Below are 55739 nucleotides of genomic sequence, written 5' to 3' on the forward strand. Positions count from 1 at the left end.
TTTTTCGAGCTCTATGCGCAGCACACCGACAAGATGCTCGATGATGCCCGGTTACTGGCGGTGTCGACGGGCGCGGAGGACAAGAAGACCCGCAGCGCCCGTTGGCATGCCTTCCTGGATTGGGGCGTCAACCTGCTGTTTTTCGTGCCGGGCCTGGGCGAGGCGATGCTGGCGGTGGCTGCGGCCCAGATGCTGGTCCAGGTCTACGAAGGCATCGAGGCGTGGGACCACGACGACAAAAAGCAGGCCGTACTGGCCTTTCTCGGTGTGGTGCTGAACTTGGAACTCGGCGCCTTTATACAGGCCTTGGCCCGCAATACCGAGGCGACGGCTTTTATCGACAGCCTCAAGCAGGTCAGGCTGGCGGACGGTGACACCCGCTTATGGAAAGCCGACCTTGCCCCCTATCGACAGGCTCCGGCCCTGCCCGAAGGCCTCAGGCCCGACGCGTCGGGCCTGCACACGCGCAATGCCAGTACTTATCTATCGCTGGACGGGGACTACTACCGGCTCAGTCCCACTCGTGTCAGCCATGAGTATCGCGCCGAGCATCCCACCCGCACGACCTATTCGCCGCTGTTCAGTCACAACGGCTCGGGCGCCTGGACCCATGAGCTGGAGGAACCGTTGCAGTGGGATGCGTTCAAGCTGTTTGCGCGCCTGGGGCCCGAAGTGGCGGATTTTTCCCCGGAACAGGCGACCCGGATCATGACCATCAGCGGCGTGGAGGCCGATCAGTTGCGGCCGGTGTACCTGGATCAGATGAGCTGCCCGGCGCTGCTCAACGACACGGTGCAGCGCTTCCGGATCGATGCGGATATCCAGCGGTTTATCGACACCGGTACGACCAATGGTGGCGTGGTCGATTGGCATATCCAGGAACAGTTGCTGGAAGCCTTGTGGCCGCCGACCCGGGTGTTGCGGTTCGTCAATGGCGAAGGGCGGGTGCTGAAGGAATACGGTCCGCCGGACAAGGCGCGGTTGCCGGTGGTGACCGTGACCGAAGCCCAGATCCATGACGCCGAACTGCTCCAGGTGGTGTTGCAGGGGCTTGACCGGGAAGAGGTCGATATATTGCTCGGGCGCCAGCCGGGCCATGCGCGATTGACCGATGCCGAACAGCTGACGGCGCTGAACCGACGGCTTGCCGACGAGGCCCGCAACCAGCGCAGCGCGCTGTTCGAGGCCTATTACCAATTTCGCAGCCGGTCGCGCAATGCCTTTGCCGCCTTGTTCAAGCGTGATTTCCCCAACCTGCCGACGATGATTGCCGATGAGTTGACCGGTGCGGCCAACAGCTATGAGATGGCGTCGCTGGAGGCGGGCAGGGTGCCGCTGCGGCTGGCGGAAGAAAGCCGCCGGTATGCGCAGCAGGTACGTATCGCCCGGGCTTATGAAGGTCTTTTCATCGAGTCTTCGGTCAGCCTGGATGCCGACCGGTTGTTCCTGCATTCACTGGAGAACCTGCCGGGCTGGTCGGAAAACCTGCGCGTCGAGCTGTATGAGCCCGCCGAGCTGGCACCGGGCGGGCGACGCCTGCTCGACAGCCTGGGACCGACCTCCGACACGCCGCTGGCGTTGCTGCGCACGTCGGGGGGCTATGTGATCGAAGGGCAGCCCCTGCCTGGCGATCTCCAGATGGCGCTGTTGCAGGCGCTGCCGGATAACCGGCTCCAGGCACTGGGCTTTTCGCGCACCACCGCGCCGGAGTTGTTCAGGCAGGCGGTGGCACGTCGCCTGGAGTTGTCGCGCCCACGTGTTCGCTCGTTGCTGGGCATGCAGGCGATCAAGCCCGGATTCAGGTCGCCCATGCGTTTGAGCGATGGCCGGATCGGTTATCCGCTCGGCGGTCGGCAGGGTGTGCATAGGGTGTCGTCGAGTCATTTGCAACTGCTGGTGGACAAGCTCTATCCCGGTCAGGACGTGGAGGTGGTCCGCCGGTTCCTGACGGTTGAAGGGGCGGATGACGGGGTTTTCCTGAGGGCCCTCAAGAAACAGCAGGAAGAGTACCAACGACTGAAACTGATGCTGGAATACTGGCGGCTCGACGGTGAGTACGAGCGTGGCAGCAGCGGCGGCTGGCTGGTCAACAAGGCAGCCAAGTCACGGGTGGTGGAGCGGATCCGCAGGTGCTGGCGCCGGGAGTCGCCGCCGCTGCTCGATGCCGGCGGCCAGCCGTTGGGGCATGAACTGGACCTGTCGGGCGAGCGCCTGCTGAAGTTGCCGGAACTCGAAGAGGGCAGTTTCGATCATGTGGTCTCGTTGAAGCTGACCCTGGTCGGGCAGCGCGATCGCCGCGACCTCGATACCTTTCTCAAGTGTTTCACCCAGTTGCGCGAGTTGCAGATCTCCGGGGGCAGGCTCACGCGGCTGCCGGTCGGCATTGGCGAGATGAGTGAGTTGCGCAGGCTGCAACTCAACGGCAACCGGATCGTCTGGACCGTGACGCTGGGGCAGCAACTGCGCAGTCTGAAACGCCTGAGGCGACTGAACCTGGACGGCAACCCCCTGGGGATGTTCAGCGCCAGCGGGATGCCCAGGCTGCAAGGGCTCCAGTTGCAGCGTACGGGGTTGTCCATCTGGCCCCTCGGAGCCCTGGACCTGCTCGATCTGGCCGTGCTGGACCTGCAGGGAAACCGCCTGACCTCGATCCCCTGGAGCTTCTACAGCCTGAGCAGTCGCAGGATGAGAACGGTATTGCTGTATGGCAATCCCTTCGATGCGCCGACACGCTATGCGATCGCCCAGTTCATTGACCGCCCTTCGATACGCTTCACCCTGCCGGAGGACACGGGCGTCCTGGAGCAGGGGGTGCCGAAGCTGATGCCGGTCGTGGAAAACTGGCTGAACAGCAGTATCCCGGTTGCCGAACAGGAACGGTTAAGGAACTTGTGGAGCCTGATGGTCGATGAGCCGGGCAGCCAGACGTTCCTCGAGTCGATTGCCGCGCTGCGTTACTCGGCGGACTATCGCGTCGAATACCGGGATCAGTTGATCCGGCGGGTCTGGCGGATGATCGAGGCGGCGGTGGCCGACACCCGCTTGCGTCAGCTCCTGTTCGACTGGACGAGCGATCTGGAAACCTGTGCCGATGGCTTTACCGAGGTGTTCAGCCGCCTGGGGGGCGAGGTCCTGCTCTACGAGGCGCAGCAACTGGCGGATGATGCCAGGGAAATGGCATACACGCGGCTGGCCCTGGGACGCTCGCGCCTGGCCCGACTGAACGATATCGCCAAGGTCGAAACCGCCAGCCAGGAGATCACCCGGGCCGGCCATATCGAGGACGCCAGGACGCAGGCCGTCGCGACGGCCAGCGGGCTGGGCCTGAGCGAGGCCGAAATCGAGGCGGCGGGGCAGGTGGCGGCCGCGGCCGCTGACGAGCGCTGGCCCCATGTCGATGAGGTCGAGATCTACCTGGCCTACCGTGTCGATCTCGCCAAGCGCCTGGCGCTGCCCTGGCAGCCCCTGACCATGCTGTATCGCGGCGCCAGCAATGTGACCCGGGACATGACCCGGGAAGCGGGCGATCGCATCCTGGCTGCCGAGAACGTACCCGGCAGGCAGGTCGAATTGCTGCTTGAACAACCGCTCTGGAGGGATTACCTGGAGACCCTGCCCGAGACGCAACGGTATGCGGTCGTCGCGCAGGAACAGTTGCAGACCCTGGAAGAACTGCGCGAGGCGCTGGAAGGCCTGGCGCGGCAGCCGCAGGCCTCGGCCGGGGAAATCGCCGGCTGGACCGCGACGGTGAAGCAGGGAGCGAGTGTCCTGGGGATCGCCGAGGCGGATATTCCCGTTGGCCGGGAAATGGACGATAGCGTCTATGAGCAGGCGCTGGAAGCGATCGATCGCGAACGAAAAGCCGGGGAAGTGCGGATCACCCAGCAGGCACTGGACCGTGCCCAGGCGCCCGAAAGCCCGAATCCGTGAAGCCCGCCCCTTGAACGCAGCCGGCGCTGTGCCGGATCGGGACGGGCCGCCAAGGGGCCTGGCTCAGCTATCGGTGGGTCAGATCCCCATATTGCCGAGGGCCTGGACGATATTGCGCAAGGTGCCGGCGATGGCCGGGTGTTCGAGTTCGAAGCGCTCGACCGCCAGGTTGACGCCGTCGGCCACACTGCTGTCCTGGGTCGCGGTTTCCAGTTTCAATTGCAGTTCGATCTGGCGCATCAGCTCCTGCAGGTTTTCACGTTCGGCTTCGGACAGCGGTGGATTCTGCTCAAGTTGCTCGCGCAGGGTATCGAGTTGTTCTTGCAGTTCGCGGGCAGGCATGGTGGTTTCCTTCTATGGATAGTCTCTGGCATAGACCTTCGTACGGCGATAAAGGTCTGTGCCTGCCTTTCAGAGTAATCCACGACGGCGATCCGTGCCTGATCCTGATCAAGACCCGTGCTCAGGGTTTCTCGCCCTTGAGCCGGCGCAGGGCGATGTCGTCCAGGCAGGTCGCCAGCTCACCGAGGTGATCGATCACCGAGTGCACGCCGAGGCTGAACAGCTCCACGGTGGCCTTGCCGCGCTTGCGTTCCCGTTCCTTCTGCGGCAGTGCCTGCCATTCCATGGGGGACAGGCCGCACAGGGGCCCGCAGGAGGCCAGGCCGATGGTCCACAGCCCGGCGTTCAGGCCCGATTGCAGCAGGCGCGGTTCGCCGCTGACCAGCACGCAGCCTTCCAGTTGCTCCACGCCGAGCGCCATCAGCGCATGCCAACAGGCATTGGGCGCCGGCCACTGCACGCAGTTGGCGGGAGTCAGGGAAGGTTTGATCCAGTCGGGCAGGGTCGCGGCGAGCGGTTGGCTGACGGCGTGGGGCAATTCATCCAGCCAGGCGCAGGGCACGCCGCGTTGTTGCAGGCCCTGGAGAATCTCCAGTGCGCCCGGCGTGGCGTGGTTGTGTTCGTCCGGATCCAGGTGCGGGCGGGCGCGGGCGCCGAAATCCACCAAGCAACCGGTCAGGCCGAAAAGCAGGGCGGTGGGCGCGGGCAAAGGTGCGACGGCGGGTAGTGGCATGGCAGCGTCCCTGATGATGACTGCGCAGAATAAGGCGCCGCCATGACAATTGGATGACTGCACATCCTTGGCCTAACCTGTAATTCTTTGTAGGACTTGTCCGAGTCATACTGCCTAAACCCGGGCATCCGCTTTATACTGCGCCTCATCAATCAGGGCATGGCGCCCCGCATCCCGTCTCATCCAAGGAGTTTCTCTCTATGCGCTGGATCGATCGTCTAGCTCAGTTGTCGTTGTGTGCCAGCGTTGCGCTGGTGCCATTTGCCGCACAGGCGGCGGACGAAGATCCGTGGGAAAGCGTCAACCGTCCTATCTTCAAGTTCAACGATGCACTGGACACCTACGCCCTGAAACCCCTGGCCCAAGGCTATCAGGCGGTCACGCCGCAATTCCTGGAAGACGGTATCCACAACATCTTTCGTAACTTCGGCGATGTCGGCAACCTGGTCAACGACGTGCTCCAGCTCAAGCCACAGGCGGCCGGCGTCGACACCGCGCGCCTGCTGCTGAACACCACCCTCGGCGTGGCGGGCTTCTTCGACGTCGGCACCAAGATGGGGCTGCAACGCAACGACGAAGACTTCGGCCAGACCCTCGGTCACTGGGGCGTCGGCAGCGGTCCGTACGTGGTCATCCCGTTCCTCGGCCCAAGCACCCTGCGCGATGCGCCGTCCAAGTACGTGGACAGCTACACCGAACCGTACCGCTACATCAACGACGTGCCGGCGCGCAACATCACCTTCGGCCTGGATATCATCGACACCCGGGCCAGCCTGCTGTCGAGCGAGAAGCTGATCAGCGGCGACAAGTACATCTTCATCCGCAACGCCTACCTGCAGAACCGCGAGTTCAAGGTCAAGGACGGCAAGGTCGTCGACGACTTCTAGTCCCCGGCCCCCCGGCTTTGCGCCGCGCAAACGAAAAAAGGCGACTCGGTGAGTCGCCTTTTTCATGGGGGTAATTGCGCTCAGCGCATTTTCAGGATGCGCAGGCCCAGTTTCTGATCGTTGGCCCACACCACCTCGGTTTCCGCCTCCAGGCCCTTGAGCGCCGGGTGATCGGAGTCGATGCGCACCGAAATCCGGTCGCCGGCGTTGAACTGCCGGGGCGCCTCGACCTGCATGCCGGTGCTGGACAAGTCCAGGCACACCGCTGAAATCTCCAGGCCGGCGTGGATCAGCGTCACGTCGGCATCGACGCGCATCCGGATGTAATCACGCTTTTCACTGTAGTCACGATCAGTTTGGCTCATGGACTCTGTCCTTCGATTCCGTTGTGGTTTTCACACTTCTTATAACTCCCGGTGATTTGAGGTGTAAAGACCTCAAGCGACCATCGGCATGAGCTTGAAACGCCCGGCGGATGGGAGTACCGTCTGCGCCTTAGAAGGGCACCTCTGATACCGATGCACCGGACGTGATCGTCCGACCGATCGAGACAGAGAGGCTGAGGCCTGTACGAGAATTCGCCGAGCGGCGATCAGGCAAGGCAAAAACAGGAGAGGACGTGGAGTTGGCTGCTGTCAATGAGCATTCCGGGCCTGTTTTTGACGCAGCATGATCGTCGTGCAGGCAGCTCTCGAGTGAATCCAGTAGTACGAGCCGGGCATAAAGCCTTGCCGTCTACGCCAACCTAATTCTGGCGCCGTTTGCCCACATGCAAAAAACCAGTGCCACGCTGCTGATAATTGATGACGACGAAGTAGTGCGCGCAAGCCTTGCGGCCTATTTGGAAGACAGCGGATTCAGCGTCCTGCAAGCCAGCAACGGCCTGCAGGGACTTCAGGTATTCGAGCAAGCACAGCCCGACTTGGTGATCTGCGACCTGCGCATGCCCCAGATGGGTGGCCTCGAGCTCATTCGCCAGGTGACCGACCTCGCGCCGCAAACGCCGGTGATCGTGGTTTCGGGCGCGGGCGTCATGAACGATGCCGTCGAAGCGTTGCGCCTGGGTGCGGCGGACTACCTGATCAAGCCCCTCGAAGACCTCGCCGTCCTGGAGCACTCCGTGCGCCGGGCCCTGGACCGTGCGCGCCTGCTGCTGGAAAACCAGCGTTACCGGGAAAAGCTCGAGACCGCCAACCGCGAGCTCGAAGCCAGCCTCCATCTGTTGCAGGAAGACCAGAACGCCGGTCGCCAGGTCCAGATGAACATGCTGCCGGTCAGTCCCTGGAGCATCGACGACTTCAACTTCGCCCACCAGATCATTCCGTCCCTGTACCTGTCCGGCGATTTCGTCGACTACTTCCGGGTCGATGAGCGGCGTGTGGCGTTCTACCTGGCGGATGTCTCCGGCCATGGTGCGTCGTCGGCCTTTGTTACCGTGCTGTTGAAATTCATGACCACGCGGTTGCTGTTCGAGTCCAAGCGCAACGGCACCTTGCCGGAGTTCACCCCCTCGCAGGTGCTGGGCCATATCAACCGTGGCCTGATCAACTGCAAGCTGGGCAAGCACGTGACCATGGTGGGTGGCGTGATCGATGAAGAAACCGGGCTGTTGACCTACAGCATCGGTGGTCATCTGCCGTTGCCGGTGTTGTACACCCCGGACAGCGTGCGTTACCTGGAAGGCCGTGGCCTGCCGGTGGGCCTGTTCAACGAGGCCACCTATGAAGACCACATTCTGGAACTGCCGCCGACATTTAGTCTTACACTGATGTCTGATGGCATTCTGGATCTTTTGCAGCAAGATACACTCAAAGAGAAAGAGGCTGCCTTGCCAGAATTGGTGAGAACAGCCGGCGGCAGCCTGGATGGCTTGCGCCAGGTTTTTGGATTGGCCACGCTAGGGGAGATGCCGGATGATATCGCCTTGTTAGTGTTGAGCAGGAATCTTTGATGAGTACCGGTAGAATCCAGTTCGCCGAACAGGATGGCACCTTCGTTCTGAAGTTCGTTGGTGAAGTTCGCCTGACCCTGTGTTCAGCGTTGGATGCCACGATCGAGAAGATCTTCACGGCGCTGAATTTCACGGCGATCGTGATCGACCTGACCGAAACCCGCAGCATCGACAGTACCACCCTGGGCTTGCTGGCCAAGCTCTCGATCCTGTCGCGGCAGAAAGTGGGCCTGTTGCCGACCGTGGTGACCGTCCACGACGACATCACCCGGCTGTTGCAGTCCATGGGTTTCGACCAGGTGTTCAACATCGTCAACCGCCCGATCCCGTGCCCGGAATGCCTGACCGACCTGCCTTCGCAGGACCAGTCGGAAGAAGTGGTGCGGGTCAAGGTGCTGGAAGCGCACAAGATCCTCATGGGCTTGAACGACTCCAACCGCGAAGCGTTTCACGACCTGGTGAACGCGCTGGAGCGCAGTTGAGCGACTGACGCCACGAGCGTACAAAAAAGGGCGACATCCACCTGGATGTCGCCCTTTTTGCGCTGCTCCCAAAACACCGCCGGCCCCTGTGGGAGCCGGGCTTGCCCGCGAACAACAACAACGCAGTCCCTGTAGGAGCTGGCTTGCCAGCGAAGAACGATAACACGGTCCCTGTAGGAGCTGGCTTGCCAGCGAAGAACGATAACGCGGTCCCTGTGGGAGCTGGGCTTACCAGCGATAAACGATAACGCGGTCCTTGTGGGAGCTGGCTTGCCAGCGAAGAACGATAATGCGGTCTCTAGCCGACCGCATTACCGCCCCTCCAGCAACTCCCCAGCCTGATCCAGCAGAGCCAGCGGATCCTTGGTCTTGTGAATATCCACCGACAGCAACTGCCGGAACCGCCGCGCCCCCGGAAACCCCGTGCCCAGCCCCAGCACATGGCGGGTGATATGGTGCATCGCCCCACCATCGGCGATATGCGCCGCCACATAGGGTCGCAACTGCGCCAGCGCCTCGGCCCGGGAAAGCACCGGCGCCTCACTGCCAAACAACTGCTGATCCACTTCCGCCAGCAGATACGGGTTGTGATAAGCCTCACGGCCCAGCATCACCCCGTCAAACGTCTGCAGATGCTCGTGACACTGCTCCAGCGTCTTGATCCCGCCGTTGAGAACAATCTCCAGCTCCGGGAAATCCGCCTTCAACCGCGCGGCCACGTCATAGCGCAGCGGCGGAATATCCCGGTTCTCCTTGGGCGACAGGCCTTCGAGAATCGCAATTCGCGCATGCACGGTAAAACTGCGGCAACCGGCATCGCGCACCTTGCCGACGAAGTCGCAGAGCTCTGCATAACTGTCCCGGCCATTGATGCCGATGCGGTGCTTGACCGTCACCGGAATCGACACCGCATCGCGCATCGCCTTCACACAATCGGCCACCAACTCCGGATGCCCCATCAGACAGGCGCCGATCATATTGTTCTGCACCCGGTCGCTTGGGCAGCCCACATTGAGGTTCACCTCGTCATAACCGGCGTCCTCGGCCATGCGGGCACAAGCGGCCAGATCGGCCGGCACACTGCCGCCCAACTGCAACGCCAGAGGGTGCTCGGAAGCGTTGTAGCGCAGGAAACGCTCGTGATCACCGTGCAGAATGGCGCCCGTGGTGACCATCTCGGTGTAGAGCAGGGTGTGCTTGGAAAGCAGGCGCAGGAAGAACCGGCAATGGCGGTCCGTCCAGTCCATCATCGGCGCAACGCTGAAGCGTCGAGAGGGCTCGGAGCGGCAAGGGGTAACGTCGTTCAAAGGCATGAAAGGTCTGTCGCTGTGGGCGCAGCCGGCGCGGGGCGCTGGGCGCGGGCTTGAGTGGCGTGAGGCTGAATGCGGTGGAGTTTATCAGAATATGGGGTGGTTCAGATGATGACGGCTGCGTCGGATAACTACGAGGCCAGGCTCTCAGGACTGCTTAAATCCGTTCACGCCGTTGAGAGCCAGGATCAAATCCTGCTCACTCATTGGCGGGCTGTAAGAAGCCACTGATCAGGGTGATGGAAGATGTGCCCCCTGGCTTAGGCCGAAGGGGCGGGAAAGATCACACCAACTGAAACCGCTGACCTACACCTGAGCCATACCCCCATCCACGCAAAGATCGATACCCGCAACAAAACTGCTTTCATCGGACGCAAGGAACAACGCCGCCGAGGCAATTTCATCCGGGCGGCCCAGGCGGCCCAATGGCACCGCTTGGGCGAAGGAGGCCTTCACTTGATCGATTTCCTCTTTCGTCGTCGCCTGGCTGTCCATGATCGGGGTATCGACCGGGCCGGGGCTGAGGGTGTTGACGCGGATACCGCGATCCTTGAGTTCGAGGGTCCAGGTCCGGGAGAACGAGCGGATGGCCGCCTTCGTCGCGCTGTAGGTGCTGTAGCCGGGAATGCCTTTGGTCGACGCGATAGAGGCGGTCAGGATGATCGAGCCGCCGTTGCGCATCAGCGGCAGGGCTTTCTGCACGCTGAACAACAGGCCCTTGACGTTGATGTCGAAGGTCTTGTCATAGTGCTCGGCGCTGATCTCGTCGATGGACTTGTTGTCGACGATGCCCGAGTTGGCGAAGAGCACGTCGATGCTGCCTTTCTCGCGCTGTACGACTGCGTAAAGCCGGTCCAGGTCTTGCTGGTTGGAGACGTCACCCTGAACGGCGGTGACATTCCGGCCGATAAGCGCGACTGCCTTGTCCAACTCTGCCTGGCGTCGGCCAGTGATGAACACGTAAGCACCTTCGCTCACGAATCGCTGCGCGGTGGCCAGGCCAATGCCGCTGCTGCCGCCGGTGATGACTGCGATCTTGCCTTGTAATCTGCTCATGTCTATTACTCTCGGGAGGATGCGAACACGACTGGCACTGCGTTGAGTCGCCAGCCTCGTGGTGGGCATCAGTTTCTCCTTCGAGGTAAATACCGAGAACGCCGGTTGTGTGAATAACACCTATGCCTGAGTTGAATGAGGTGACAGGGTACTTTTTGTGAGTAGCGACACCGGATTGATCGCAGGATTGAAGCACCCGCACCAGTTCAATCCGTTCGCCCGTATCCAGCCCCAGGAAGGCTCGTACCTGGGCAGCAATAGTGACTTGTCCTTTGAAACCTAACCCTGCGACCTCAACCCTTTCACCAGCCACGCCCCAACCAGCAGAACCAGCGCATTGATCGCAAAGGCAATCCTCACCGACAGCGCCCAGTCGCCGATTGCGTGCAGCACAATCCCCATCACCGCTACGCCTGCGAGTGCACCGATCTGGCGGTTGGCATTGAGCGAGGCGGCCGCGACGTTGGAGTAGGTGGCGCCGGCCACATGCATGACGCTGCTGATGGCCGCGGGCAGCGCCAGTCCCATGCCGGCATTGCACAAGGCAATGGCCGGCACGATCCAGAGGTAAGCCACGCCGCCGCCCACGCAGGCGGTGACAAGGCTGCCAAGTACGGCAATGCTCAGCCCGGTGAGCATCACCCGGCGTTCGCCGAAGCGCTGGTCGAAGCGGCCGGACGCATAGTTGCTGATCGGCACCGTGGCCATGACCGGCAGCATCCAGGCGCCGGTCTGCAGCGCCGTGGTGTGGTGAAACTGCTGGAGCAGCAGGGCGACCAGGAAGATCTCGCCAAACAGGGCGAAGTTGATCAGAAAGCCCAGGCCGTTGAGGGCCCAGAAATTGGCGTTGTGGCGCAGCGGCGCGGGGATCACTGGCGAGGACGAGCGCTTTTCCCGCAGGATCACTGCGAGCGCACCGAAGGCGGCCACGGTCATCGCGATCCGGTTGGCCGGGGCTGTCCAGCCCAGCGACGGCCCTTCGATCAGGACGAAGCTGAGTCCGGCCAGGGTCAGCATGATCAGCAGGTGCGTGGGAAGGTTGAAGACGATGGGCCTGCGCGGGGAAGGATGTATCGTCCACAGCGTCAGCAGGATACCCAGCAGGCCGATCGGCAGGTTGAGGTAGAAGATGCTTCTCCAGCCCAGGTCATTGACCAGCAATCCGCCGATAAAGGGGCCGGAGCCGGCGGCGGCCCCGACGATGGCGCCCCAGATGCCGACCATCCGTATGCGCGTGCTGCGGTCGGGAAAGGCTTCGGTCAGTAGGCTCAGGGAGCTGGGCATGAACAGTGCGGCGCCGATACCCTGCAGGAAGCGGGCGCCGATCAGCATCGGTGCCGAGGTTGCCAGGCCACATAGCAAGGACGCCAGGATGAACCAGGCGAGACCGAGCATATAGGCGCGCTTGGCCCCCAGCACATTCGCCAGGGCTCCGCCGAGCAAGAGGAACGAGGCGAACATCAGGGTGTAGGCGTCGATGACCCAGACCAGCGATGACAGGGTCACGTCGAATTCCCGTTGCAGATCCGAGAGCGCCACGTTCACCACGGTCACATCGAGCATCGCCATGACAAAACCCAGTGCCACCGCCAAGAGCACCAGGGCAGTGGGGGCGCGGCTCGTGGGGGCCACGACGCTTTGGCAAGGCACACTCATGCAGCAAACTCCTCAATCTTGGCGAGGGGAGTCCGGTCGGACTTCGTCAGTACGATAGTCGATGCTTGGTATCTAGAATGCCAACGCATAAAACTGATTTCATGCAGTTGAAAGTCGAATGGATTGCGCTTGAAAGACTTGGGAGGGGGGCGTGGTGCCGATCTCTATCCAGGCCGCCAGGGCGGGTAGGGGTCGGGTTACCGCCGGATCATGCAGACCCCGCTTCTTTCTGGTGTCGAACAGTCAGGATCGTGACGGTATCGAGATCAATTCGATAGCGCGTTACATAGTCGCTGTCTCCAAAATCAATCAACACTTGCAGCGTCTCCTGTCGGAACGCTTAACGTTTCTCTTCGCGCTCAACGTACTGTGCGATAGCCTCACGCATGATCCAGTGCGAAGTGCGGTGGCGAGCATCGGCCAGATGCTGCACATGTCTTTTCAGCTCATCATGACCTCGATTTCGACCTGAATCTTTGCGGGGCAATCACCCCCGATCCGCACTACATTACTTTCAGACAGACCAACATTTGCAAAGCCCGACAGGAGCCCCTCATGACGATGATTGACTCGGATCTCTTGAAGCCCTACCTGGCGGCCCGGGACAGCGCTCGCGCGGCCTGGCGGCTGACGGTGGCGTCCTTGAGCAAGACGCCGAAGGAGGCGCTGGAGGAGGGGTTCAGGGCGGTCAGGATCGCCGAGCGGGCGTATTACCGCTGCTGCGAGGATCTGTGCAATGTGGTGCGCAGCGAGATGGAGCGGGCGGAGGATGAGGTGGCCGTGCGGGGGCGTTTTGTCGACGGTAGCCTCTAGGAGGCAGGCCACGGGGGCGTGGCCTGTTGATTCCGGCGATGGGTCTTAAATCGTCAGCCGCCGGGGTCGTTCCAGCAGGGCATCCACCATCGCCCTGGCCATTTCCACCGAGTGCGTTACGGTCCAGATCTGATCGCTGGCGATGCCATTGGCGCCTGTGCTGATGTCGTCGGCAACGTATTCGGCCGTTTTCAGAAGTTGTGAAACGCTGGTCAGTGCGTCCTGGAGATTGATGTCTTCGCGTACGGAGAAGAGCGACTTTTTCTGAGAAAGAAGTACTTCGGACGTTTCAATAATGAGTGCAGGCGAAGTGCAGGGTGGATCAGGAACAATTTTCTTGTGCATGTTCATGGGGGCAACTCCAATGGTTCGTTGGACCGCCACCGCCTGCTGTCAAACAAGTTTAGGTGGCAGCTGTACGCAGGTTGACAGACCGGGAACCAAAGAAACCGGCGCATCCGAAGATGCCCTGCGCACAGCCGCCGCAACACGTAATCACAGGCGTAAAAAAAACGCCAGCAAATGGAGTTTGGGCGCTTATGCGCAGTGGTTCATTTCGGTCTGTCAAAACCGGTCGCCGATTTGGCGGCGACCCTGAAAAACTATCGGGATAGACAGGCTGCGGCAAGGCTGCGAATCCTGCAAAACCGTAGGTCTTATCGACGTTTCGAGTGGGCTATCTCCTACTCGTTGTGCCGAGCGTGAGCCACCCGACGCGTTCGGGATCCTCGGCGTCTGAAAATAAAAATTTACAAAGTTGAAATGAACTTTTTCTGTTTTAAATGATGTCCTGCGTATTCATCTGCTTTGTAATCTTTGTGCGTAGTCCATTGCCTACATAGTGCGTAGGAGTAGCGGATAACTGGCTGTGGAAAACTCAAGATTACTCAATGAAATATGAAGCCGATCTGGAAAGTCCCTGTTTCACCGCCCATGAACAAAGCTCACATCTGCGTTAGGTTGACAGCGCTCCCCATGAGGGAGCCTGTTCAATCAATGGAGTGAGAAAATGAACAAACCTTTACCCAATCCAGTGCTCCGACACGGTCGTGTCATTTCCCCCGCCAGTCGCGGTTCGGTAGCCGTCGAAGTCGGTCTGCTCGGTAACTGGCAGGTCAATGAAATGGAAGGCGGCAAGAACTTTCCGGCGCTGACCGCCGGGCCTTTCCCCGCGCCCTTCGAGACGGATGATCCCAGCGTCGTGCCTCCGGCTGACGGCCATATCCTCAGTGGTGGCAAGACCGATGACCGCGATTGCCTCAACTTCACCAACGAAGAAATGAGCCAGAAGCTCAATCGCCCCTTCACCTGGCCGCTGCTGAATGTCGATCCGGGCCAGGTCTTCCAGGTGAAATGGGAATACACCGCGCCCCATGTCACCCGTGGCTATCGCTGGTTGATCACCCGGGATGGCTGGGACCCGAAACAGCGCATCAGTCGTGCGCAGCTGGAGGCCAAGCCGTTCTTCGAGGACTTCTACCCGCAGGTGCCGTACTACCAGCATACCGACGAGCTCAAGGCCCGGGTCGATCATTCGGTGAAGCTGCCCTCCGGCAAGAAAGGCCATCACGTCATCGTCCTGCTGTGGATCGTCGCCAATACCGGCAATGCCTTCTACCAGGCCTTCGATGTGGACTTCAAATAACGCCGTGAACCGGCGGACAACCCTGTGCAATTTCTGAAGGATCAGAATGTGACCACTATCAATTTTTCACTGCAAAAATCCCAGGCCAATGATTCGGCATCGCTGATGCCGAGCCTGGATGGCAAGAAAATCCTCATGGGTTTCTGGCACAACTGGGCCGCAGGCCCGGGCGATGGCTATCAGGGCGGCAAGTTCGCCAATATTCCCCTGGTGGATATCCCCAAGGAATACAACGTTGTGGCCGTGGCTTTCATGAAGGGCAACGGTATCCCGACCTTCAAACCCTACAATCTCTCCGACGAGGAGTTTCGCCGCCAGGTCGGTGTGCTGAACAGCCAGGGCCGGGCGGTGCTGATTTCCCTTGGCGGCGCCGATGCGCATATCGAATTGCGCAAGGGCAGCGAGCAGCCGCTGGCCAATGAAATCATCCGCCTGGTGGAGACCTATGGTTTCGACGGGCTGGATATCGACCTGGAACAGAGCGCCATCGACTACGCCGACAACAAGGTCGTGCTGCCCGCTGCCCTGAAGCTGGTCAAGGATCACTACAAGGGCGAGGGCAAGCATTTCATCATCAGCATGGCGCCGGAGTTTCCCTATCTGAGCAGCAACGGCAAGTACGTCGACTACATCAAGGCCCTCGAAGGCTATTACGACTTTATCGCGCCGCAGTACTACAACCAGGGCGGCGACGGCGTCTGGGTGCCTGAAGCCAATGGCGGGCAGGGCGCCTGGATCGCGCAGAACAACGACGCGATGAAGGAGGACTTCCTCTACTACCTGACCGACAGCCTGGTGACGGGGACTCGCGGTTTCACCCGGATCGCCGCGGACAAGTTCGTCATCGGCCTGCCGGCCAACGTCGATGCGGCGGCGACGGGCTATGTGATCGACCCGAAGGCGGTGAGCAATGCCTTCAAGCGACTTGATGCGGCAGGGCATTCGATCAAGGGGCTGATGACCTGGTCGATCAACTGGGACCAGGGCCTGAGCAAGAGTCAGGTGCCTTACAACTGGGAGTTCCGTAATCGTTATGCGCCACTGATCCACGGCGCACGAACGACGACTGCGGACAAGCGCCAGGCGTGAGACGCCAGCAAGACAAAACCCGGCATTTTCGCCGGGTTTTGTCTGTCTGGTCGGCGCCGTGCCCGGCGCTTGTCGGGGGGATCAATATCGCCTACGGCCCGCTTCAGTCCTTCCTTGCAATCTTGGCCTTGGTCTTGACCTGTCCGCGCGGGTATAACGATTTCCCCAGTTTCTGGCGTTCATCCAGGGGCAGGGTGCCGGCAAAGTCCGCCACGGTGTTGTCCACCAGTACCCTCAGGGCATCGTCTGCCTCACGGGCGCGGCCGAGGTCGGCCATCAGTGCGCTGCGATCCAGTGTCGGCGCCTCCAGTTGCCTGATCACATCCATGCGCGCTTCACGCCCGGCGATGATCAGCGGCTGACTGTCCGCCTGGTTGCGTCGCAGCAGCTGCCGCAATTCTTTGCGGCGTGCTTCGGGCAGTTGCTGCATCGCCTGGCGCAAGCCGTGGGGGTTGACCACCGTCTCGGCGGGCTTGGCGTTGACCAGCCAGTGATACAGGCCGCCGCCGACACCGCCGATGAGGAACACATTGAACAGCAACGACACGACCAGCAGCGGTTTCAGGTACTTGGGCTTCAGGTGCTTGGGTGGCGGGGTCATTGCTCGCTTTCCTCGGCGTTGACGGTAAAGACGACATCGGCATCGCCATGGTCGAAGACACTGGGCAGCACTTCGGCTGACAGCATCGGCAGCGGCAGGCTCAGGGACGCCACCAGGATGCCGGCCGCGACACCGGCCACGCCGACCCCGACAAAACCCGCGGGGGAAAGCCAGCCGGCATAGCGGCTCCAGAACGATGGCTGTCGCGCGGGATTGGCCGACAGGCGGACCTGTCGGATCAGCGCCGGATCCACGGCCGGCAGTGTGTGGCTGTCGAGCAGGCTGTCGAGCCAGCGGGCCTGTTGCACGGCGTCGAGGGCGGTGCTGTCGCCGCGATCGAGCAGCGCCTGGGCGGCGGCCTGTTCGCTGGCCGGCCAGCGTCGCAGGTCGGCACCATAGGCCTCGGCCAATTGACCAAATCGTTCGGGCGTCATCGTTTTTCCCTCCCTAGGCTGGCTTCGCCGGATGTCTCGGCAAGGTAGCTGCGCAAGTTGCGCCTGGCCCGCGACAGCAGGCTTTCCAGTGCCTCGACGCTGATATTCATCAGTGCCGCGGCTTCGATGTTCGACAGCTCCTGGTAATACTGCAGCACGATGGCCTCGCGCTGCCGGTCGGGCAATGCCGCCAGCGCCGCGGCCATCTGCTCGCTGCGGGCGGTGGCTTCCAGTTGTTCATCGGGCGGCGGCGTGCTGTCGACCACCTCGATCATGTCCTCGTCATCGGCCAGCGGGCGCTCCTTGCGCCGGCGCAGGCGATCATGACAGAGATTGAGGGCAACCCGGTGCAGCCAGGTGTCGAAACGTGCCTCGCCGCTGCGCCAGTTCGCCGCCTGTCTCCAGATGCGCAGGAAGCTTTCCTGCGCGACATCCTTGGCCTCGTCGGCATCACCGAGGATCCGACCGGCGAGCGCCAGCAGACGGGGCAGCTTGCGCGACACCATCTCGTTGACGGCCGCCGGTTCGTTGTTGCCGATGCGGGCCAGCAACTCAACGTCCGGATCAGTTTCTTTCAATATGGCAAATCCCGGTCCGGTATCTGAGTGTCAGGTGCAGGGCGCCGCCTGGCAGCGAAGTGTGCTGCCAGGCGACGTGGGCTTAGCGGATCCAGTGGCCTTCGACCCAGAACCAGCGCGGTCCGTGGGCTTCCCAGTGGCCGGGTTCCCAGCGCGCGTTGCGCATCACCGGCTGCCAGTGGCCCGGTTCCCAGACATAACCGCGATCTTCCCAGCGCCAGTGCCCGCGGTCCCAGGCGTAACCGGGACGTTCAACGGGAACGGCTTCGACGCGCACGGGCGGCGGGGCTTCGCGGATGATGACTTCGGTCTGGGCAAAGGTCGGCGTGCTGGTCAGGGCCGCGAATGCCAACGGGATAAGCAGGGCATAGCGTAATTTGGCCAGAGGTCGTGCAGGTCTCATGACAACTCCTTCATGCGGCGGACGAAAGTGAACGCTGCTGATGGGTTGAACGCGGGACGCCCGGAAAATCCGTCGCGAAAAAAACAGTTTTTTTCACGGCGGATTTGAGGCGTTGTTCGAGGGAAGTATTGCCCAGGGTTTGCGGGCAGTTCATGAAATTGTTGAAAGGGAGCGACGGATTCCGGCGGGTGGTGACGTTCAACCGGTAACCGCTGGCAATCGACAGGTGCCTTGGCCCTGTCCGTTACCCGCCATATCCACCGTGCCCTACCTGCTGAATCATGAGGAAAACCACCATGTCTCGTCGTCTCTCGTTGCTCGTTGCCGCCGTCCTGCTCCTGAGCCTCAGCGGCTGTGTGATCCTGCCGGGGCACCGCGATCATTGCTGCTGGCGCTACTACGGGGCTGTCTCCACCTCGACGGGGGTAGCGGTTTCCTGATCGGCGATCCCGGCGCCTTTACGTGCCTGAAGGGAAAAGGGGCGGGACGAGCCTTGCCCCTCATGACGCCGTCCCGGATCTTGTCCTGGGTTTTTTCGGCTTGCCCAGGACGCGATTCAGTTCCCCAGCCACGGCAATCAACTGCTGTTCAAGCGCCTGGACCTCGTAACGGCCGATGCCTTCGTTGAGCGTCAAGACTGCCTCGGCCCGTTTTCGCGGGGCGGGCGCAAGATTGTGGGTGGCCTGGGAAATCAGGGCCTGGCGCAGCAGGTTGTTGATAATGGTCTGGTAGCCCGTTCCCGCGCTTTCGGCGAGTGCGCGCGCCGCGTCGATCACCTCGTCGTCCAGCATGATGGTGATCCGTGTCTTGCCCGTGCTGCTGGCAACGGCCCCACGCCTGGCTTTGCTGAAGTCATACTCTTCTTTCATCGGTCAACTCTCCAGATATTGGCGACGTTCATTTCTCGAGGCCGCTCGTACACTGATGATTCGAACAAAATCCGGATCACGGTAGGTGTAGGCCGCCACCAGCAAGCGACCGGTGGCGTCCATTCCCATGATGATCCAACGCTCTTCGCCATGATCGCGGTCCTGAAAGGTGAGTGCCGCCTCGTCGTAGAACAGGGGTTCTGCATCGGCAAGGCTCACCCCGGTGTGCTTTTGCTTGTTTGTGGCGTTTTTGGTCTCGTCGTACTGGATTCGGAATGTTTTCATTATGCATACTTTATATGTATATGGAAGGCCTTCGATGTACCTTTCGGCGGCTGAATTCCGGGAATGGCAAGCCGATGAAAGAGAGGGGGCGGGGCGATTTATCGGGATAAGGAGGGAATCCCGATGATGTGCGGCCGCCAAGTGACTGAAACAGGTTTGGGAGGAGGGATCCTGATCGTCGGGCCATAAAAAACCGCATCAATGATGCAGGTTGTTTCAGGTCGATCTGGCCATGCCGGACACGGTGTGCGTCGGAGCTTGTACGCCACGTCGAAACTCGGGCCAGGGCCTTTGGATGGTCTTGGTGGAGGTACGGTCAGAACAGGGCCGACACAAATGGAATCAGTTTGCAGCTTGCCTTTTTGGGTTTGTTTTAACTGGAAATTCGTAAAAAACAGGCCCATCATTCGCCGCGCTGTCTACGCTCCAGGGGACTGCTGCGTGTCTGTGCGAAGACCGTGAACCACTCGCCTTTTTTCAGGAACTCATCTTGTCTAACGTCTGCTCCAGCGGCCTCGATATTGGCTTCGCTTCTCTGAATTATTTACAAATCGGCATTCTGGGTGTCATTCAGGGCATCACCGAATTGCTGCCGATTTCCTCCACCGCCCATATGCGCATCGTTCCGGCCGTGCTCGGCTGGCAGGATCCGGGCTCGGCGTTTTCGGCAGCCATGCAACTGGCGGCCCTGGCGGCCGTAGTCAGTTATTTCTGGCGCGATGTGCGTGACGTGGTCGGTGGCAGTATCGGTGCGGTACGCCAGCGCGATTTCGACAGCCAGTGGTTCAAGCTGGCGGTGGCGATCATCCTGGCGACCATTCCCATCGGGATTGCCGGTCTGGCCTTGTCGTCAACCCTCAATGCCTGCGATTCACCCTTGCGCGGCCTGACGGTCATCGGGATTTCCTGCCTGGTGATGGCGGTATTGATGGCGGTGTCGGAGTTCAGTTGCCGGCATCAGCGGGTAGTCGGCGAAATGCGCCTGCGCGATGCACTGATTGTCGGCATTGCCCAGATCGGCGCGTTGATCCCGGGTGTGTCGCGTTCCGGCTCGACCCTGACCGCGGCCCTGTTCCTCAATTTCAAGCGTGAAGAGGCCGCGCGCTTCTCGTTCCTGCTCGGCCTGCCGGCGATTGCCCTGGCTGGATTGAAGGAACTGTGGGTGCTGCACCACGCGCAGATCCCGGTGGAGGCCTGGACCCATCTGCTGTTCGGCCTGGTGGTGGCCAGCGTCTCGGCGTTCGGCGCGATCTGGGGCTTGATGCGTTTCCTCGAGCGCTTCTCGACCTGGCCGTTCGTGGCCTATCGGGCGGTCCTGGGGATCTTCCTGATCGTTTCGGTCCACACCGGTTTCCTGTCCTGATCGAGTGCCGGGGGCGCAACTTTCGCGCTGCGCCGCCTGGCCGTTTTCCCCCATTTACAGGTCCTGTCCGGCGGGCAAAAAAAAGCCCGCATGCGGGCGGGCTTAAATGGGAGGTTCACCAAAGGAGCAGGGACAAATATAAACAGCCGGCGCCCTTGGCACAGTGAAAGAAGTTTTATCTGAACGGCGCTGGAAGCCACGCACGGCAAGGGTTCAGAGCGGTTTTTCGATGCGGTCGTAGCGCTGTTTCAACTGCGTCAGGCGCTTCTCGTACTGATCCAGGAGACAGTCGTTGTCGCTGCCACAGGCGTTGCGCTCCTTGAGCCAGGCGACCTGCTCATCCTGCATGGCGCCCCGGTTTCCCATGGCGAACAGACCGCGCAGCAAGCGGTAGGTGGTGGCCATTTCGACGTCGAGGTCGTTCAGTTGCCGGTCGGTGCAAATGGCGATTTCGGCGGGCTGCTTGGCTTTGCCACAGTCGAAGCTGGCCGCCTGGGCTGTGCTCAGGAGCAGGGGTAGTGCAGCCAGTACCCATAAAGATTTTTTCATGCTCGTCTTCAGCGCTCGGTTTTTACCTTGATTCCACTCAGACCCGCCTGGGCGCCATTGGTTTTACGGCCGCCTTGCGCTTAGCGCACCGATCGTTCCCACGCTCTGCGTGGGCACGCCGCCCGTGACGCTCCGCGTCACTTGCACAGAGGACGCGGAGCGTCCATAGAGGCATTCCCACGCGGAGCGTGGGAACGATCAACAAGGGGCGGTTTCAGTTGCGCAGCAATCGCGCTTGCAGGTGCTGACGCACCTCAGGCCATTCATCGTCGATGATACTGAAGCGCACCGAATTGCGCTTGCGTCCGTCGGGCATGATCCGTTCGTTGCGCACGATCCCTTCCTGCCTGGCGCCCAGGCGCAGGATCGCCGCGCGCGAGCGGGCGTTGATCTCATCGGTGGTGAACTGCACGCGTACGCACTCCAGGTCCTCGAAGGCATGGCGCAACATCAGGTACTTGACCTCGGTGTTGACGAAGCTTTTCTGCCAGCGGGCCGAGATCCAGGTACTACCGATCTCCAGCTTGCGATAGGTGCGGTCGATCTTCCAGAAGCGCGTGGAGCCGATGATTTCGCCTGACTCCCTGAGCACGATGGCAAACGGCATCCCGTTGCCGGCTTCGCGCCCGGCGAGGGCGGCGCGGATGTACTGTTCGACGGTGGCTGTCGAGGGTACGACGGTGAAGGGCAGGTTCCACAGTTCGCCGTCCCGGGCAGCTTCGACCAGGGCATCGGCATCATCGAACTGGAGCGGGCGCAGCAGCAGGCGCTGCCCCTCGAGGGAGCGGGTAAGCAAGAGGTTTTTCACGGCACGGGCTCGCGGGGGTGGTTCTCCCTCGCATTACAGTGAGCACGAGGGGCCTTGGCAAGGACCATTTGTGTTGAAAGCGCAGGTGCCAATGTCGGTGGCACCTGCGGACTGGCGGCCTTACTCGACGGTGTAGCTTTCCAGTTGGTTGCCGTCGGCGTCGAATACCAGGCGTTGCGCGTCGTTTTTCGGATCGTAGACTGTGTACTGGGCATCGTTGCTATTGGCCGAGACCTTGCCCTGGGAGAAATAACCCAGTTCCTTGACCACGCGATTCTGCCGGTCGATCAGCACCAGGCCGTCAAAGCCCTGTTCCGGCTCGGCTGCCGCCAGGTTCTTCTGGAAGGTGTAGATGGATTTGTAGGCCAGGGGAATCTGCAGCTTGCCTTGCAGGTCGATGGCCCCGCGCTTGCTGTCCTTGACCACGATGGCCATGCCGTTGGAGAACGGCTGGACATCGTCGTAGGGCAGGTTGAAGGGCAGGCGTTCGCCACGGCTGTTGATAAAGGCGAACTGCTTGCTCTTGAGGTTCTGCACCAGCAACGGCTGTTCCCCTTCGAAGGTGCCGATCACATTGAAACCTTCCGGGTTGATCTTTTTCCCGGTCAGGTCGAACACCTCGTCCAGGTGCCGGTCGGCGCTGCTGGTATAGATGAAGTCGCCGTGTTGCGTCGCGTTGGAGTAGCGCGGCGGCAGGATTTCCTTGCCGGCCAGGGTGTAGGCACCGTATCTGGGTTGGAATTCATAGGTCTTGTCGCCGAGGCGGGCGATAAAGATATCGCCGCTTACCTGCGGACTGACGAACTTCATGGGGATCGTGAACTGCTGTTTTTTCAGGTCATAGACGCCATAGGGGCCGTTGGATTCACGCTCCACCAGCAGCAGGTCGTCCTTCAGCGATTGTTCGATGACCTCGAAGGGCAGTTGTTTGAGGGTATCGGTGCCGGGCAACAGATAGAAGTATTTGCTCAGCAGTTCCACGGTGTCGTCGTCGACGGGCTTTTCGCTGACCACCATGCTGTAGATGCCCGGCTCGGACAGGGCCTCGATACGCAGGAAGCGCGGCTTGATCAGCCACTTGCCGCTGGCATCGACAAAACCGGCACGCCGGGTCTTGTCGTCATAGGCGATGTAGTGGCTTTGCACCGGCGTGCTGTTGAGCAATTCCAGGGAGGCCGTGCGCTGCACCGCCGGGGCCAGGACATAGAGGGTGACGCGCTGCGGCGTGTCTTCGAAGTGGTACTCGGCCTGGACATTGCTGTGGCTGTCTTTGCTGTCCGGCAACGCCTGGACGAACTGTTCAAGATGTTGCTGGAGGCTCTTGCTGTCGGGGTACTGGTCGAAGTGCTTGCGCACCGTCACCAGTTCCTCGTAGTACTTCTTCAGGTTGGCCTTGGCCTCTTCCGAAGGCAGCGTGTGCGAACTGCTGCCGGTGTTGTGCAGGGGCTTGTCCGGATTGGCGCCATACGCCTGCACCACCAGGGATGTGTCCTTGGGGGGCGACAGCAGCAGGGAGACGCTCTTGTCGGAAATGGCCGACAGTTGATACTGCTCGCCGTTGCCGAAGCCGGCCTTCGGGTGATCCTTGTCCAGCACGATCTTGCGCACGGACGGATAACTCGGATAGGTCACCGTGACCTTCAGCTTGTCCAGCGGCTTGTTCACCGTGAGCGCCGCATCGGAAGGCCGTCCGCTTTCCTTCAGGGCGGCGGTTTCGCTCGGGTTGACGATATCGGCAAAGGCCTGTTCCGAACCGTCCCTGAAATAGACCCGGTCGATCTGGTACTGCTCTTCCAGGCGTTGCTCGGGCGGTGCGGCGCGTTGCCAGAAGTCATCGAGAGGGCTGGTATCGAGACGGACCAGGCTGCCGGCGGTGCCGATTTTCTGGATGACCCTCGGGGTGTCCTTGAAGTTCGCCAGGGCCTGTTCGACCTCCGGGGTGGCAAAGGGCTGGAACGGCGGGTCGTACTGCAATTCGGTAGGGGGTGTATCGCCTGTCGCCGGGCTGATCTGCAGGTCCAGGCCCTCGATCATCGCCTGGGCATTGAGGGTGCTGCGCATCACCGTGATCAGGTAGTTGAGGCGCTTCCTGGCTTCCGGCAGCGACAGCGAGGCAAGATCGTCGATATCGCCTTCGTTCATGTCCTCGGCGCCGTATTCCTCGCCGCTGATGATCGTCGGTCGATCATGGGATTGCACCAGGTAGTAGCTGCCGCCTGCCGCCAGCAGGGCAACCACCAGTGCCGATAATGCCGCGATCCGGATATTTTTCTTGTGCATGAGACGCTCACTCCCTGAAACCGGCTCGCAATACCGCGAACAACGATGGTTCCTTGGAGGCGCCGAATGGGAAAACATTCCCTTCGGCGATGCTGTTTATTGGCTATCAGTGTGTATTCGTGGACTGTTTCGCAATCGAAGGGGGTTATTCCTGGCTGATATCCAGCAATTGCGGCTTGGCAATCGCCAGGTAGTCGCGGGTGGCGAGGACCATGGAGGCGTCCAGGCGCCCGGCATTGAAGGCGATTTCCTCATAACGACGGGGCAGGGCGGGGTCGACGATCAGTTGGATCCGCTCATCGAAGACGAACGGCGGAATCGCGCCGATTCGACAACCGGTCAGTGCCATCGCGGTTTCGGCCTTCACCAGTTCGGCCTTTTTCCCGCCCAGGGCGGCGCCGAGTTTTTTCATGTCGAGCTTCTGGTCACCCGGCAGGATGGCCAGGGCATAACGCTCGGCCTGGCCCTTGAGGGCGCAGAGCATGGCCTTGGCGCCCTGGCCCGGTTCGGTGCCACGGATCTGCGCGACCCGCGCCGACTGGCCCTCGGCGTCGTGCAGCAAGACACGGTAGCTGGCGGCATGGGCGTCCAGCAGGCTGACCAGTTGATCGAAGATCGGATACATGGAGCGTTCCTCAGATTTGCGTGATCAGGTCATAGGAGAGCTTGCTGATCAGGATGACCAGCAGCACCAGGAACAGCGCGCGGACAAAGGGCACTCCCTTGTGCACCGCCAGCCAGGTGCCGGTCAGGGCGCCGAGGATATTGAACAGCGCCATGGGAATCGCCACCAGGTACAGCACGTTGCCGGTGGGGATGAAGAACACCAGCGCGGCGACGTTGGTCGCGATGTTCACCAGTTTCGCCGAGGCCGAGGCATGGAGGAAGTCGAAGGCGAAACAGCGGATGAACAGGAAGATCAGGAAGCTGCCGGTGCCGGGGCCGAACAGCCCGTCGTAGAAACCGATGGCGCCACCGATCAGGATCGCCAGGAGCTTTTCCCGAGTGCCGATGCGCATGGGCTTGTGCAGGGCACCAAAGTCCTTTTTCCAGAAGGTGTAGAGCGCCATCAGCACGATCAGCACCAGCACCGCCGGGCGGATCACCGATTGCGGCACGGCCGAGACCGTCGCCGCGCCGCAGAAGGCCATGACAAAGGCCGCGCAGGCCGCCGGGATCACCAGCCCCCAGTCGATCACCACCTTGCGTACGAATGACCGCGCCGCGAAGGTCGTGCCACACGCCGCGGCGACCTTGTTGGTCCCCAGCAGCGCGGCCGGCGGGGCCGTGGGCAGCACGTTGAACAACGCGGGGATCTGGATCAGTCCGCCACCGCCGACCGCCGCGTCGATAAGGCCGGCACAGAAGGCGAAGACGCAAAGGAGGGTGATATCGACCATGAAATCAGGCTCTGACAATAAAGGGTTGAGTCGGGTCCAGCGGCACCACGCGGGCTGCGTCGTCGACCCCGAATACCCGGATCATCCAGCGGTCGCGGCCGTCATAGCGCGGGGCGAAACCGTCCCTGGCGTGCAAGGTCTGCTGGTTCTTGAAGATCAGCATGTCGCCGGGCTGGAGCAGGATGTGGCGGGTGACATCGGGGTGGTTGGCGGCCGCCTCGAACAATTGCAGGGCAACGTCCGCATTGGCCGTGGTCGCGGTGACGCTGGCTTTGTTGTAGCGGCAGTGCAGGCCGCCGGATGGGGTTCTGTAGAGCAGCGGGACGCTTTCCAGGACATTGCCCTGCTTGCCGAACGAGTCCGGCCGGCGAATGGCAAAGTTCGGCTGTTGCAGTTCCTGCTCGACAAAGTCGGGCAGGCTGTCCAGCACGTCCTGGATGGCGACGATGCGCGTAGGCACGTCCAGCTCGCAACGCAGGCCGGTCAGGCTCAGGTATTCGGGGCAGGCCGACAAACCGGTGACCGCTTCGCAGGTCAGCGGCAGGTGCGGGTTGTCGACATGCATGCCCAGGCCCAGGCGGGAGCCGAACGAGCTGGTGGTGGTTTCGTGTTCCTGCTTGGGCGAGACATGCCGGAAGACCGTGGTGTCGCTTTCTCCTTCATACCCCACTGGCCGGGTTTCCAACATCGCCAGGACCGACAGGATCGCGCCGGCCAGGACCGGCACCTGTTCGATACCGGGTTCGGCGTCGTAGGGCGTGGCCGGCAACCCCGGGTCGACCGGCAGGCCGCGGACAATCAGGGCCACGTCGCGGGAGCGGGGGAAGTCGCGCAGCACCTGGCGTTTCTCCGCGCCCAGCACCGTCTCCAGCAGCCGGGCGAGCGCCGGCATCTGTGCTATACCCGAAGCACTGTCAGTGATTGCGCGGTGCGCGAGGGCTTCATTCAACTGCTGATGCTCGGCGAACGAAATGTGAATTTCGGGCAAGGCCGACAAAGCGGATGCCGGCGGTTTAGGGGCCAGCCATTGCTGGCTTTCTTCACTGATCCGGGAGGCCGATTTCCTGACTGTTTCATCCAGCTTTGACACGTCCTTTGCTCCTGTATGCCTACGTCCCTGTGGGTTAAGCGCGCAGGCTAACGGAAGGGGCGTTTTTGTGTTGCAATGCCACATTGTGAAAAGTGCAACGAGGTCAGGAATGGCGCTGGATATGTTGGGTGAGCTCGAAGCGTTCGCGACCGTGGCGCGCAAGCGCAGTTTTATTGCCGCGGCGCGTACCCTGGGACGCTCGCCAAGCTCGCTGACCCGTGCCATTCAGGCCCTTGAGGAAAGTGCCGGGGTCAAGCTGTTCAATCGCTCGGCCAATGCGGTGAGCCTGACCGAGGCCGGTGAGCGCCTGTTGCCCCATGCCCACAAAATGCTGGATCTGCAACGTGAAGCCGATGAAGACCTGGCCGGCATCAGCGGCCTGGCCACCGGCTGGATCCGCCTTTCAGCCCCGGAGTTTCTCGGTCACGGGGTGATGCCGCGACTGATCGCGCAGTACTGCGAGCGCTATCCCGAGGTGAATATCGACGTGATCTTCACCGACGAAACCATCGACCCGGCCAAGAGCAAGCTGGACTTCTCGATCCGCGGTGCCTTTCCGCAGTCCAGCGACCTGATCGGTTTTCCGCTCTGGAGCTATGCCCGTCATCTGTATGCCAGTCCCGCTTATCTGGAGCGCCGTGGCACGCCAGATTCGATAGAGGCATTGGAAACCCATTCGTTGATCCTGCACACCGCCCCAAGGATTCTTAAAGAATGGAATTTTCGCAGCGAGCAGCAGGCAATCAGCTTCCGGGTACACCCGAAATTTCGCTTCAGCTCCGGCGCGGCGGTGTTTCAGGCTGCGTTGGCGGGGGTGGGCATTGCCCGGCTGGCGGACTGGCTGGCCGAGCCCGAGGTGGAACTCGGGCGGCTGGTGCGGGTTTGTCCCGAGTACCGGCTGACGTCCAGCCATGGCGAGAATCCGCAGATGCATGCGGTGTACCCGGCCGGCAACCTGCCGCTGCGGGTGAAGATGCTGCTGGACCTGATCCGCGCCTTTGGCGACAACGTCGGTCGGGCCTGATCAGGCCGGCGGTGTTTCGCCGAAACGGCCGCGCACCAACTCGACGAAGCGCGCCGCCGCCGGTCCCAGGGTCTGGCCACTGCGAGTGATCAGGCCGATCTCGCGACTGACGCCGGGGTGTTCCACCGGCAGTCGCCTGAGCCCATGGAGCCCGTCATCCGCCGATTCCGGCAGAAGCGTCATGCCCAGGCCCTGGCGCACCAGGGCCAGTACCGTGGACATGTAGTTGGCCTCCAGTCCCGGCACCAGGGCCAGGCCTTGCTCGTCGAACAACTGCTCGACCCGTTCGCGCACGCTGCTGTCGCGCCCGGTGAGGATCATCGGCTGGCCGCTCAGGTCCGACAGGCGCACGCGTTTTTTCCGCGCCAGCGCGTGCTGCTGCGGCACGAACAGGCAGAGCCGGTCGACCATCACCACTTCGAAGTCCAGGCCATGATTGAGCCGGGCCCGCACGCCCAGGCCGAAATCCACCTCGTTCTCCCGCACCAGCGCATCGATGCGTTGGGCGACCACATCGCGCAGGCGCACTTCGACGCCGGGAAAGGCCTCGCGAAACGTGCGCAGTACTGGCGGCAGGGCGCCGGAGCAGATCGACGGCAGGGCGGCGATGGTCACCACCCCGCGTTGCAGGCTGGCCAGGTCGCGGGAGCCGCTGACGATATTGTCCAGGTCCAGCAGCAGCTTCTCCATCGGCCCCCGGGCCTGCTGTCCGGCGCTGGTCAGGCTGACCTGGCGCGGGCTGCGTTCGAGCAGGGCGACGCCGAGCCAGTCTTCCAGTTGCTGGACCTGCACGGTCAGTGCCGAGGGCGACAGGTGCAATTCGTCCGCCGCCCGGGTGAAGCTGCCGGTACGGGCCACGGTAAGAAAAGCGCGGATATGCTGGATGGAGTTCTTCATTCTGTTTTTCCGAACATAAGGCGGTGAACATTCCAATTTACAAAGCTTAACCGCGTTCCAATACTCCAGGGAAAACAATAACCGTCCACCCCCGGGCCACTCGCCTGTCGGGGCGGCTCACTGGAGTCTTCCCATGCTTGCCACGCTGGGTGTCATCACCATTCTCTGTCTGCTTGCCGCTGTCATGAGCAAGCGCCTCTCGCCCCTGGTTGCCCTGATTGCCCTGCCGATCATTGCCGCGTTGCTCGGTGGCTTCGGCCTGCAGACCAGTGCCTTTATCGTCACCGGTATCAAGAACGTCGCCCCGGTGGTGGGGATGTTCGTCTTTGCCATCCTGTTCTTCGGGGTGATGACCGATGCCGGCATGCTCGACCCGATCATCGACCGCATCCTGCGCACCGTCGGCACGCGGCCGACCCGTATCGTCATGGGCACCGCGCTCCTGGCTTTGCTGGTACACCTCGACGGTTCGGGCGCGGTGACCTTCCTGGTGACGGTCCCGGCGATGCTGCCGCTGTACACGCGGCTGGGTATCGATCGACGGATCCTCGCCTGTGTCGCGGCCATGGCCGCCGGGGTCAACTTCCTGCCCTGGACCGGCCCGGTGTTGCGTTCATCGGCGGCCCTGCACGTACCGGTGGCGGACCTGTTCCAGCCCCTGATCCCGGTGCAGATCGTCGGCCTGCTGTTTGTCTTCGCCAGCGCCTGGTGGCTGGGGCGTCGTGAAGAGCGTCGCCTCGGGCTCGGCGCGGGCGCCGCGGTGGACAGCGTGCCCACCCGGGTGATCGGTGCGGAGGAAGAGCGCCTGCGTCGGCCGCGGTTGTTCTGGGCCAACCTGTTGCTGACCGTGCTGGTGATGGTGGTGATGATCGCCGGCTGGGTCGACCCGGTGGTGATGTTCATGCTCGGCACGGTGGTCGCGCTGTGCCTCAACTATCCGAACGTCGACGCCCAGCGCGCCCGTATCGATGCCCATGCCAAGACCGCGCTGACCATGGCCAGCATTCTCCTGGCGGCCGGGGTGTTCACCGGGATCATGCAGGGCACCGGCATGCTCAAGGCCATGGCCGAAGTGGCGGTGGCGCAGATTCCCGCCGGGCACGGCAAGCTGATTCCGGCGGTGGTGGGCTTCCTGTCGATGCCGCTGAGCCTGCTGTTCGATCCGGACTCTTTCTACTTCGGCGTCATGCCGGTGATCGCCGAAGTCGGCAAGGCCCTCGGCGTGGAGCCGTTGCAGGTGGCCCAGGCGTCGCTGCTCGGGGTACACACCACCGGCTTCCCGGTCAGCCCGCTGACCCCGGCGACCTTCCTGCTGGTAGGGCTGTGCAAGATCGAACTGGCCGATCACCAGCGTTTCACCATTCCGTTCCTGTTCGCCGCCTCGGTGCTGATGACCTTGACGGCGTTGCTTCTGGGCGTCTTCTGACATGAAGGACTTTGCGATGAAAACCTTGCGTATCGGTTCCGGTGCCGGTTACTCCGGCGACCGTATCGAACCGGCCGTGGAACTGGCGGCCCAGGGCGAGCTGGATTACCTGGTATTCGAATGCCTGGCCGAGCGGACCATTGCCCTGGCGCAACAGGCGCGGCTGAGCGATCCCGAGGCGGGCTACGATCCCCTGCTGCGCGAGCGCATGCAGCGGGTGCTGCCCTTTGTCGCCGGCAATGCGCGGCGGCTGCGGATCATCACCAACATGGGCGCCGCCAACCCGTTGGCGGCGGCTCGGGAAGTACGGCGGATCGCCCTTGAACTGGGCCTGACGAAGCTCAAGGTAGCCGCCGTCACCGGCGACGACGTGCTGGCGATCCTGCAGGCCGAGCCCGGCCGGCTGCTGGACAACGGCCTGCGGGTCGAGCAGTTGGGCGAGCGACTGATTTCCGCCAATGCCTATATGGGCGCCGAGGGTATCGTCCAGGCCCTGGCGGCGGATGCCGATGTGGTGATTACCGGGCGGGTCGCCGACCCTTCGCTGTTTCTCGCCCCGCAGTTGTTCGCGTTCGGTTGGGCGGCGGATGACTGGCAACGCCTGGGGCGGGGCACCCTGGTCGGTCATCTGCTCGAATGTGCCGGGCAGATTACCGGCGGCTATTTTGCCGATCCCGGGGTGAAGGATGTGCCTGGCCTGGCACGCCTGGGTTTCCCCCTGGCCGAGGTCGATGAACAGGGCCTGGCGGTCATCACCAAGGTCGCCGGCAGCGGTGGTCGGGTGGACCGGGCGACGTGCGCCGAGCAACTGATCTACGAAGTGCATGATCCGGCGGCGTACCTGACTCCGGATGTCAGCGCCGATTTCTCCCAGGTGAGTTTTCTCGATCAGGGCCCGGACCGGGTGGCGGTGCAGGGCGCCACGGGGCTGCCACGACCGGACTCGCTGAAGGTTTCGGTCGGTTACCTGGATGGCTGGATCGGCGAAGGGCAGATGTCCTACGGCGGTCCCGGAGCGCTGGCCCGGGCGCGACTGGCGCGGGAAGTGGTGCTGGAGCGCTTGCAGATCATCGGTGTCGAGATGGACGAGGTGCGGGCCGAACTGATGGGCGTCGATTCGCTGCATGGCGAACGCCTCGGCAGTCGGGTCGACAGCGAGCCTTGGGAAGTCCGCCTGCGGGTGGCCGCCCGTTGTGCGCGGCGGACCGATGCCGTGCGTATCGGCAATGAGGTGGAGACCCTGTACACCAACGGACCCTCGGGCGGCGGCGGGGCCAGCAAGAGTGTCCGCCAGGTGGTGGCCGTGGCGTCGTTGCTGTTGCCGCGGGAACGTCTTGGTGCCCGGGTTCATCTGGAGGATCTGCAATGACTACGGTGGTACTGCGGGCCCTGGCCCATTCACGCACGGGCGACAAGGGCGACACCTCGAACATCTCGGTAATCGCCTATCGCGCCGAAGACTATCCGCGTTTGCGCCAATGGCTGACGGCGGAGCGGGTCGCGGCCTGGTTCGCCGAATTGCGCGAGCCGACCGCCGGGCCGGTGCGCCGTCATGAGCTGCCGGGTGTGCAGGCGCTGAATTTCGTCTTGCCAGGTATCCTGCGTGGCGGCGTGACCCGCTCCCTGGCCCTGGATGCCCACGGCAAGAGCCTGGGCTCGGCGCTGCTCGACATGCCTGTGCAGCTGGACGACTAGACCGGCTTACCTCGGCGCGAGAATCCGTTCGGCGATCATCTCGCCGATGGGCATGGCCGAGGTGGCGGCCGGTGACGGCGCGTTGCAGACATGGACCATGCGCGCCGTTTCGGCGAACAGGAAGTCATGCACCAGGCTGCCATCGCGCATCACTGCCTGGGCGCGGATACCGGCCTCGTAAGGCTGCAGGTCCTCGACGGTGAGCGACGGGCAGTATTTGCGGCACTGTTCCAGGTAGCCGCGCTTGAACAGTGAGTTCTTCATTTCCACGCTGCCGGAACCGAGGTTCTGCCAAATGGTTTTCCAGAAGCCGGGGAAGCTGGCGTACTGCGCGACATCCCGCCAGTTGACCGAAAACTTGCGGTAGTTCTCCCGGCCCAGTCCCAGCACCGCATTCGGGCCGACCGTCACGCTGCCGTCGATCATACGAGTCAGGTGCACGCCGAGGAACGGCAGTTCGGGGTCGGGAATCGGATAGATCAGGTGGTTGACGATGTCGTTCTTCGACGCCGGCAGGCGGAAGTATTCGCCACGGAACGGGATGATCTGGTGTTCGATGGGGATCCCGGCCAGGGTTGCCAGGCGGTCGGACTGCAGGCCGGCACAAGCCACCAGCTTGCGGGCCTGCCAGACGTCATCCTCGGTACTGACGGTGACGCTGTCGGTGTTTTCCCGGATCGCGGTGACGGTCTTTTCCAGGCGGATTTCCCCGCCACCGGCGCGGATCACCCGTGCCATCGCCTCGCAGACCTGCCGGTAGTCGACGATCCCCGTGGCATCGAGGAACAGACCGCCGAGGCCGACGATATTCGGTTCGCGGCGACGCAGTTCATCGGCGTCGAGGCGTTCGACCTTCAGGCCGTTGAGTTGCGAGCGCTCATACAGGGCATCCATCCGCTGGACTTCCAGGGGCGTGGAGGCCACCAGCACTTTGCCGCAGACCTCGAAGCGGATGCCGTGCTCCCGACAGAAATCCTTGGTGGCCTGGGCACCGCGTTTGCACAGGTCGGCCTTGAGGCTGCCGGGGGCATAGTAGATGCCTGCGTGGATGACCCCGCTGTTGTGCCCGGTCTGGTGGCGGGCGAGGGTGGCTTCCTTTTCCAGGATCACCAGCGAGGCGCCGGGCTGGCGCTTGAGCAGTTCCATGGCCGTGGCCAGGCCGACGATGCCGCCGCCGATGATGCAAAAGTCGTAGATCATGGTTCAGTCACCCTTTCAGTGCAGGTCTTGTTATCAGGTTGTCAGACTAATCAATCCATAAAAAATCACACCACCCACTGTGGGAGCGGGCTTGCCGGCGATGGCGGCCGTGAGATCGATGCAACTCCCAGTGGCCTCATCGCTGGCAAGCCAGCGCCTACAGTTCAATTCATCGCAGGCAACTCCAGTTGCAGGCGCTTGGCCGCCGCTCGCAGGTGGGCTTCGGCACAGGCTGCCGCGGCCTGGCGATCGCCGTCGACGATGGCCTGGAACAGTGCCTGGTGTTCCCGGCCGGCGTCGGCCGAGCCGCCTACCGAACGCGTCGCCGAGTTTTCCCAGGCGGTGCGCCGGGCTTCGGCCAGTTGCCCGCGGAGGAAATCGTGGAAGGCGACGAAGTAGTCGTTCTTGCTGGCCTCGGCGATGGCCCGGTGAAAGGCCACATCGGCACTGGCGGCGGCGGCGAAGTCGGTGCGTTTGTCGTGCATTTCCTGCAAGGCGTCGCGCATGCGTTGCAGGTCGCCGGCATCACGGCGCTGGGCGGCGATGGCGGCGGCCTGGGTCTCGATCCACAGGCGCATTTCGAACATCTGCGCCAGGTCGGTGTTGCGCCCGGTGCCTTTCGGAAAACGGAACACGGTCCCGGCAGGGGTTTGCGAGATATACGAGCCGAGGCCGCGACGGGCAACGAGGATGCCGTCGGCCTTGAGTTGGGCAATCGCTTCGCGCACCACGGAACGGCTGACATTCAGCTGTTCGGCCAGCTGCTGTTCGGTGGGCAGGCGCGATTCGGCCGCGAGGCGACCGGATTCGATTTCGGCACGAATGGCGCTGACGACCCGTTCGACCAGAGAATCGGGGCGCTGGAGTTCAAGCATGGGAGTCTGCTCATAAGTCAGGTTGTCAGACAATGACCGAGCTGGATTTCCGTGTCAACACCGCGCTGCCATGGTCAATGCCGTTCAGCCGAGGAAACAGGCCATTGAAAACAGCGCATCACCTGCAGGCGCCGACCTGCCGGCAATGAGGTCCCTGAGGCTTGCAGCGATCTGCATGGTCCCATCGCTGGCAAGCCAGCTCCTACAAGGTGGGTAGTCGGCGCATATGCCCTGTCTGGCCCGAATCCTGTGGGAGCCGGCTTGCTGGCGATGGCAATCGCAAGATCGATGCAATTCCCACCGGCCTCAATCGCTGGCAAGCCAGCTCCCACAGGGTTGGTGCTTGGCGCATATGCCCTGTCTGGCCCGAATCCCGTGGGAGCCGGCTTGCTGGCGATGGCAATCGCAAGGTCGATGTATTTCCCACCCCCCAGGAAGGTATCTGGAGGGCGCGATCCTCAGAGCAAGCCCAACCGCCCGGCCGCCCGTTCGGTGATCAGGCCGCGCTGGCGGCGCGATTCCACCACCCGCTGCCGGGCGATGGCGAGGATCGCCTCGGGAGCGGTTTCCGGGCTACCGGAATTGAACGGTGGCGCCGGTGCGTATTCCAGCTGCAACTGGATCGCCTGGGCTTCCTCGGCGCCCACCAGTTCGCTGACCAGGGTCAGGGCGAAGTCGATCCCGGCGGTGATGCCGCCGCCAGTCAGCAGGTTGCCGTCACGGACCACGCGCTCCTTCACGGCTATCGCGCCGAGGGTCGTCAGCATGTCGTGATAGGCCCAGTGGGTGGTGGCCTTGCGTCCGCGCAACAGGCCGGCGGCGCCGAGCACCAGCGAACCGGTGCAGACCGACGTGACATAGCGCGCCTGCTCGGCCTGTCGGTTGATGAAGGCCAGCGTCTCGGGATCTTCCATCAACGCTCCCACACCGGCACCACCGGGGACACAGATCACGTCCAGCGCCGGACAGTCGGCAAAGGTGGTGGTCGGGGTGAAGGGCAGGCCGGTGCTGGACTTCACCGTTTCGAGGTCTTTCCAGACCAGGTGCAATTTGGCATCCGGCAGCGAGGCGAGGACATCGTAAGGACCGGTCAGGTCCAGTTGTTGCACGTTGGGGAACAGCAGAAAGCCGATGTGCAGCGTCATGTCGAAAGCTCCTCGTGAAGGGATAAGCGGGTCCGGCGTGTGTGGACGGCTTCACTCTAGTCCCGTAGCATTTGGCGAATGCGCCATACAGCCCACTTTTTACGCCAATCATCATGAACAGACCCCGCATCATTCAGGTACTGGCTTTTCCCAATGTGCAGGTGCTCGATGTCACCGGGCCGCTGCAAGTGTTTGCTTCGGCCAACGATCTGGTTCGTTCCCAGGGCCTGCCGTTGCCCTATGCGCCGCGAGTGATTGCCGCCCAGGCCGGGCCGGTGATGAGTTCGGCCGGCCTGGCGCTGGTGGCCGAGCCGCTGCCGGCGGCGACGACACCCTGCGACAGTCTGATCATCGCCGGTGGCTGGGGCACCTACGCCGCTGCCGAGGACCCGCTGCTGGTGGAGTGGGTGCGCCAGCAAGCCGCCTGCGCCCGACGGGTCGCCTCGGTGTGCACCGGGGCATTCCTGCTGGCGGCCAGCGGCTGGCTGGATGGGCGGCGGGTGGCGACGCACTGGACTCGCTGCGAGCAGTTGGCCGAGCAATACCCGAAGTTGCAGGTCGAGCCCAATCCGATCTTTATCAATGACGGACCGGTCTGGACGTCCGCCGGAGTCACCGCCGGTATCGACCTGTCCCTGGCGTTGGTGGAGCAGGACCTGGGGCGGTCGATGGCGCTGGAAGTGGCCCGGCACCTGGTGGTGTTTCTCAAGCGTCCGGGTGGTCAGTCGCAGTTCAGCGCGACCTTGTCCCTGCAGAAGTCCGGCAACCGTTTTGGCGACCTGCACGCGTGGATCGCCGAGCACCTGGCGATGGATCTGTCGATTCCGGTCCTGGCGCAACAGGTGGGCATGAGCGAGCGCAGTTTTGTCCGCCACTACCGCACGGAAACCGGCCAGACGCCGGCCCGTGCCATCGAGAACCTCCGTGTGGAAAGCGCTCGTCGCCTGCTCAGCGATACCGCCACGCCGATCAAGCGGATCGCCGCCCGCTGCGGCTTTGGCAGCGAGGAGACCTTGCGTCGCAGTTTCCTGCGGGCCCTGGGTGTGACACCCCAGGCCTATCGCGAGCGCTTCAGTGGCAGCGGGCTGGCGAGAGCGGACGCCTGAACGATCGTTCCCGCGCTCCTGCGTGGGAATGCCTCCCGGGGCGCTCCGCGTCCGCGTTTGTGGCAAGAGTCAAACCTTGATGCGCCGCCCCTGCAACACTTCCTGTTCGCGCCCGGCACTGTTGACGTTGACGGTGCGGGCGAAGCTCAGCTGATCGCCGTCGAACACACAGAGCACTCGGTCGCGAAACGCGGTCTGCGGGTAGATCCAGGTCATTTCCAGGGTCTTGCCATCCAGCCAGCGAGCACCGGCGACGATCTGCGCGCCCTTGAATTCGTAACCGTGGTGCAGGGCCCGTCCCGGCATATTGGTGACGCCGCGCAGCCACTGCCCGATGCCTACCTCCAGGGCATGGCTGGCATGGGTATCGGTCAGCTGGAACCGCAGCAGATTGTCTTCAAAGGCAAAGGACAGCTGGCGGACGCCGAGGTTGTTGGCCTGCACCTCGAAAACCCCCGAAGGGGCCGCTGAGGGCGCGCCGCTGGAAACCAGCACCGGGGTTTCGCCCATGCGCGCCAGGCGCTGTTGCAGTCGTGCATCCGCCTCCGGGCGCGGTTGCCTGTCGTTGCCGAAGGCGGCCGGGAAGTGGCGTTCGATAAAGGGAATCACCTCGGCGGAATTCTTCATGCCGCCGACGATGGCGAGGGTGGCGCCGTATTCGGGAAACACCATGGCCATCTGCACGAATACGCCGACGGCGGTATAGGCGTGGCGTGGCTTGATCGCCCAGTGGTAACCGTAGCGGCTGTCCGGGCCACCTTGTGGGCGGGTGGCCGCCTCGACCCAGTCCGCCGGCAGGATCCGCCGGCCTTCCCACATCCCGCCCTGGGCATGCAGGATCGCCAGCTTGAGCATCGCCCAGACCGGCGCGGTCAGGCCGTTGCCGCCGGGATTGACGCCATCGGGACCGATGGCCCAGCGCTCGTTGTCGATGCCCAGCGGGACGAACAGGCGGGGCTTGAGGTATTCGTGCAGGGTCTGTCCGGTCACCCGGTTGATCAGGGCCGAGAGCATGTAGCTGGCGGCACTGGTATAGACGTAATGGTTGCCGGGGGCATAGGCCAGGGGGATCTTGAAGTACTCGGTGATCCAGCTGGTGTCGATGGCGCGCCATACCGACCCCGAGGTGTTCGAGGCATGGCCGGTGCGCATGGTCAACAGGTGCTCGACGGTCAGGTCCGCCAGCCGCGGGTCGGCATCGGCCGGCAGATGCTCGGGAAAGAACGCCGCCACCCGGTCATCCAGCTTCAACAGGCCTTCTTCCACGGCCAGGCCGATGGCGCAGGCGGTGAAGCTCTTGGCCACCGAATGCAGGACGCGGGGTTCGTTCGGGTCGCAGGGCCAGCTCCAGCCTTCGGCGACCACATGGCCGTGGCGGTGCAGCATCAGGCCATGCAGGTCGAGGCCGGCGGCCTGGACTTCGTCGAGGAAGGCGCGCACATGGTCGGCATCGATGCCGACACTGCCGGGGGTGGCGCGGGGCAGGCCGTCGTGGGAGGTGCGGGGTAGGGTGGGTGTTGCGCAATCGCTAGGCATGGACAGGCTCGGCGTCTTCGGGGGAGGAGTGGATCAGCGGGTACGGTGCACCAGCCGTGAATAGGAAATCAGCATGCTGGTCAGCTCCTGGCTGACGCTGGTCAGCGGCGAGGCGCGACGGCTGATCAGGCAGACATCGCGCGACGCCAGGGGCTCTTCGATGGCGATGGTGGTCAGGGCGCTGGAAAACAGTTTCATCCCCGGCAGCATGCGTGGCTCGATGGTCAGGTAGTCGGTTTCCGAGACGATGTGCAGGGTTTCCAGCAGCGAGTCGGTGGTGATGGCGATCTTCGGCGGCGCCAGGCCCTGGGCGCGAAACAGTTCGGTCAGGCGGTTTTCCGCGCCGCCCACCACGCCTGCCGGGCGCACGCTGATCCACTGGCAGTCGGTGAGGGCCTGTACCGAGCGGGCCTGGGCCTGGGGGTGCCCCTTGCGCGCGATGATGCCGGCGTTGGAGCTGTAGAGGCGGTCGATGGACAGGTCGATATCGCTGACATTCGGGGCCAGCGGGCAGAGCACGAAATCCAGGCGGCCGTCGCGGACCTTTTCGATCAGGCCTTTGGTCGAACCGCTCGCCACGTGCACCTGCATGCGCGGGAAGCGCTGGGTGAAGCTGCTCAGCACCGGCAGGAGCAATTCGGCCAGGGGCTCGGAGGTCACGCCCAGGGCGATATGGCCTTCGGGTTCGCCTTTCCAGGGTTGCAGGTCGAGCAGGGCACGTTCGCAATCGAGGGTGATGGAGCGGGCGCGGATCAGGAACACCTCGCCGGCCGGAGTCAGGTTGATGCCCTGGTTCGAGCGCTGCAGCAAGACCACGCCGAGTTCTTTTTCCAGGGTCTGGATCGATTGCGTCAGGGTACTTTGGGCGACATCCAGTTGGCGTGCGGCAGAACGGAAACTGCCCTTTTCAACCACGGAACAGAACGCGCGAAGATGGGTGAGAGTCATGACGGTCGGCCTCGTTTCGTTCGTTATTGATCAAGCTGTTCCAGTTGTTGTGTGCACGACGTTAATTATCGAATGAGAATTGTTTGTAGGGCGAAAACCGGGTCGTCCAATAATGCACCGGCCGCAGCTTATCGGATGCGAATTGGCCTTGAAAGATCGGTATTGACGATCAGGTTCAGTATTTCTGATCACTGAAATCGCAATTTTTTCCGCTCCAGGGCCCGATTTCTCGGTAGGGTTGAGCCATGACCACAACGGACTAGGGGTTGATCGCCTGGACCGATCCCGATCACTCCGAGCGTTCTTCTCAAGTTCCTCGGGTTGCTTCTAAGATCGGTTCCGGAACATGAACACGGTGTCGGGGCATTGATTGGAAATACCCGCGTCAGTGAGTCTGACCAAATATTATCAATACCCGGTTATTGATAAACGAAAGGTTATAAGCGATTCGATAGTGCCGCGGCCTATGGGATAAGCGCGATTAAAACAACAACAAATCATGAGGTGTTCGGCCGTGCCTGTTCTTGGGTCCTGCCAGCGTCCGAACCCGAGCTTAAGGATCATTTAGGGTGCATTTATCATGAATAAGACTTTAATCCTGGCTGGCGCCTTGTCAGCTGCGCTGATAGGCACCGCTCACGCCGAGAATCTGTTGAAGGTGGCGTTGAACGCCGACATTCGCAGCACCGAGCCAGGAGTCAACCGTGACACCAACTCCGACGCGATCATCCTGCACATCACCGAAGGACTGGTGGCCTTCCGTGAAGATGCGACCGTCGGTCCGCTGCTGGCCAAGGATGTGCAGATGTCCGATGACGGCCTGCGCTACACCTTCCATCTGCGTGATGGGGTGAAATTCCAGAACGGTGCGCCGTTGACCTCGGCCGAAGTGCTGTGGACCTGGAAGCATTACCTGGACCCGAAGACCCAATGGCGCTGCGCCCCCGAGTTCGACGGCCATGGCGGCGCGAAAATCGTCGATATCAGTGCGCCGGATGCACTGACCGTGGTGTTCACCCTCGACAAGCCCAACGGCCTGTTCCTTACCAGCACCGCGCTGCCTGAATGTGGCGGCAGCGGCATCCTGCACCCGGACTCGGTGGTGGACGGCCAGTGGAAGGCGCCCATCGGCACCGGTCCGTTCCGCCTCGGTGAGTGGAAGCCCGGCCAGTATGTCGAACTGCTGCGCAACGCCAACTACACCCCGCGGGATGAAAAGGCCCCGGACGGTTACACCGGCAACAAGAGCACCAGCCTGGACCGCGTCCGCCTGCTGGTGATTCCGGACCCGGCGGCGGCCAAGGCGGCATTGCTGTCGAAGAACGTCGACCTGCTGATCGATGTCACCCCGCTGGACGCTACCGAACTGGCCGCCAGTTCCGGCATCAAGGTCACCTCCAGCGGCACCATGTCGGTCAATGCCCTGCTGTTCCAGACCCGTGATCCGCTGCTCAAGGACGTGCGCCTGCGCCAGGCCATCGCCCATGCCCTGGACTCCGCGCAGATCGTCGCCGCGCTCACGGGGGGACGCTCCCAGGCCAATAACTCGATGGTCGCCAGCGGCAGTCACTATCACAAGGCGACGCAGCACCTGGGCTTCAACTTCGACCCGGCGAAAACCGCGCAACTGCTGCGCGAGGCCGGTTACAAGGGCGAGCCGATCAAGCTGATCGTCAACAAGCGCTACGCCGCGATCTTCGACATGGGCGTGTTCGTCCAGGCCATGGCCAAGGCCAGCGGCATCAACCTGGAACTGGAAACCCTGGAGTGGGGCACCCAGCTCGAACGCTACCAGACCGGCAACTACCAGATGATGGCTTTCCCGTATTCCGAGCGCCTGGACCCGGCCCTGAGTTTCGACTCGGTGACCGGCGACAAGGACAAGGAACCGCGCAAGGTCTGGGATAACCCCGAGGCGCGCCAGTGGCTGCGCGAGGCCCAGCGTGAATCCGATATCGACAAGCGCCAGGCGCTGTTCGACCAGTTGCATCGACAGATGCTCAAGGATGTACCGATGATCCCGATGTACAACGGCAACGCGATTGCCGCCTCCCGCGATTACGTGCAGGGCCTGCGCACCTGGCCGGTGTCCAAGCCGCGGCTGTGGACCGTCAGCGTGCCTGCGTCCGGGAGTAACTGAGGATGTTGCGTTTCATCGTTCAACGGCTGGCAATGGCGATCCCGACCTTGCTGCTGATCTCGCTGATGGTCTTCGCGATCATCCGCCTGGTGCCGGGTGATCCGGCCCTGTTGATGCTCGGCGACATGGCCGACGCCCACAGCCTGGAAGTCACCCGTGCCGCCCTGGGGCTGGACCAGCCGCTGCCGTTGCAGTTCGTGATCTGGCTCAAGGCCGTGTTCAGCGGCGACCTGGGCCATTCGATCACCACCAGCGAGGCGGTGCTGCCACTGATCCTCGAGCGCTTCCAGGTCAGTGCCGGGATCGTCCTGGTGTCGGTGCTGCTGGCGGCCCTGATCGCGGTGCCCGCCGGCCTGCTGTCGGCCTGGAAACAGAACAGCACGCTGGATTTCGGCGTGGTGTCGACGGCCACGCTGCTGCTGTCGATCCCCAGCTTCTGGCTCGGCCTGCTGCTGCTCTATGCCTTCGGTATCAAGCTGGGCTGGTTGCCGGTGGTGGGCTACGTGTCGTTCGGTACGGCGCCGTGGCAGGCCCTGAGCTACATCGTCCTGCCGATCGTCACCCTGACCCTGGTGGAACTCGGGGCGATCACGCGGATGGCCCGGGCCAGCGCCATTGAGGTGCTGCGCCTGGAGTACATCACCCATGCCCGGGCCAAGGGCCTGTCGGAGCGGGCGGTGTTGTGGCGCCACGCGCTGCGCAACTCCTTTGCGCCGACGCTGACCCTGATCGGCCTGATCCTCGGCAACCTGCTCAGCGGTATCGCCGTGCTGGAAACCGTGTTCACCCTGCCGGGTATCGGCCGCCTGATGGTCGATGCCATCTACGCCCGGGACTACCCGGTGCTGCAAGGCTGCCTGCTGCTGGTGACCTTTGTCTATGTGCTGGTCAACCTGTTGGTGGACCTGCTGTACCCGCTCTTCGACCCCAGGGTTAAGTTATGAATAAGCCTCTTCCTGCCGCGCCCGAGGTGCTGCTGCCGGCGCCGGTGCGTGCTTCCAGGTCCTGGCGTGTGCCGCCGTTGAACGCGCTGATCGGCGCGATCCTGCTGGCCGTGCTGTTGATCATGGCCTTGCTCGGCCTGGTCTGGACGCCCCACGATCCCCTGAGCCTGAACCTGCTGGCACGCTTGCAGGCACCGACGGCCGCCCACTGGCTGGGCACCGACGAATATGGTCGCGATGTGTTGAGCCGGTTGATGATCGGCGCGCACACCAGCCTGTGGGTCAGCATTCTCACCGTGACCCTGGCGATCAGTGCCGGGACGTTGCTGGGCCTGCTGGCCGGCTTCCTGCGCGGCTGGGTCGACCGTGGCCTGATGATGGTCAACGACGCCTTGCTGGCATTTCCCGGCATCCTGCTGGCCCTGGGCCTGATGGCGATCATCGGCCCGAGCCTGTACGGCATCGTCTTCGCCCTGAGCCTGGCCTACACCCCTTCGGTGGTGCGGGTGGTGCGCGGCACGGTGCTGTCGCTGCGGGAGAAAGAGTTCGTCGAAGCCTCGCGGGTCATCGGCAACTCCGAGCTGTACACCATGTTGCGGCATATCGCGCCCAACTGCGTGGCCCCCGTCTGTGTGCTCGCCACCAGCATGTTCGGCTGGGCGATCCTCGCCGAAAGCTCCCTGAGCTTCCTCGGCCTGGGCGTGCCGCCACCGGCGGCGACCTGGGGCAACATGCTGGCGGCCAGCCGCCCGTATATCGCCACGGCCAGTTGGCTGGGGCTGTTTCCCGGAGCCTGCATCGCCATGGCGCTGCTGGCGTTCAACCTCTGTGGCGACGCCTTGCGTGATCGTCTCGACCCGCGGATGAGCAAGTGACCATGACCACGACCGATGTATTGCTGGCGGTTGATCAGCTGAAAATCCGCGTGGGCAGCCACGGCCCGTTGGCGGTCAACGACCTGAGCTTCACCATCGCCCCCGGCGAGATCGTCGCGCTGGTGGGCGAATCCGGCAGCGGCAAGACCATGGCCGCCCGTGCCGCCATCGGCCTGTTGCCGCCGCCCCTGGAGCACTGCGGCGGCCAGGTGCGCTTCCAGGGACATGACCTCAATCAGCTTACGCCCGAGCAACTGCGGGCCTTGCGCGGGGCGAAGATCGGCATGGTGTTCCAGGAACCCATGGTCTCCCTCAACCCGTCGATGAGCATTGGCGAACAGATGGCCGAGGGCCTGCGCCTGCACACGCTGTTGAGCGACGCGCAGATTCGCCAGCGCAGCCTGGAGATGCTCGGTCATATCGGCATCAAGGATGCCGAGCGCTGCCTGGCCGCCTATCCCCATGAGTTCTCCGGCGGCATGCGTCAGCGGATCATGCTCGCTTCGGTGATGCTGTTGCGCCCGGCGCTGCTGATCGCCGACGAGCCGACCACCGCCCTGGACTGCCTGGCGCAACTGGACGTGTTGAAGCTGATGCTGGAGCTGACCCGCGAGCAGGGCACGGCGATTCTGTTTATCAGCCATGACCTGTCCCTGGTGGCGCGTTATGCCGACAAGGTGGTGGTGATGCGCGAGGGCCGCGCGGTGGAGCAGGGCAGCATCCAGCAGATCCTGCTGGCGCCCAAGGCCGAGTACACCCGCCAGTTGCTGGAGGCGCTGCCCCGGCGCGGCGAACTGGCCGAGCTGCCGAAGGCGGATGGGCCGTTGCTGACGGTCAGGGACGTGTGCATCGAACACCCCGGCCCGCGCAGCCTGTGGGGGCGCAGCCAGCCCAAGCGCGTGGTGCATTCGGCCAACCTGACCATCGCGCCGGGGGAGACCCTGGCCCTGGTGGGCGGCAGCGGGTCCGGGAAGACCACCCTGGGCCGGGCGATCGTCGGCCTGAACAGCGCCTGTGCCGGCGCCATCGAGTTCGAAGGCGTGGACATTCTCAAGGCCGGCAACCGCGAGCATCGCCTGCAGTGCCAGATGATTTTCCAGGACCCGTATTCGTCCCTCGATCCACGCATGAAGATCGGCGACATCCTGGCCGAACCGCTGCGCCATGTGCCCGGCATGACTCCCGCGCAAAAGCGCGAACGGGTCACCAGGACGCTGGCGGATATCGGCCTGGCCGAGCAGTTCGTCGACCGCTTCCCGCACCAGCTGTCCGGTGGTCAGCGCCAGCGCGTGGCGATCGGCCGGGCGCTGGTCCGTCACCCGCGGCTGGTGATCGCCGATGAACCGATCTCGGCCCTGGACATGACCATCCAGAAGCAGATTCTCGAACTGTTCGAACGCCTGCAGGCGCAGTACGGCTTCGCCTGCCTGTTTATCTCCCACGACCTGGCGGCGGTGGAGCGCATTGCCCATCGGGTCGCGGTGATGAGCGAGGGGCGAGTGGTGGAGATGGGCAGTCGCGACGAGATCTTCGACCGACCGCAACATCCCTATACCCGCAAGTTGCTGGCCGCCGCCAGCCCCCTGGAGAAACTGGACAACGGTGGCTATCGCATCCGCCCGGCCCCCGTCCCGCTAGCGCTGTAACCCAGGACTGACTTCACCCGCCGCGCAAATCGTCGATTTGCGCGAATGGCGAAGCCATGCCCGAAGAACAAGAAAAACACCCTACCTCTCGACACTGCCAGGAGCTAAAAAAATGAAAAAATCCCTGACTCATCTCATCACCGGCGTGGGCGTCGTCAGCAGCGGGATCCTCCCGTCGCTGGCCCATGCCGAGTTCATCAAGGACAGCAGCGGCGCGCTGGAATTGAAGAACTACTACTTCAACCGCGACTACCGTGAAGAAGCCTCGCAGTCGATGCGCAACGAATGGGCGCAAGGTTTCATTCTCGGCATCAAGTCCGGCTTCACCGAAGGCACCGTGGGTTTCGGCCTGGACCTGACCGGCATGCTCGGGGTCAAGCTCGACTCCAGCCCCGACCGTTCCGGCACCGGGCTGCTGCAGCGCGACAGCGACAAGCGCGCGTCCGACGAGTATTCCAAGCTGGGGGTGACCGCCAAGGCCCGTTTCGCCAAGAGCGAACTGCGCGTGGGCTACCTGGTCCCGGACCTGCCGACCCTGCAACCCAACACCAGCCGGCTGTTCCCGCAGTCGTTCAGCGGTACCCAGCTGATCTCCAATGACATCAGCAACCTCAAGCTGAGCCTCGGCCAACTGGACCAGGCCAAGGACCGCGACTCGACCAACTACGAAGACATGAAGCTGACCACCGTCAGCAAGGTCTACAAGAGCACGGCCCTGAGCGACAAGTTCCGCTTCGCCGGCGGCGACTACTCGCTGACCCCCAATACCCTGCTCAGCTACCACTACGCCGAGCTGGACAGCATCTACCACCAGCAATACGTGGGGTTCAAGAACAGTTTCGGCCTGGGGCCGGGCGCGCTGAAAACCGACATACGCTACTTCAAGGCCGACAAGGATGGCGCCGGCCTGGCCGGTGATGTCGACAACCGTGCCCTGAGTACGCGCCTGACCTACCAGTACAAGGGCCACAGTATCGGCGGCGGCTTCCAGCGGCAGTACGGCACCACGCCGTTCACCTATCTGGACGGCTCCATCACCTACCTGTTCACCGAGTACCAGTTCAGCAACTTCACCCAGACCCGGGAACAGGCCTGGCACGCCCGCTACGACTACAACTTCGCCGACATCGGCCTGCCGGGCCTGACCTTCGGCGCCAAGTACGCCAAGGGCGATTCGGCCGAAGTCCTCGGTTTCAACGGCGAGGGCCGCGAATGGGAGCGTGACCTGGACATCGCCTACGTGGTGCAGACCGGTCCGTTCAAGGGCGTGTCGATGCGCTGGCGCAACGCCCTGGCCAAGGGCAACTACTTCAACGACGTCAACGAGAACCGCGTGCTGCTGGGTTACACCATCGCCCTCTGGTAACAGGGCCCGCCGATCACTCCCATGCGCATCGTGGGAGTGATCCCGGCGGGGGCGGTCGTGATCGGAACAACAGATCGAGATAGCCCTGGCCGCCCTTACTGGTGATCACCGCTGCTCGCTACTATTTCCACGGCATCCGTCACTCGAATATCGAGACTTCTGGTTTATGAAACTTAATCAACACCCCTTGCTGCAAGCGACACAGGGTACCCACAGGCACGTGGAGAGTGAGCATTACGGTGCACTGGGGGCCGCGCGGAAAATCTACATCCAGGCGGCGCTGCACGCCGACGAGACGCCGGCATTGCTGGTGGCCGCCCGGTTGCGTCGGCAACTGGCGGAGCTCGAAGACGCCAACCGCCTGAATGCCGAAATCGTCCTGGTGGCGGTGGCCAACCCGGCGGGCCTGAGCCAGTACATCATGGGTGCCCCGAGCGGGCGTTTCGAGCTGGGCAGCGGGCGCAATTACAACCGTGGTTTCCCGGTGCCCTACCAGGAGATCGCGGGCAAGATCGAGTCCCGGCTGGGCCAGGACATCGACGCCAACCGGCAACTGATTCGCCAGGCCTGGGGCGAGTGCCTGCGGGCCGCCGAGCCGATGGATGAGTTCCAGTCGTTGCAGCGCACCCTGATGCTGCTGGCCCATGATGCCGACATCGTGCTCGACCTGCATTGTTCCCGCGAAGCGGCCATGCACGTCTACACCGGGGAAACGGTGTGGCCGACGGTCGAACCCCTGGCCCGCTATATCGGCGCCGAGGTTTCCCTGCTGGCGACCGATTCCCAGGCCAACTCGTTCGACGAGGCGTTGTACCTGCTGTGGCTGAACCTGCGCGAGCGCTTCGGCGCGCGTTTCCCGATTCCCGACAGCAGCGTCGCGGTGACCATCGAACACCGCGGTCAGCGCGACGTTTCTTATGCCCTGGCCGAACACGATGCCACGGCGATCATCGATTACCTGACTCACCTGGGGGCTATCGAAGGCACCCCGCGACCGCTGCCGGAACTGCGTAACCCGGCCACGCCCCTGGCGGGCAGCGAGCAGTTCTATTCGCCCTGCGCCGGCGTGCTGGTCCACCGCGCCGCGGTCGGCAGTCGCATCGAAGCGGGCGAGCCGCTGTTCGATATCGTCGACCCGCACAGCGGCAAGGTCACCACCCTGAACAGCCACAACACCGGCGTGTTGTACATGCGTCGCGACGTTCGCTTCGTCAAGCCGGGCGATCCCCTGGGCCGGGTCTCCGGTGCCACGCCGATTCGCAGCGGCAAGTTGCTCAGCGCTTGATCCTCGAATAGCTGATCGTTCCCGCGCTCTGCGTGGGAGTGCATCCCGTGACGCTCCGCGTCAACTCCAGGCGCACTTGAAGCGGGACGCGGAGCGTCCCGGGCGGCGCACCCACGCAGAGCGTGGGAGCGATCCTTGAAACCATTCATTTTTTGTTATCTGGCAGGACTTTCCCATGCAACCGAATCCGGCGATCACCCTGGAAAAGCGCTTTTGCGCCCACAATTACTCACCCCTGGAAGTGGTCATCGTCCAGGGTGAAGGCGTCTGGGCCATCGGCGATGACGGCCGGCGCTACCTGGACATGATGTCGGCCTATTCCGCCGTCAGCCACGGCCATGCCCACCCGCGTATCCGTGCGGCGGCGATGGCGCAGATCGACAAGGTCAGCGTGGTCTCGCGGGCGTTCTACAGCGAGCCGCTGGGCAACTTCCTGCAGACCCTGTGCCGCATCAGCGGCTTCGATTCGGCCCTGCCGATGAACAGCGGTGCCGAAGCGGTGGAAACCGCGATCAAGGCGGCGCGCCGCTGGGGCTACCGGATCAAGGGCATCGCGGCCAACCAGGCGAAGATCGTCGTCGCCGACAACAACTTCCATGGCCGCACCTCGACCATCGTCGGGTTCTCCTCGGAGCCGGCGTACAAGGCCGATTTCGGTCCGTTCTGCAACGGGTTCAGCGAAGCCCGCTTCGGCGATATCGAGAGCTTCCGCGCGGCCATTACCGCTGATACCTGTGCGGTGCTGATCGAGCCGATCCAGGGCGAGGCCGGGATTCGCCTGCCGCCCGCCGGTTTCCTGCGCGAGTTGCGCCAGCTGTGCGATGAAACCAATACCTTGCTGATCCTCGATGAGATCCAGTCGGGCCTGGGCCGGACCGGCAAGTGGTTCGCCTTCGAGCACGAAGGCATCCGCCCGGACGCGCTGATCCTCGGCAAGGCCCTGGGCGGCGGGATCATGCCGGTGTCGGCGTTCGTCGCCGACCACCCGATCATGGACCTGTTCGATGCCGGCAGCCACGGCTCCACGTTCGGCGGCAACCCGCTGGCGGCGGCCATCGGCCTGGAGGCGCTAAAGGTGCTGGAGGACGAGGGCCTGATCGACAATAGCGCGCAACTGGGCCGGTACCTGGTGGAGCGCCTGACCGCCCTTGGCTCGCCGGCCATTCGCGAGATCCGCGGGCGTGGCCTGTGGGTCGGGGTCGAGCTGGACCGCGATGCCCGGCCGATCTGCGAAGCGCTGCTGGCCGAGGGGGTGCTGACCAAGGAAACCCACGAAAACGTGCTGCGCATCGCGCCGCCGCTGTCCATCAGTCGCGAAGAGCTGGACTGGGGCCTGGAGCGCATCGAGCGCGTGTTCAAACAACTGGTCTGACTTGAGTCCCCGTATGAGCGAATTTCTCAGCCACCTCGACATTGATCAGCAACGCTTCGCCTATCTCGACCTGCACAAGTTGCTGACGCCCGGGCAACTGGCACGGTTGCCGTATTCGCTGCGCATCCTCCTGGAAAACATCGCCCGCTGCGCGCCGGCGGCGCTGCCCGGGGTGCTGGCGCGGGCCACGGGGAACGGTGCCGATTGCGAGGTGCCGTTCCAGCCCAATCGGCTGATGTTCCATGACACCACCTGCCTGCCGGCCCTGGCGGATTTTGCCGGCATGCGCGACGTGGTGGCCGAGTTGGGTGGCGATCCGCGGGCGGTGAACCCGTCGATTCCGGCGGTGCTGACCATCGACCATTCGGTGATCGTCGAACACTACGCCGAGGCCGGCGCGGTGGAGGCCAACCTGGCGATCGATTTCCGTCGCAACAGCGAGCGCTATCGGTTTATCAAGTGGGCCCAGGCCAGCCTGGACAATTTCAAGGTGATACCGCCGGGCACCGGGATCATTCACCAGATGAACATGGAGTCGATTGCCCAGGTGGTCTGGGAGTCGAGCATGGCCGACGGCCAGGTGCTGCTGCACCCGGACTGCATGGTCGCCACCGACAGCCACACGCCGATGATCAACGCCATCGGTGTGCTGGGCTGGGGCGTCGGCGGCCTGGAAGGGCAGGCGGCGATGCTCGGCGAACCGGTGCCGATTCCCTATCCACAGGTGGTGGGGATCCGGGTCAGCAATGCCTTGCGCCCCGGCGTCAGCGCCACCGATCTGGCATTGACCGTGACCGAGTTGCTGCGCCGGCGCAGCATGGTGGGCAAGTTCGTCGAGTTCACCGGGCCGGGCCTGGCGTCCCTCAGTTGGGCGGCACGGGGCACGGTCGCCAATATGGCGCCGGAGTACGGCGCCACCGTGGTGTTTTTCCCGTTCGATGACGAAACCCTGTCCTATCTCACCCTCAGCGCACGCCCGACCGCCCTGCTCAGCAAGGTGTCGGCGTATATGGCGGCGCAGTCGCTGTGGCGTCGGGAAAGCGATCCCGAGCCGCAGTTCGACGAGCTGATCGAGCTGGACCTGGCCACGGTCGAGCCCAGCGTCGCCGGCCCTCACCAGCCGCACCAGCGCCAGTCCCTGGCGACGGCGGCGGCCTCGTTTCACCAGCAGATCCCCACCGATACCGGGCAGCGCTTTTTCGAGCCGTCGTTCGATGTGCCCATCGGCCATGGCGCGGTGGTGATGTCGGCCATCACCAGTTGCACCAACACCGCCAACCCGGCGCAGATGATCCAGGCCGGCTTGCTGGCCCGCAATGCCCGGGCCCGAGGGGTGGGGCGCAAACCCTGGGTCAAGACATCCTTGTCTCCCGGCTCGCGAGTGGTCGCCGATTACCTGGAGGACGCCGACCTGCTACGGGATTTCGCCGCGGTCGGTTTTGAACTGGCGGGCTTCGGCTGCATGACCTGCATCGGCAACTCCGGCAGCCTGGAAAGCCATGTGGAGGCCTTTGCCGACCAGGGCCTGAAAGGCGTGGTGGTGCTTTCGGGCAACCGCAATTTCGAAGGCCGGGTCAATCCCAGGGTCCCTGCCGGCTACCTGGCGTCGCCGGCGCTCTGCGTGGCCTATGCGATTGCCGGCAGCATCGATATCGACGTATCGAGCCAGCCACTGGCCGTGGATCGGGACGGCCGGCCGGTGTACCTGCACGAGCTGATGCCGGACGAGGCCGAGGTGGCGGCGCTGGTGAGCAGGGTGGTACGGCCGTCGCTGTTCCGCCAGCGCCAGGAATTGCTCTGGCAGGGCACCCATCACTGGCAGGCCCTGGAAGCCGATGGCAGCGTGCAGTTCGCCTGGCAGCCGCAGTCCACCTACCTGCGTCGCCCGCAGTACCTGGCGGGAATCGGCGCCGAGCCCGCGGCCTCGCTGTCCATCGCCAATGCCCGCGCCCTGGTGGTACTGGGCGACAATGTCACCACCGACCATATCTCGCCGGCCGGGACCATCCCCGCCGAGAGTCTGGCCGGCCACTGGTTGCGCGAGCGCGGCGAAGCCCTGGCGGACCTCAACCAGTATTCGACCCGGCGCAGCAACCATGAGGTGATGGTGCGTGGCGCTTTCACCAATCCGCGCCTGAACAACCTGCTGGATACCGGCCAGCCGGCGCGCCAGGGCGTGTGGGCGTGGAATGCCGACCGCAGCGAATACCTGCCGCTGTACCAGGCGGCGCAGAGTTACATCGCCCGTGGCACGCCAACGGTACTGCTGGCCGGGATCAACTATGGCGCCGGTTCCAGCCGTGACTGGGCGGCCAAGGTGCTCAGCCTGCTGGGTATCAAGGTCGTCGTGGCGCGCAGCATCGAGCGTATTCACCGCAGCAACCTGATCGGCATGGGCGTGCTGCCGCTGGTGTTCAAGAGCGGCGCCGGGGCCATGGACCTGCGCCTGGACGGCAGCGAAGCCCTGACCTTCGAGGGCCTCGATCAACTGAGTGTGGGCGAGAACCCGATCACCCTGGCGATCCGGCGTGCGGACGGTACGCTTTGCTCCACGGAACTGTTGTTGCGCCTCGACTCGTTGCAGGAGCTTGGGTACCTTGAGCACGGTGGTGTATTGCCGTTTGTCGTGCGTAAAACCGTGAAGCGGACTCGCCAAGGAGTGTGATGTGCAGCCGATTGACCCCCAGGTACTGCAACAACTGGCCCCCGACGGTGTTTTGCGGGCCGCGATCAACTACGGCAACCCGGTGCTCGCCCAGCGTGGCGACGATGGCCGGCCCCGTGGCGTTTCCATGAGGCTGGCCGAGGCCCTGGCCGAAGAACTCGGCGTGACCCTGGAGACGCTCTGCTTCGAGGCGGCGGGCAAGGTCTTCGCTGCCTTGGCGCAGGACGCCTGGCGTGTGGCGTTCCTCGCCATCGAACCGGTGCGCGAGCGTGAGATCGCTTTCAGCGCACCCTATGTGATCATCAAGGGTACCTACCTGGTGGCGGCTGACGCGCCGTTCACCGAGGTGGCACAACTGGATGCTCCGGGGCGGCGGATCGCGGTGGGCCAGGGCGCGGCCTATGACCTCTACCTGAGCCGCACCGTGCAGCACGCCGAACTGGTGCGCGCGCCGACCTCGGCAGGTGCGGTGGATCTTTTCATCGAGCGGGGGCTGGACGCGGCGGCGGGTGTGCGTGACTACCTGCGCGGTTTGGTCGATGAGCGTTGGCGGTTGCTGGAAGACGACTTCATGACCATTCGCCAGGCGGTGGCCGTGCCGGTGGCCCATCAGGCCGCAGCGGCGTTCGTCAGGTCCTTTGTCGAGCGGCAGAAGGCGAGCGGGGCGGTGGCAGAGGCGCTACTGGCCAGCGGACAGAGTGCCGAGCTGGTAGCGCCGCGGTGATGGGCGGGAGCGACGTTCGCTAGCTCGGCTCAAGCGCCATGTGGATCAGCGGGAAGGGCTGCCCTTGTCCATCGGTCTGCGAACGGCCGATATCCTTGAAGCCATAGTGCCGATAGAAACCATGGGCCTCGGGGTTCTGCTCGTTGACATCGACGGTCAACGGACCGCAACGCTCGCGCACGAAATCGAGCAGGCGCGTGCCGGTGCCCCGTCCACGCAGGGCCGGCTCGATAAAGAGCATTTCGACCTTGTCGTCGTTGACGCCGATAAACCCGGCCAGGCTCTTGTCGGGCTGCTCTTCGACCCAGACCTGCACCGCCGGCAAGTACAGGTCGCGCACTTGCGGATACAGCGCCTGGATATTCGTTTCATCGAGGAAAGTGTGGGTGGCGCGCACCGAGCGCAGCCAGAGTTCACTGAGGGGAAGGTTGTCGGAAGGGCATCGTTGTCGAATAGTCATGGTCATTCAATCATCGAGGTATTTGTCTGTGAAGTCGGCGTGCGCGCAACGGGCAGGCTCGACAGGAGGAGGTGGCGCCACGGGGTCGAACGTCGCGCGAATCAACGCCTGGACGCCACGACAGCAGGGTTTGCCTGATTGAAGGGAGGTGGATTTTTACAAGACCCCGGCCCTTTGACAAGTCGCGACAGTCTCGTCGGCAAGCTGAAAGTTATTAATAACTGAGCGGCAACTGTTAAAAAGATTAAAGAATGTAAAAGTTTGTATAGTTGCATTTTTTAATAGCCGATTTGTTTGCGCTGACACTGGAGTTTATCGACCCTGGCGCGTCTATAATGCGCGCACTCTATATATCTGCAGATTGTCACTTATGGAAAGTTCGGCATTGAGCAAAGTGTTGCTCGTTGAAGATGACCTCAAGCTTGCGGCCCTGGTGGCGCAATTCCTGTCCCAGCACGGTTTCGACGTACGCACGGTACATCGCGGCGATGTGGCATTGGCGGCTTTCCAGGAGTTCAAGCCACGGATCGTGGTGCTCGACCTGATGCTGCCGGGGCAGAGCGGTTTGCAGGTGTGCCGGGACATTCGCGCCATTGCCGACACCCCCATCGTGATTCTCACGGCCAAGGAAGATGACCTCGACCATATCCTGGGCCTGGAATCCGGGGCCGACGACTATGTTATCAAGCCGATCAAGCCGCCCGTGCTGCTGGCGCGGTTGCGTGCCTTGCAACGTCGGCAGACGCCGGATGCCTCGGCGCGGGGCACTCTCGAATTCGGACGCCTGAGCATCGACCGCAGTTGCCGCGAAGTACGCCTGGCCGGCGAGCTGATCGAACTGACCACCATGGAGTTCGAACTGCTCTGGCTGCTGGCCAATGCCGCCGGGGAAATCCTTTCCCGCGATGACATTCTCAACCGGATTCGGGGCATTGCCTTCGATGGCCTGAACCGCAGCGTCGATGTCTATGTCAGCAAGCTGCGCAACAAGTTGCATGACAATCCCCGCGAACCGGTGTGCATCAAGACCATCTGGGGCAAGGGCTACCTGTTCAATCCGTTCGGTTGGGAGTTGTAGATGCTGCGCCTGTTCCTGCGTCTGTACATTTTCCTGGCGCTGGGTTTCGGTGGCGCTATCTATACGGTCAACTACGTCTTCACCGAGTTGCTCAACGGCCCGACCGAGGCCCTCAACCGTGAGTCGGTGCGGGGCCAGGCCTATGCTCTGGTCAAGGACCTGCGGCCTCTCGACAAGGCCGGTCGCGAGCGGCAATTGCTGGAGTGGAAGCCGCATTACGGGCTGAGCCTGAGCCTGGTGGAGACCGATACCCTGGATCTCACCGAGCGGGAGAAGAAACTGCTGGCCAGCAACCAGCTGGTGGTCCGCGAGCAGTTCACCGAGTACATCACGCGGATCGACGACGGCCCGCAACTGCTGAGTATCAAGCTGCCGCCCGAACCGAGCATGACGGTGCCCTATACCATCGCGGCCTACCTGATGCTCGGGGTCCTGGTGGGGATCGTGCTGTTCTTCTGGGTGCGTCCGCACTGGCGCGACCTGGAACGGCTGCGCCTGGCAGCCCAGCGTTTCGGCAACAATGACCTGAGCGCGCGGCTGCATCTGCCCCGGCGTTCGAACATCTACGAACTGGCCGAGCATTTCAACCAGATGGCCGCGCGTATCGAGGGCCTGATCGACAACCAGCGCGAGCTGACCAACGCGGTGTCCCATGAGCTGCGCACGCCCATTGCGCGGTTGTCGTTCGAGCTGGACCAACTGCGCCAGCATATCGATCCGCAGGTCAGTGGCGAACTGATCAGCGACATGCACGCCGACCTGGGCGAGCTGGAGGACATGGTTTCCGAACTGCTGACCTACGCCAGCCTGGAACACGGTGCCGGGGAGAACCGCCGCGAGATCATCGAGGCCCACAGCTGGCTCGACAGCGTGGTGGGCAGCGTGGCCCTGGAAGCGGAGGCCGCCGGCGTGCAACTGACCATTGCCGCCTGCGAAGTCGAGAGCGTGTGCATCGAGCCGCGTTTCATGGCCCGGGCGGTGATCAACCTGCTGCGCAATGCCATTCGTTATGCCGAAGGGCGGGTGCAGGTATCGTTGACGCGTCATGAAGACCATTACCAGGTGCTGGTCTGTGACGACGGCCCCGGTGTGCCGGCGGAGGGCCGGTTGAAGATCTTCGAGCCGTTCCTGCGCCTGGATGCCAGTCGCGACCGTCGCACCGGCGGCTTCGGCCTCGGGCTGGCGCTGGTGCGGCGGGTTTCGCAATGGCATGGCGGCCACGTCGAGGTGCGGGATTCGCAGTGGGGTGGAGCCTCGTTCCGCCTGACCTGGATGCATGTGGAACAGGCTCGCTGACGGTCGCTTCGACAACATCGCAACCCCGTAGGAGCCGGCTTGCCGGCGATGAGGCCAGTAAGCCTTGCATCGTCTGATCGGCCGCTATCGCCAGCAAGCCGGCTCCTACGGTGAGCGCGTCCGGAAGGTAGGGGCCAGCGGGCCCATCAATCGCGCCACCGATATCAGAAAATCAGGCTGGGAGAGGATTCGGAAGCACGTTTGAAGCGGTAGCCCAGGGCGCTGATGCCCAGCACCTGGCGGCTGACGGTGTCGCCCAGGCCCAGGCCGTTGCCGGCCAGGACCGCGTGGGCGTTGTCGATGGGGGTGAGGATGAACTCCGTCAGTTCCTGCTCGTTGATCCGCCCGCGCAGCAGCAGGAAGCCGTCCTCGACCCGGATACTCACGCCGCTCAGGGCTGCCTCGGGCTCGTCGGAATTGATCACCTGGTACTCGCCCACGGTGTTCAGCCAGCCCCTGGGCAGGGGCACCGGCTCGATGCGCTCGCCGAGGGGCATCAATTGCCCGTGGCTGCGGGCGGTGAGGATCTGCCGGCCCTGGACCGTGGTGACATCCATCTGCAGGCGGCCGAGTTCGCCGAGGTCCACCGGCCAGAAACCCAGCAGTTTTTTCTCGGCGCGCAGCCAGCCCTGTTCATCGCGCAGCAACTCGAAGCGGTTGCCGGCCAGGTCGGCGTACAACCGCTGGCGTTCCTGCCGGATCCGCAGGACCCCGGACGGCGTGGCATAGAATCCCTCCAGCCGTTGCCGGTCGATATCGCTGGGGACCGTACGAGTGCCGGCGGCCACCGTCGCTTCCTCCTCGCAGGCTTCGGTGCAGGCGCTTTGCCCGGCATGGGCCTGGAGCATCATGCGCAGCGAGCGGGTGGTCAGGGAGGCGACCAGTTCGCTGCTGGTGTCGGAATTGGCCATGACGATCACGGCCAGTTGCTGGTCGGGCAGCAGGCTGATCTGCGCGACGAAATCGCCGCTGGCGCCGCTGTGCTGGAACGTGCGTACGCCGGGACCGACCGGCTCGTCGCCGCAGGGTGCGAGGAACCAGCCGAGGCCCATCTGGCAGTCGAAGTCCAGGGCGTTGCCACGGTTTTGCTGGCGGAACATTTCCTGCACCGATTGCGCCTCCAGGATCCGTCGGCCCTTGTAGGTGCCGTCGGCGAACAGCATCTGCACGTAGTGGCTCAGATCGCGGGGACTGGCCCAGAGGCCGCCGGCGGAGAGGTCGCGGATTTCCGTGTCGGGTCGCGGCGAGCCGTTTTGATAACCCTGGGCCCGGAACGGCTGGCGGTCGCCATCGCCGATAAAGCTCGACTGGGTCATTTCCAGCGGCTTGAGCAGGGTTTTCTGCAACTGGTTCTCGAAGCTTTCGCCGCTGCTGCGTTCGATAGCGGCACCCGCCAGGGCATAACCGAGGCTCGAGTAGGCCACCTGGCGGCCGGGCGGGTTGCTCAGCCAGAGGCCCGAGACCCGTTGCGGCAACTGGTCG

The 55739-nt window shown here is 63.2% G+C and carries 52 protein-coding genes and 2 pseudogenes (2 of these 54 cut by a window edge); 26 read left to right on the forward strand and 28 right to left on the reverse strand.

Going from position 1 to position 55739, the window contains the following annotated elements:
* Positions 1 to 3930: the 3' portion of a dermonecrotic toxin domain-containing protein gene (locus tag ACL9RJ_RS04845; protein WP_422764952.1), read on the forward strand. 1113 nt of this gene lie to the left of the window's left edge; only the last 3930 of its 5043 coding nucleotides appear in the window; the start codon falls outside the window, past its left edge; it ends in the stop codon at positions 3928 to 3930.
* 78 nt (positions 3931 to 4008) lie between these two features.
* On the opposite strand, the gene ACL9RJ_RS04850 is transcribed toward ACL9RJ_RS04845, so the two are convergent.
* Together ACL9RJ_RS04850 and ACL9RJ_RS04855 are read right to left on the reverse strand one after the other, a co-directional pair.
* The gene (locus ACL9RJ_RS04850; RefSeq protein ID WP_017127876.1) at positions 4009 to 4272 is read right to left on the reverse strand and encodes a DUF4404 family protein; all 264 of its coding nucleotides are present in this window, start codon (positions 4270 to 4272) and stop codon (positions 4009 to 4011) included.
* Positions 4273 to 4393: 121 nt separating this feature from the next.
* Positions 4394 to 5005, reverse strand: coding sequence for a hypothetical protein (locus ACL9RJ_RS04855; RefSeq protein WP_042936117.1), 612 nt, complete (start codon positions 5003 to 5005; stop codon positions 4394 to 4396).
* Positions 5006 to 5205: 200 nt separating this feature from the next.
* On the opposite strand from ACL9RJ_RS04855, the gene ACL9RJ_RS04860 reads away from it, so the two are divergent.
* A complete protein-coding gene (locus ACL9RJ_RS04860; RefSeq protein ID WP_017127878.1) occupies positions 5206 to 5892 on the forward strand; it encodes an MlaA family lipoprotein in 687 nt (228 codons plus the stop codon).
* An 80-nt stretch (positions 5893 to 5972) separates the two neighbouring features.
* On the opposite strand, the gene ACL9RJ_RS04865 is transcribed toward ACL9RJ_RS04860, so the two are convergent.
* A complete protein-coding gene (locus ACL9RJ_RS04865; protein WP_017127879.1) occupies positions 5973 to 6257 on the reverse strand; it encodes a PilZ domain-containing protein in 285 nt (94 codons plus the stop codon).
* Between the two features lie 404 nt (positions 6258 to 6661).
* Here ACL9RJ_RS04865 and rssB point away from each other — a divergent pair, with 404 nt between their 5' ends.
* Both rssB and rssC read left to right on the forward strand, forming a co-directional pair.
* On the forward strand, positions 6662 to 7843 hold the full coding sequence (gene rssB / locus ACL9RJ_RS04870) for a two-component system response regulator RssB (protein WP_017127880.1): 1182 nt from the start codon (positions 6662 to 6664) through the stop codon (positions 7841 to 7843).
* Entirely contained in the window at positions 7843 to 8325 is a 483-nt protein-coding gene (gene rssC / locus ACL9RJ_RS04875; protein WP_017127881.1) for an anti-sigma factor antagonist RssC, read from the forward strand. The genes rssB and rssC overlap by 1 nt, the downstream gene beginning before the upstream one ends.
* Positions 8326 to 8636: 311 nt before the next feature.
* Here the strand turns inward: rssC and dusA are convergent, their stop codons facing one another.
* Positions 8637 to 9638, reverse strand: coding sequence for a tRNA dihydrouridine(20/20a) synthase DusA (dusA, locus tag ACL9RJ_RS04880; RefSeq protein ID WP_422764953.1), 1002 nt, complete (start codon positions 9636 to 9638; stop codon positions 8637 to 8639).
* A 303-nt stretch (positions 9639 to 9941) separates the two neighbouring features.
* Positions 9942 to 10691 carry an SDR family NAD(P)-dependent oxidoreductase gene (locus ACL9RJ_RS04885; protein ID WP_177108798.1) on the reverse strand — a complete coding sequence of 250 codons (750 nt, stop codon included), beginning with the start codon at positions 10689 to 10691 and terminating at the stop codon, positions 9942 to 9944.
* A gap of 157 nt (positions 10692 to 10848) precedes the next feature.
* On the opposite strand from ACL9RJ_RS04885, the gene ACL9RJ_RS04890 reads away from it, so the two are divergent.
* Entirely contained in the window at positions 10849 to 10974 is a 126-nt protein-coding gene (locus ACL9RJ_RS04890; RefSeq protein WP_422764954.1) for a hypothetical protein, read from the forward strand.
* Here the strand turns inward: ACL9RJ_RS04890 and ACL9RJ_RS04895 are convergent.
* Both ACL9RJ_RS04895 and ACL9RJ_RS04900 read right to left on the reverse strand, forming a co-directional pair.
* On the reverse strand, positions 10971 to 12347 hold the full coding sequence (locus ACL9RJ_RS04895) for an MFS transporter (protein WP_422764955.1): 1377 nt from the start codon (positions 12345 to 12347) through the stop codon (positions 10971 to 10973). The two genes, ACL9RJ_RS04890 and ACL9RJ_RS04895, sit on opposite strands and share 4 nt — an antisense overlap.
* Before the next feature lie 343 nt (positions 12348 to 12690).
* A pseudogene (locus ACL9RJ_RS04900) lies at positions 12691 to 12792 on the reverse strand (CopG family ribbon-helix-helix protein); the annotation flags it as partial.
* A 110-nt stretch (positions 12793 to 12902) separates the two neighbouring features.
* On the opposite strand from ACL9RJ_RS04900, the gene ACL9RJ_RS04905 reads away from it, so the two are divergent.
* On the forward strand, positions 12903 to 13160 hold the full coding sequence (locus ACL9RJ_RS04905) for a hypothetical protein (protein ID WP_017127943.1): 258 nt from the start codon (positions 12903 to 12905) through the stop codon (positions 13158 to 13160).
* Between the two features lie 45 nt (positions 13161 to 13205).
* Here ACL9RJ_RS04905 and ACL9RJ_RS04910 read toward each other — a convergent pair whose 3' ends face one another.
* Positions 13206 to 13511 (reverse strand): DUF3077 domain-containing protein, encoded by a 306-nt coding sequence (locus ACL9RJ_RS04910; RefSeq protein WP_246356557.1) that lies wholly within the window; start codon positions 13509 to 13511, stop codon positions 13206 to 13208.
* A 658-nt stretch (positions 13512 to 14169) separates the two neighbouring features.
* On the opposite strand from ACL9RJ_RS04910, the gene ACL9RJ_RS04915 reads away from it, so the two are divergent.
* Positions 14170 to 14805, forward strand: coding sequence for a lytic polysaccharide monooxygenase auxiliary activity family 9 protein (locus ACL9RJ_RS04915; protein ID WP_177063762.1), 636 nt, complete (start codon positions 14170 to 14172; stop codon positions 14803 to 14805).
* A gap of 48 nt (positions 14806 to 14853) precedes the next feature.
* Positions 14854 to 15855: pseudogene (locus tag ACL9RJ_RS04920) on the forward strand (chitinase); the annotation flags it as partial.
* A 142-nt stretch (positions 15856 to 15997) separates the two neighbouring features.
* Here the strand turns inward: ACL9RJ_RS04920 and ACL9RJ_RS04925 are convergent.
* The 4 genes from ACL9RJ_RS04925 to ACL9RJ_RS04940 all read right to left on the reverse strand — a co-directional run bounded on the left by ACL9RJ_RS04925 (position 15998) and on the right by ACL9RJ_RS04940 (position 17910).
* The gene (locus ACL9RJ_RS04925; protein WP_017127947.1) at positions 15998 to 16495 is read right to left on the reverse strand and encodes a periplasmic heavy metal sensor; all 498 of its coding nucleotides are present in this window, start codon (positions 16493 to 16495) and stop codon (positions 15998 to 16000) included.
* Entirely contained in the window at positions 16492 to 16929 is a 438-nt protein-coding gene (locus tag ACL9RJ_RS04930) for a hypothetical protein (RefSeq protein WP_422764956.1), read from the reverse strand. Before ACL9RJ_RS04930 ends, ACL9RJ_RS04925 begins: the two co-directional genes overlap by 4 nt.
* On the reverse strand, positions 16926 to 17507 hold the full coding sequence (locus ACL9RJ_RS04935) for an RNA polymerase sigma factor (RefSeq protein ID WP_042936136.1): 582 nt from the start codon (positions 17505 to 17507) through the stop codon (positions 16926 to 16928). Before ACL9RJ_RS04935 ends, ACL9RJ_RS04930 begins: the two co-directional genes overlap by 4 nt.
* 82 nt (positions 17508 to 17589) lie before the next feature.
* The gene (locus tag ACL9RJ_RS04940; RefSeq protein ID WP_422764957.1) at positions 17590 to 17910 is read right to left on the reverse strand and encodes a YXWGXW repeat-containing protein; all 321 of its coding nucleotides are present in this window, start codon (positions 17908 to 17910) and stop codon (positions 17590 to 17592) included.
* 296 nt (positions 17911 to 18206) lie between these two features.
* Here ACL9RJ_RS04940 and ACL9RJ_RS04945 point away from each other — a divergent pair, with 296 nt between their 5' ends.
* Positions 18207 to 18350 carry a hypothetical protein gene (locus tag ACL9RJ_RS04945; protein WP_167331653.1) on the forward strand — a complete coding sequence of 48 codons (144 nt, stop codon included), beginning with the start codon at positions 18207 to 18209 and terminating at the stop codon, positions 18348 to 18350.
* A 60-nt stretch (positions 18351 to 18410) separates the two neighbouring features.
* On the opposite strand, the gene ACL9RJ_RS04950 is transcribed toward ACL9RJ_RS04945, so the two are convergent.
* Positions 18411 to 18779: a BrnA antitoxin family protein gene (locus ACL9RJ_RS04950; RefSeq protein WP_017127951.1), complete on the reverse strand. Its 369-nt coding sequence runs from the start codon at positions 18777 to 18779 to the stop codon at positions 18411 to 18413.
* Between the two features lie 3 nt (positions 18780 to 18782).
* Positions 18783 to 19064, reverse strand: a complete 282-nt coding sequence (locus tag ACL9RJ_RS04955) for a BrnT family toxin (RefSeq protein WP_017127952.1) — start codon at positions 19062 to 19064, stop codon at positions 18783 to 18785.
* A gap of 490 nt (positions 19065 to 19554) precedes the next feature.
* Between ACL9RJ_RS04955 and uppP the strand changes: the two genes are divergently transcribed.
* Positions 19555 to 20427, forward strand: coding sequence for an undecaprenyl-diphosphatase UppP (gene uppP / locus ACL9RJ_RS04960; protein WP_017127953.1), 873 nt, complete (start codon positions 19555 to 19557; stop codon positions 20425 to 20427).
* Positions 20428 to 20640: 213 nt separating this feature from the next.
* On the opposite strand, the gene ACL9RJ_RS04965 is transcribed toward uppP, so the two are convergent.
* From ACL9RJ_RS04965 to ACL9RJ_RS04990, 6 genes are all read right to left on the reverse strand, one after another.
* Positions 20641 to 20976 (reverse strand): lysozyme inhibitor LprI family protein, encoded by a 336-nt coding sequence (locus ACL9RJ_RS04965; RefSeq protein ID WP_422764958.1) that lies wholly within the window; start codon positions 20974 to 20976, stop codon positions 20641 to 20643.
* A 214-nt stretch (positions 20977 to 21190) separates the two neighbouring features.
* A complete protein-coding gene (locus ACL9RJ_RS04970) occupies positions 21191 to 21784 on the reverse strand; it encodes a GNAT family N-acetyltransferase (RefSeq protein WP_343054813.1) in 594 nt (197 codons plus the stop codon).
* A gap of 120 nt (positions 21785 to 21904) precedes the next feature.
* A complete protein-coding gene (locus tag ACL9RJ_RS04975; RefSeq protein ID WP_422764959.1) occupies positions 21905 to 24064 on the reverse strand; it encodes a WG repeat-containing protein in 2160 nt (719 codons plus the stop codon).
* Positions 24065 to 24209: 145 nt separating this feature from the next.
* Complete coding sequence (locus ACL9RJ_RS04980; protein WP_177086820.1) at positions 24210 to 24689, reverse strand: YbaK/prolyl-tRNA synthetase associated domain-containing protein; 480 nt, start codon at positions 24687 to 24689, stop codon at positions 24210 to 24212.
* A gap of 10 nt (positions 24690 to 24699) precedes the next feature.
* On the reverse strand, positions 24700 to 25464 hold the full coding sequence (locus ACL9RJ_RS04985) for a sulfite exporter TauE/SafE family protein (RefSeq protein ID WP_103032623.1): 765 nt from the start codon (positions 25462 to 25464) through the stop codon (positions 24700 to 24702).
* Positions 25465 to 25468: 4 nt separating this feature from the next.
* Positions 25469 to 26356: a TauD/TfdA family dioxygenase gene (locus ACL9RJ_RS04990; protein ID WP_244861760.1), complete on the reverse strand. Its 888-nt coding sequence runs from the start codon at positions 26354 to 26356 to the stop codon at positions 25469 to 25471.
* Between the two features lie 307 nt (positions 26357 to 26663).
* On the opposite strand from ACL9RJ_RS04990, the gene ACL9RJ_RS04995 reads away from it, so the two are divergent.
* The gene (locus ACL9RJ_RS04995) at positions 26664 to 27578 is read left to right on the forward strand and encodes a LysR substrate-binding domain-containing protein (RefSeq protein WP_422764960.1); all 915 of its coding nucleotides are present in this window, start codon (positions 26664 to 26666) and stop codon (positions 27576 to 27578) included.
* On the opposite strand, the gene ACL9RJ_RS05000 is transcribed toward ACL9RJ_RS04995, so the two are convergent.
* Positions 27579 to 28475, reverse strand: coding sequence for a LysR family transcriptional regulator (locus ACL9RJ_RS05000; RefSeq protein ID WP_103032621.1), 897 nt, complete (start codon positions 28473 to 28475; stop codon positions 27579 to 27581).
* Between the two features lie 133 nt (positions 28476 to 28608).
* On the opposite strand from ACL9RJ_RS05000, the gene ACL9RJ_RS05005 reads away from it, so the two are divergent.
* Genes ACL9RJ_RS05005 through ACL9RJ_RS05015 form a run of 3 tightly spaced genes read left to right on the forward strand, consistent with a single transcriptional unit; the run spans position 28609 to position 31596 of the window.
* Positions 28609 to 29901, forward strand: coding sequence for a CitMHS family transporter (locus tag ACL9RJ_RS05005; protein ID WP_017127960.1), 1293 nt, complete (start codon positions 28609 to 28611; stop codon positions 29899 to 29901).
* A gap of 16 nt (positions 29902 to 29917) precedes the next feature.
* Positions 29918 to 31270, forward strand: a complete 1353-nt coding sequence (locus ACL9RJ_RS05010) for an acyclic terpene utilization AtuA family protein (RefSeq protein ID WP_017127961.1) — start codon at positions 29918 to 29920, stop codon at positions 31268 to 31270.
* Positions 31267 to 31596 carry an AtuA-related protein gene (locus tag ACL9RJ_RS05015; protein WP_218169404.1) on the forward strand — a complete coding sequence of 110 codons (330 nt, stop codon included), beginning with the start codon at positions 31267 to 31269 and terminating at the stop codon, positions 31594 to 31596. Before ACL9RJ_RS05010 ends, ACL9RJ_RS05015 begins: the two co-directional genes overlap by 4 nt.
* A gap of 6 nt (positions 31597 to 31602) precedes the next feature.
* Here the strand turns inward: ACL9RJ_RS05015 and lhgO are convergent, their stop codons facing one another.
* The 3 genes from lhgO to inhA form a co-directional block, all read right to left on the reverse strand.
* Positions 31603 to 32796: an L-2-hydroxyglutarate oxidase gene (gene lhgO, locus ACL9RJ_RS05020; protein WP_177109087.1), complete on the reverse strand. Its 1194-nt coding sequence runs from the start codon at positions 32794 to 32796 to the stop codon at positions 31603 to 31605.
* 164 nt (positions 32797 to 32960) lie between these two features.
* Complete coding sequence (locus tag ACL9RJ_RS05025; protein ID WP_017124718.1) at positions 32961 to 33671, reverse strand: FadR/GntR family transcriptional regulator; 711 nt, start codon at positions 33669 to 33671, stop codon at positions 32961 to 32963.
* 458 nt (positions 33672 to 34129) lie between these two features.
* Positions 34130 to 34816 (reverse strand): isonitrile hydratase, encoded by a 687-nt coding sequence (gene inhA, locus ACL9RJ_RS05030; protein ID WP_103032620.1) that lies wholly within the window; start codon positions 34814 to 34816, stop codon positions 34130 to 34132.
* A gap of 113 nt (positions 34817 to 34929) precedes the next feature.
* Here inhA and ACL9RJ_RS05035 point away from each other — a divergent pair, with 113 nt between their 5' ends.
* Positions 34930 to 35922, forward strand: coding sequence for a GlxA family transcriptional regulator (locus ACL9RJ_RS05035; RefSeq protein WP_422764961.1), 993 nt, complete (start codon positions 34930 to 34932; stop codon positions 35920 to 35922).
* Positions 35923 to 35991: 69 nt separating this feature from the next.
* On the opposite strand, the gene ACL9RJ_RS05040 is transcribed toward ACL9RJ_RS05035, so the two are convergent.
* Positions 35992 to 37458, reverse strand: a complete 1467-nt coding sequence (locus ACL9RJ_RS05040; protein ID WP_422764962.1) for a serine hydrolase domain-containing protein — start codon at positions 37456 to 37458, stop codon at positions 35992 to 35994.
* A 33-nt stretch (positions 37459 to 37491) separates the two neighbouring features.
* Entirely contained in the window at positions 37492 to 38406 is a 915-nt protein-coding gene (locus tag ACL9RJ_RS05045; RefSeq protein WP_017124714.1) for a LysR substrate-binding domain-containing protein, read from the reverse strand.
* Positions 38407 to 38986: 580 nt separating this feature from the next.
* Here ACL9RJ_RS05045 and ACL9RJ_RS05050 point away from each other — a divergent pair.
* From ACL9RJ_RS05050 to ACL9RJ_RS05090, 9 genes are all read left to right on the forward strand, one after another.
* Positions 38987 to 40546 (forward strand): ABC transporter substrate-binding protein, encoded by a 1560-nt coding sequence (locus ACL9RJ_RS05050; protein WP_422764963.1) that lies wholly within the window; start codon positions 38987 to 38989, stop codon positions 40544 to 40546.
* Positions 40547 to 40548: 2 nt separating this feature from the next.
* Positions 40549 to 41490, forward strand: a complete 942-nt coding sequence (locus ACL9RJ_RS05055; RefSeq protein ID WP_017124712.1) for an ABC transporter permease — start codon at positions 40549 to 40551, stop codon at positions 41488 to 41490.
* Entirely contained in the window at positions 41487 to 42365 is an 879-nt protein-coding gene (locus ACL9RJ_RS05060; protein WP_042934704.1) for an ABC transporter permease, read from the forward strand. The genes ACL9RJ_RS05055 and ACL9RJ_RS05060 overlap by 4 nt, the downstream gene beginning before the upstream one ends.
* Before the next feature lie 2 nt (positions 42366 to 42367).
* A complete protein-coding gene (locus ACL9RJ_RS05065; RefSeq protein ID WP_017124710.1) occupies positions 42368 to 44011 on the forward strand; it encodes an ABC transporter ATP-binding protein in 1644 nt (547 codons plus the stop codon).
* Between the two features lie 112 nt (positions 44012 to 44123).
* Positions 44124 to 45377 (forward strand): OprD family porin, encoded by a 1254-nt coding sequence (locus ACL9RJ_RS05070; protein WP_103032619.1) that lies wholly within the window; start codon positions 44124 to 44126, stop codon positions 45375 to 45377.
* A gap of 166 nt (positions 45378 to 45543) precedes the next feature.
* Positions 45544 to 46662, forward strand: coding sequence for a succinylglutamate desuccinylase/aspartoacylase family protein (locus ACL9RJ_RS05075; RefSeq protein WP_177086840.1), 1119 nt, complete (start codon positions 45544 to 45546; stop codon positions 46660 to 46662).
* A gap of 175 nt (positions 46663 to 46837) precedes the next feature.
* The gene (gene rocD, locus ACL9RJ_RS05080) at positions 46838 to 48034 is read left to right on the forward strand and encodes an ornithine--oxo-acid transaminase (protein WP_422764965.1); all 1197 of its coding nucleotides are present in this window, start codon (positions 46838 to 46840) and stop codon (positions 48032 to 48034) included.
* Between the two features lie 13 nt (positions 48035 to 48047).
* Entirely contained in the window at positions 48048 to 50699 is a 2652-nt protein-coding gene (gene acnA / locus ACL9RJ_RS05085; RefSeq protein WP_422764966.1) for an aconitate hydratase AcnA, read from the forward strand.
* A 1-nt stretch (position 50700) separates the two neighbouring features.
* Positions 50701 to 51423 (forward strand): transporter substrate-binding domain-containing protein, encoded by a 723-nt coding sequence (locus tag ACL9RJ_RS05090; RefSeq protein ID WP_422764967.1) that lies wholly within the window; start codon positions 50701 to 50703, stop codon positions 51421 to 51423.
* A 19-nt stretch (positions 51424 to 51442) separates the two neighbouring features.
* On the opposite strand, the gene ACL9RJ_RS05095 is transcribed toward ACL9RJ_RS05090, so the two are convergent.
* Positions 51443 to 51883, reverse strand: coding sequence for a GNAT family N-acetyltransferase (locus tag ACL9RJ_RS05095; RefSeq protein ID WP_422764968.1), 441 nt, complete (start codon positions 51881 to 51883; stop codon positions 51443 to 51445).
* Between the two features lie 370 nt (positions 51884 to 52253).
* On the opposite strand from ACL9RJ_RS05095, the gene ACL9RJ_RS05100 reads away from it, so the two are divergent.
* Both ACL9RJ_RS05100 and ACL9RJ_RS05105 read left to right on the forward strand, forming a co-directional pair.
* Complete coding sequence (locus tag ACL9RJ_RS05100) at positions 52254 to 52961, forward strand: response regulator (RefSeq protein ID WP_177129241.1); 708 nt, start codon at positions 52254 to 52256, stop codon at positions 52959 to 52961.
* A complete protein-coding gene (locus ACL9RJ_RS05105) occupies positions 52962 to 54257 on the forward strand; it encodes an ATP-binding protein (RefSeq protein ID WP_177086846.1) in 1296 nt (431 codons plus the stop codon).
* 164 nt (positions 54258 to 54421) lie between these two features.
* Here ACL9RJ_RS05105 and ACL9RJ_RS05110 read toward each other — a convergent pair whose 3' ends face one another.
* Positions 54422 to 55739 carry the 3' portion of a serine hydrolase domain-containing protein gene (locus tag ACL9RJ_RS05110; protein ID WP_422764969.1) on the reverse strand. 512 nt of this gene lie beyond the right edge of the window, so 1318 of the gene's 1830 nt are visible here — the last part of the coding sequence; its start codon lies beyond the right edge, outside the window — the gene reads right to left on this strand; its stop codon occupies positions 54422 to 54424.

The sequence above is a fragment of the Pseudomonas sp. Mn2068 genome (genome assembly GCF_049319725.1).
In the GTDB taxonomy this organism is placed as follows: Bacteria; Pseudomonadota; Gammaproteobacteria; order Pseudomonadales; family Pseudomonadaceae; genus Aquipseudomonas; species Aquipseudomonas gingeri.

Excerpts from the sequence above, each read along its gene's own strand:
- ACL9RJ_RS04925 (WP_017127947.1), bottom strand. The coding sequence starts at position 16,495 with ATGACCCCGCCACCCAAGCACCTGAAGCCCAAGTACCTGAAACCGCTG.
- ACL9RJ_RS04940 (WP_422764957.1), bottom strand. The coding sequence starts at position 17,910 with ATGAGACCTGCACGACCTCTGGCCAAATTACGCTATGCCCTGCTTATC.
- ACL9RJ_RS04980 (WP_177086820.1), bottom strand. The coding sequence starts at position 24,689 with ATGTATCCGATCTTCGATCAACTGGTCAGCCTGCTGGACGCCCATGCC.
- lhgO (WP_177109087.1), bottom strand. The coding sequence starts at position 32,796 with ATGATCTACGACTTTTGCATCATCGGCGGCGGCATCGTCGGCCTGGCC.
- ACL9RJ_RS05075 (WP_177086840.1), top strand. The coding sequence starts at position 45,544 with ATGAAACTTAATCAACACCCCTTGCTGCAAGCGACACAGGGTACCCAC.
- ACL9RJ_RS04930 (WP_422764956.1), bottom strand. The coding sequence starts at position 16,929 with ATGACGCCCGAACGATTTGGTCAATTGGCCGAGGCCTATGGTGCCGAC.
- ACL9RJ_RS04865 (WP_017127879.1), bottom strand. The coding sequence starts at position 6,257 with ATGAGCCAAACTGATCGTGACTACAGTGAAAAGCGTGATTACATCCGG.
- ACL9RJ_RS05065 (WP_017124710.1), top strand. The coding sequence starts at position 42,368 with ATGACCACGACCGATGTATTGCTGGCGGTTGATCAGCTGAAAATCCGC.
- rocD (WP_422764965.1), top strand. The coding sequence starts at position 46,838 with ATGCAACCGAATCCGGCGATCACCCTGGAAAAGCGCTTTTGCGCCCAC.
- ACL9RJ_RS04990 (WP_244861760.1), bottom strand. The coding sequence starts at position 26,356 with ATGCCGGCGCTCGCCCGGCTGCTGGAGACGGTGCTGGGCGCGGAGAAA.
- ACL9RJ_RS04905 (WP_017127943.1), top strand. The coding sequence starts at position 12,903 with ATGACGATGATTGACTCGGATCTCTTGAAGCCCTACCTGGCGGCCCGG.
- ACL9RJ_RS05035 (WP_422764961.1), top strand. The coding sequence starts at position 34,930 with ATGAACAGACCCCGCATCATTCAGGTACTGGCTTTTCCCAATGTGCAG.
- ACL9RJ_RS04850 (WP_017127876.1), bottom strand. The coding sequence starts at position 4,272 with ATGCCTGCCCGCGAACTGCAAGAACAACTCGATACCCTGCGCGAGCAA.
- ACL9RJ_RS04860 (WP_017127878.1), top strand. The coding sequence starts at position 5,206 with ATGCGCTGGATCGATCGTCTAGCTCAGTTGTCGTTGTGTGCCAGCGTT.
- ACL9RJ_RS05050 (WP_422764963.1), top strand. The coding sequence starts at position 38,987 with ATGAATAAGACTTTAATCCTGGCTGGCGCCTTGTCAGCTGCGCTGATA.
- ACL9RJ_RS04965 (WP_422764958.1), bottom strand. The coding sequence starts at position 20,976 with ATGAAAAAATCTTTATGGGTACTGGCTGCACTACCCCTGCTCCTGAGC.
- dusA (WP_422764953.1), bottom strand. The coding sequence starts at position 9,638 with ATGCCTTTGAACGACGTTACCCCTTGCCGCTCCGAGCCCTCTCGACGC.
- ACL9RJ_RS05060 (WP_042934704.1), top strand. The coding sequence starts at position 41,487 with ATGAATAAGCCTCTTCCTGCCGCGCCCGAGGTGCTGCTGCCGGCGCCG.
- ACL9RJ_RS04955 (WP_017127952.1), bottom strand. The coding sequence starts at position 19,064 with ATGAAAACATTCCGAATCCAGTACGACGAGACCAAAAACGCCACAAAC.
- ACL9RJ_RS05015 (WP_218169404.1), top strand. The coding sequence starts at position 31,267 with ATGACTACGGTGGTACTGCGGGCCCTGGCCCATTCACGCACGGGCGAC.
- ACL9RJ_RS05045 (WP_017124714.1), bottom strand. The coding sequence starts at position 38,406 with ATGACTCTCACCCATCTTCGCGCGTTCTGTTCCGTGGTTGAAAAGGGC.
- ACL9RJ_RS05070 (WP_103032619.1), top strand. The coding sequence starts at position 44,124 with ATGAAAAAATCCCTGACTCATCTCATCACCGGCGTGGGCGTCGTCAGC.
- ACL9RJ_RS04910 (WP_246356557.1), bottom strand. The coding sequence starts at position 13,511 with ATGAACATGCACAAGAAAATTGTTCCTGATCCACCCTGCACTTCGCCT.
- ACL9RJ_RS04885 (WP_177108798.1), bottom strand. The coding sequence starts at position 10,691 with ATGAGCAGATTACAAGGCAAGATCGCAGTCATCACCGGCGGCAGCAGC.
- rssB (WP_017127880.1), top strand. The coding sequence starts at position 6,662 with ATGCAAAAAACCAGTGCCACGCTGCTGATAATTGATGACGACGAAGTA.
- ACL9RJ_RS04975 (WP_422764959.1), bottom strand. The coding sequence starts at position 24,064 with ATGCACAAGAAAAATATCCGGATCGCGGCATTATCGGCACTGGTGGTT.
- inhA (WP_103032620.1), bottom strand. The coding sequence starts at position 34,816 with ATGACGCTGCACATCGGCTTTCTGCTGTTCCCCAACGTGCAACAACTG.
- ACL9RJ_RS05005 (WP_017127960.1), top strand. The coding sequence starts at position 28,609 with ATGCTTGCCACGCTGGGTGTCATCACCATTCTCTGTCTGCTTGCCGCT.
- ACL9RJ_RS04995 (WP_422764960.1), top strand. The coding sequence starts at position 26,664 with ATGGCGCTGGATATGTTGGGTGAGCTCGAAGCGTTCGCGACCGTGGCG.
- ACL9RJ_RS05095 (WP_422764968.1), bottom strand. The coding sequence starts at position 51,883 with ATGACTATTCGACAACGATGCCCTTCCGACAACCTTCCCCTCAGTGAA.
- ACL9RJ_RS05100 (WP_177129241.1), top strand. The coding sequence starts at position 52,254 with ATGGAAAGTTCGGCATTGAGCAAAGTGTTGCTCGTTGAAGATGACCTC.
- ACL9RJ_RS05025 (WP_017124718.1), bottom strand. The coding sequence starts at position 33,671 with ATGCTTGAACTCCAGCGCCCCGATTCTCTGGTCGAACGGGTCGTCAGC.
- ACL9RJ_RS05055 (WP_017124712.1), top strand. The coding sequence starts at position 40,549 with ATGTTGCGTTTCATCGTTCAACGGCTGGCAATGGCGATCCCGACCTTG.
- acnA (WP_422764966.1), top strand. The coding sequence starts at position 48,048 with ATGAGCGAATTTCTCAGCCACCTCGACATTGATCAGCAACGCTTCGCC.
- ACL9RJ_RS05000 (WP_103032621.1), bottom strand. The coding sequence starts at position 28,475 with ATGAAGAACTCCATCCAGCATATCCGCGCTTTTCTTACCGTGGCCCGT.
- rssC (WP_017127881.1), top strand. The coding sequence starts at position 7,843 with ATGAGTACCGGTAGAATCCAGTTCGCCGAACAGGATGGCACCTTCGTT.
- ACL9RJ_RS04895 (WP_422764955.1), bottom strand. The coding sequence starts at position 12,347 with ATGAGTGTGCCTTGCCAAAGCGTCGTGGCCCCCACGAGCCGCGCCCCC.
- ACL9RJ_RS05010 (WP_017127961.1), top strand. The coding sequence starts at position 29,918 with ATGAAAACCTTGCGTATCGGTTCCGGTGCCGGTTACTCCGGCGACCGT.
- ACL9RJ_RS04855 (WP_042936117.1), bottom strand. The coding sequence starts at position 5,005 with ATGCCACTACCCGCCGTCGCACCTTTGCCCGCGCCCACCGCCCTGCTT.
- ACL9RJ_RS04950 (WP_017127951.1), bottom strand. The coding sequence starts at position 18,779 with ATGAAAGAAGAGTATGACTTCAGCAAAGCCAGGCGTGGGGCCGTTGCC.
- ACL9RJ_RS04915 (WP_177063762.1), top strand. The coding sequence starts at position 14,170 with ATGAACAAACCTTTACCCAATCCAGTGCTCCGACACGGTCGTGTCATT.
- ACL9RJ_RS05105 (WP_177086846.1), top strand. The coding sequence starts at position 52,962 with ATGCTGCGCCTGTTCCTGCGTCTGTACATTTTCCTGGCGCTGGGTTTC.
- ACL9RJ_RS05040 (WP_422764962.1), bottom strand. The coding sequence starts at position 37,458 with ATGCCTAGCGATTGCGCAACACCCACCCTACCCCGCACCTCCCACGAC.
- ACL9RJ_RS04985 (WP_103032623.1), bottom strand. The coding sequence starts at position 25,464 with ATGGTCGATATCACCCTCCTTTGCGTCTTCGCCTTCTGTGCCGGCCTT.
- ACL9RJ_RS04945 (WP_167331653.1), top strand. The coding sequence starts at position 18,207 with ATGTCTCGTCGTCTCTCGTTGCTCGTTGCCGCCGTCCTGCTCCTGAGC.